The sequence below is a fragment of the Nocardioides sp. PD653-B2 genome, from assembly GCF_002117935.1.
Lineage (GTDB): Bacteria > Actinomycetota > Actinomycetes > Propionibacteriales > Nocardioidaceae > Nocardioides.
In genome coordinates this window covers 1-50,995 of sequence record NZ_BDJE01000030.1, presented here as the reverse complement: position 1 = coordinate 50,995, position 50,995 = coordinate 1, and the positions used below count along the sequence as shown (strand labels likewise).

Sequence of the window (50,995 nt, the reverse complement as noted above, 5' to 3'; positions counted from 1 at the left end):
AGCATGGTGGTGTCGAGGCTCTCAACCACCGTCAGCATGGTGGTTTCGAGGCTCTCGACCACCGTCAGCACGGTGGTTGAGGTGCGAGCGGAGCGAGCCTCGAAACCACCCCGCAGGCTCCGCGTCATCGGGGTCGGCATGGGGCCGCAGCACGTGACGGCCGAGGCCGCGGCGGCGCTGCGGTCGGTCGACCACGTGTTCGCGTTCGCCAAGGCCGACGACGACCCGCTGCTCGACGTACGCACCGCGATCTGCCGCGAGTACGGAGACCCGCCGGTCGTCGTGATCGAGGACCCGCCGCGCGACCGGGACGACCCGGCCGACTACCCAGCGGCCGTGCGCGCGTGGCACGACGCGCGGGTGGCGTCGTACGCCGCCGCCCTCCGGGAGCATCCCGGCGACGTCGGGCTGCTGGTCTGGGGGGACCCGTCGCTCTACGACTCGACGCTGCGGCTGGTCGACGCCCTGGCCGAGCGGGTGGAGCTCGACGTGGACGTGGTCCCCGGCGTCAGCGCGCCGCAGCTGCTCGCCGCCCGGCACCGGATCGTGCTGCACGAGGTCGGCCGGCCCGTGCACGTGACGACCGGGCGCCGGCTGCGCCAGGCGGTCGCGCAGGGCCAGGACAACATCGTCGTGATGCTCAACCGCACCCTCGACCTCGACGACCTCGCAGGCTGGACGATCTGGTGGGGCGCCAACCTCGGCACCACGTCCGAGGCACTCGTGGCCGGCCGGGTCGGCGAGGTGCGGGCCGACATCGACGCCGCGCGCGCTCGGGTGCGCGCCGAGGCCGGCTGGGTGATGGACGTCTACCTCCTGCGGCGGCCGTCGTGAGCGGGTTGCTCGTCGCCGGCACCACCTCCGACGCGGGCAAGAGCATCCTCACCACCGGCCTGTGCCGTGCCTTCGCGCGCGCCGGGGTGGCGGTGGCGCCGTTCAAGGCGCAGAACATGTCCAACAACTCGATGGTCTGCGCCGACGGCGCGGAGATCGGCCGAGCCCAGTGGATCCAGGCGCTGGCCGCCCGCGCCGAGCCCGAGGCCGCGATGAACCCGGTGCTCCTCAAGCCCGGCAGCGACCACCGCAGCCACGTCGTGGTGATGGGCCGGCCGGCGGGCGAGGTCACGTCGCGCGACTTCGTCGACGGGCGACGGCACCTCGCGGCGGCGGCGTACGACGCCTTCGACGACCTGGCGTCGCGCTACGAGCTCGTGGTCGCCGAGGGCGCGGGCAGCCCGGCCGAGATCAACCTGCGCAGCAGCGACTACGTCAACATGGGCCTGGCCCGCCACGCCGGCCTGCCGACCGTGGTGGTCGGCGACATCGACCGGGGCGGGCTCTTCGCGGCGATGTTCGGCACCGTCGCGCTGCTCGAGCCCGACGACCAGCGGCTGATCGCGGGCTTCGTCGTCAACAAGTTCCGCGGCGACGTGTCCCTGCTGGAGCCCGGGCTCACCGAGCTGGAGCGGCTCACCGGCCGGCGGGTGTACGGCGTGCTGCCGTGGCACCCCGACCTGTGGCTCGACTCCGAGGACGCCCTCGACCTCGACGGGCGGCGCGCGCGCGGCGACGCGGGCACGCGCAAGGTGGCAGTCGTGCGGCTGCCGCGGATCAGCAACTTCACCGACGTCGACGCGCTCGGCCTCGAGCCGGGCCTCGATGTCGCGTTCGCGGCCGACCCGCGGGCGTTGTCGGACGCCGACCTGGTGGTGCTGCCCGGCACCCGCGCGACCGTCGCCGACCTGGCCTGGCTGCGCGAGCGCGGCCTCGACCGGGCGATCGCCTCCCACGCCGCCGCCGGCGGGCCGGTGCTCGGCATCTGCGGCGGCTTCCAGATGCTCGGCCTCGAGATCGCGGACCCGGACGGCGTCGAGGGCGGGCCCGCGACGGTGCCCGGCCTCGGCCTGCTCGACGTGCGCACGGAGTTCACGCCTGAGAAGGTGCTGCGCACGCACGCCCCGACGGGCTACGAGATCCACCACGGCCGCGTCACCGGCGAGCCCCGCTCGGGCCAGGTGTTCGGCACGATGGTGCACGGCAGCCTCGAGGACGACGCGACCCGGACCGCCTACCTCGCCGGGGCGCTGCCCGGTTGGACACCGTCGGGTGTGAGCTTCCCGGCGGCCCGGGAGCGCCGGCTCGACCTGCTCGGCGACCTGGTCGAGGAGCACCTGCCGGTCGACGAGCTGCTCGCGCTGGCGCGCGACGGGGCGCCCGCCGTGCCCGTCCTCCCGCCGGGGGCGAGCCGGTGAGGGTGCTCCTGCTGGGAGGTACGGCGGAGGCGCGGGACCTCGCCGCCGCGCTGGTCGCCGACGGTGTCGACGTGACCACGTCGCTCGCGGGCCGGGTCGCCGAACCGCGGCTGCCCGTCGGCGGCGTGCGGATCGGAGGCCTGGGCGGCGTCGAGGGACTCCGGGCCGCGGCCGCGTCGTACGACGTGGTCGTGGACGCGACGCATCCCTTCGCAGCGCAGATCTCCGCTCACGCAGCGGCCGCGTGCACCGACGTCCCCCTCCTGCGGCTGCAGCGCCCGGGCTGGCGCGGCGACTGGCACTGGGTGGACGGCCACGACGACGCCGCCGCCCGTGCTGCCGTGCTGGGGGAGCGGCCGTTCCTCACCGTCGGCCGCCAGCAGCTCGGCCGCTTCACCGGCCCGCTCGTGCACCGTGCCGTGCTGGCGCGGGTGGTCGACGAGCCGGAGGTGGCGCTGCCGGACCCGTGGGAGCTGCTGGTCGACCGCGGGCCCTACCGCTACGGGGACGAGCTCGCGCTGATGCAGCGGCACGGCAGCGACGTGCTCGTGACCAAGGACTCCGGCGGCGACCACACCTGGCCCAAGATGCAGGCCGCGGCCGCGCTCGGCATCCCGGTCGTCGTCGTGCGACGACCGGCCGCGCCCGCGGGGGTGGAGACGGTCAGCGACGTCGACGCAGCAGCGCGATGGGTACGACGGCAGCGAGCGCTCCCCAGCCGACCCGGCGGGCCAGCCGCCGGGCGCGGGTGATGTCGTGAAGCGTCGGAGCGCGGCCGTCGCCCAGCACGTGCCGGTCCTCCACCCGGTCGCCGTAGGTGTTCACGCCGCCCAGCCGGACGCCGAGCGCCCCGGCGAACGCCGCCTCGACCGGGCCGGCGTTCGGGCTCGGGTGGCCGGCCGCGTCGCGGCGCCAGGTGCGCCAGGCAGCCCCCGGGTCGTCGGCCAGGCCGACCGTGAGCAGGGCGGTCAACCGCGAGCCGGGCAGGTTGAGCACGTCGTCGAGCCGCGCCGCCGCCCAGCCGAACCGCTCGTAGCGCGCGTTGCGGTGGCCGACCATCGCGTCGAGGGTGTTGGCGGCGCGGTGACCCAGCAGACCCGGCACCCCCGCCACCGCGCCCCAGACCAGGGGAGCGACGACCGCGTCGGACGTGTTCTCCGCGAGCGACTCGATCACCGCCCGGGCGACCTCGCTCTCGTCGAGCGCGCCGGTGTCGCGGCCGACGAGGTGGGTCAGCCGGTGCCGGGCGCCCGGCAGGTCGCCGGAGCCGAGCAGCGCCTCGACCGCGGCCGCCTCGCGGTCCAGCGACCGAGCCCCGAGCACCGCCCACGTGGCGAGCGCGGTCGGGATGCCGCGGGTGCCAAGGGCGGCCGCGCCGCCGACCAGCACCGCGACGTGCACGACACCCGCGCCGCGGCGATCGGCGTACGTCACCCGCTCCAGCGCGGCGGCCGTCCGCCCGAACCCGGCCACCGGGTGGAAGCGGCGCGGGTCGCCGAGCACGGCGTCCGCCGCGTAGCCGAGGATCAGTCCCAGGGAGGTCATCGATGAAGGTCCTGGTCACCGGGGGAGTCCGCTCGGGCAAGTCCATGCATGCCGAGGCGCTGCTGGCGCCGTACGACGAGGTCACCTACGTCGCGCCGGGTCCGGTGCGCGACGACGCCGACTGGGCCGCACGGGTGGCGGCCCACCAGGCCCGGCGACCGGTGTCGTGGACGACGCTGGAGACCGGCGACCTGGTCCACGCGCTGCGGCGCCCCGGGCCGGTGCTCGTCGACTGCCTCGGCACGTGGCTGACCCGGTTCGTCGACGACGCCGCGATGTGGGACGCGCGCGTCGAGGACGTCGGTGCGTACGTGGAGGAGGAGGTCGACGCCGCCGTCCGGTCGATGGGCGACGACGTGGTGCTCGTGACCAACGAGGTCGGCTTCGGTGTCGTGCCCGAGCACCGCTCGGGGCGGGTCTTCCGCGACCTGCTCGGCACGGTCAACCAGCGGTTCGCGGCGGCCTGCGACGAGGTGCACCTGGTCGTCGCCGGGCGGGTGCTGAAGCTCTAGATCCATGACCACGTGAGCAGCGTCGCCGCGAGGGCGAGCTCGACCGCGGCGCCGAACACGTCGCCGGTGACGCCGCCGAAGCGCCGGGTGGTGCGCCGCACCAGCAGCAGGACCACGACGCCACCGGCGACCGAGAGCAGCAGCCCGCCGACCACGGCGACGGGCACCGGGACCGTGCGCGTGTAGGTGACGCCGAGGCCGTCGGGCCGGGCGGGCGGCACCCGCGTGCAGCACACGATCCAGAGCGCGCAGCGCGACAGGCACACCAGCGCTCCGGCGAGCAGGGCGTCGGTCGCCGGTCCGACGTACGCCGACAGCGCGGCGGCCTGGACGCCCAGCACGACCACGGTGGCGACGACGCCGGCCGGTCCGCTGGTGCCGGACTTCATCACCTCGAGCGAGCGGGCGGCGTCGTACGACGCGGTCAGGCCGTCGGCGGTGTCGGAGAGGCCGTCCCAGTGCAGCGCCCGGGAGCCCGCGGCCAGCGCACCGATCGCGACGAACGCGACCGCGAGCGGCGGGAGGTCGACGGCACCACCGGCCCAGACGACGGCGGCGACCAGGGCACCCAGGGGCAGCACCGCCAGCGGTGCCAGGAGGATCGCGCCGCGGGTGGTGCCCCGGTCCATGCGCGTCGGCGCGCGGACCGGGACGGCGGTCAGGGTGCCGACCGCGAGCCGGAGGGCGTCAGCCACCGAGCTCGCTCAGCAGCGCGACGTCGCGGAGCAGGGCCACGGCGCTCCGCAGCACCGGGACGGCCGCCACTGCGCCGCTGCCCTCACCCAGGCGCATGCCCAGGTCGAGCACCGGCTCGAGGCCGAGCTTCGCCAGCGCGAGCGACTGGGCCGGCTCGGTCGACCGGTGCCCGGCCGCGAACCACGCCGCCGCGCCCGGCTCGATCCGGTCGGCGGTGAGTGCACAGGCAACCGCCATCAGGCCGTCGAGCAGCACCGGGACGCCCTGGCGCGCGGCCTCGGCGAGGTAGCCGGTGCTGGCGGCGAGGTCGGCGCTGCCGAGCGCGGTCAGGGTCCCGACCGGGTCGGCCGTGCGCTCGCCCGCGCGGTCCAGCGCCTGCTGCACGACCTGCTGCTTGTGCGCCAGGGTCGCCGCGTCGATGCCGGTGCCGAGGCCGGTGACCTCCGATGCCGGGACGCCGAGCCCCGCCGCGACCAGGGCGGCGGCGGGCGTGGTGTTGCCGATGCCCATGTCCCCGCTGAGCAGCAGCTGGGCGCCGGCGGCGATCTCCTCGCGGGCGACGGTCGCGCCCGCGTCCAGCGCGATCAGGGTCTCCCGCTCGGTGAGGGCGTCCTCGAGGTGGATCGCTCCCGAGGAGCGGCGCACCTTGAACCGGCGTACGGCGTCCGGCACCCCGGCCAGGTCGTCGTCGACGCCCAGGTCGAGCACCCGCACCTGCACCCCGTGCGCGCGGGCCAGCGCGGAGACGCCGGCCCGTCCGGTGAGGAAGGTGCGCACCATGGCGGCCGTGATCTCGGGCGGGTACGCCGAGACGCCGTGCCGGGCGACGCCGTGGTCGCCGGCGAAGATGACGAGGCGGACGTCGGTGAGCTCACTCGGAGGGACCTCGCCCTGGCAGGCCGCGAGCCAGACCGCGAGGTCACCGAGCCGCCCCAGCGCACCCGGAGGTGTCGCCAGGGCGGCCAGGCGCTCCGTGGCCGCGGCCGCTGCGTGGGGGGACGGCGGCGCGATCACAGGCTGGCGGCGAGCGTCCGGCGCTCGGTCGTGGCGGTGTCGCGGCGGTGGAGCGCACCGACCAGCCCGGTCAGGCCGATGCCGATCGCCGCCCAGAGAGTGGCGATCGTGATCAGCGAGGCGCGGCGGAAGTACCAGAGCACGTCGGCCGGGAAGTCGCCCACCTCGTTGACCGTGGGCAGCACCTGGCCGGCGACGGCGACCACGACGACGTACGCGCCGACACCGGCGAGCACCGCGGCGTACGTGCCGACCTGGGGCCAGAGCCGCCGGGCCAGCAGGGTGCCGAGCACCGCTGCGACCACCGAGACCAGCACGAACGCGAAGTAGTCGCCGGTGCGAGCGCCGATCGTGGAGCCGTCGCCGACCGCGGGTGGGTTGGCGGGGTACTTGAGGAACGGCACCAGCGCGTACGACACGAAGCCGATCAGCGCGACGGTCGCCGTCGACTGGCCGGGTGTCATCCGGCCCAGCCGGCCGACGGCCGCGGCGGACACCAGGGCGACGAGGCCGCCGAGGGCGAGGCCGACGGCGAGGGAGCCGGTGAGCAGGCCCCAGGTGCGCTGGTCGTGGCGCGAGACGACGGCGCCGCCGTCGTCGTGGGAGTGGCCCGCGGTGGCCTCGTCGTGGGTGTGGTCATCAGCGGGCGCGTGGGTGCCCGCCTCCTCGAGGGCGATCGCGGTCTCGACGTGCGGCTCGCCGACCTGGTGGGCGACCAGGAAGGTGGCGAAGCCGGCGACGAGCCCGACGAGCAGCCCCCGGACGAGCAGGGCTCGTACGGTCATGGCTGCCTCGGCTCTCAGTGGCAGGGGAAGCCGAGGAGGTGCCGGCCGTCGTGGACCCACTCGTGGACCGCCGTGCCGGACAGGAGGGAGAACGCGCCCTGCTCGGCGCTGACGAAGAAGAGCGCCAGGACCGCGAGCAGCCCGACGAAGAGCGCCCACGGCGCGATCTCGGCGAGGGGGATCGAGGGGATCTCGACGGTGGTTGCGGGGGTGGCAGAAACCTGCGACATGTGTCCTCCTCAGGGATGCGTGCGTCCCTGTTCGAATGGGTGGAAGCGGACCTTCGGGTCTGACTTCACCGCTCCTCGAATGCCTCGGAGGCGATGTCACAGTAGCGCGACTGTGCCGGATTCCCACCGGCTTCCTCGTGCCCGCGGCGTCAGCCTAGGGCATCGGCGGACCGCCGCGACAGGGCCTCCAGCAGACGGTCGGTCGCAACCTCCGGTCGGACGGCGATCCGCACCCAGGTCGCGTCGAGACCGGGGAACGTGTCGGCCCGGCGTACGGCGATGCCGGCCTCGCGCAGGTGTTCGTGGACGCCTTCGCCGACCTGCGCGAGGACGAACGAAGCGGAGGACGGGATGTGCCGGATCCCTTGCGTTGACAGGGATTCCTCGAGGTGACGTCGCCAGCCGGCGATCTCGTCTGCTCGTCGGCGGCTCTCGTGCGCGGCCTCCGCGCCCGTGCAGGCGGCCATCGCGGCGGCCGCCGTCGTCGACACCGACCAGGGCACCTGGCCGCGGCGGAGCGCGGCAGCCGTCGTCGGGTCGGTCAGCAGGTAGCCGGCCCGGACGCCGGGGATGCCCCAGTGCTTGGTGAGGCTTCGGATCACCAGCAGGGACTGGGCTCTGACGCCCGCCAGCGACTCGGGCTCGCCGGGCACGGCGTCCATGAACGCCTCGTCGACGACCACCAGCCGACCGGGACGCAGCAGGCGCCGTACGACGGTCGCCGGGTGGAGGACGCCGGTCGGGTTGGTCGGGTTCCCGACGACGACCAGGTCGGCGTCGCCCGGGACGTCGTCGGGGTCGAGCGCAAACCCGTCGGCCTCGCGGCAGTGGACCTCGGTGACGTCGTGGCCGGCCTGCAGCAGCGCGGCATGGGGCTCGGTGAACTGCGGATGCACGACGACCGGTCGTCGCCAGGGCCGCAGCCGGGCGACCAGCGAGAACGTCTCGGCCGCGCCGGCGGTCGCGAGCACGTCGTCGGTCGGTCTCCCGTGGTGGGCGGCGACGGCGGCCTCGGCCCGGGCGGCGGTGGGGTAGTCGCCGACCTCGTCGAGGCTCTGCCTCAGCGCGTCGTCGAGCCAGGGCGGCCGCGGACCGTCGTACACGTTGACGGCGAGGTCGAGGTCGGCGCCGCGGGCTTCGACGTCGCCGTGGTGGCGCAGTGGCTCGTGGAGGGGGGCGTTAACCATGCACGGCCTCCGCGAACCGCTGTGCCAGCCGAGGGTGACCGGCCCAGTGCGTGTGGAGGTACGACGCGTGCAGAGTCGGCGACGTGAAGCCGACGTCCTGCCCGTCGACGGTCCACGCGGGGCGGTCGCCGGCGTACGGCGTGACCTGGGTGCGGTGGAACTCGTGGCCGGTCACCTGCTCGCCGGCGCGGGTCAGCAGGTTGTCGGTGGCCGCGGTCATCGTGGGGTAGCGCAGCGTCAGCCGCTCGGTCATCGCGGCGGCCGCGTCGACGGCCCCAACCATGGGAGAGGAGTCCAGTGACGAGCAGAGGTACAGCAGCCCGGCGCACTCGGCCACCGTCGGGACGCCGTCCCCGATCGCCGCCGCGAGCTCGCGCCGGAGCGTCACGTTGCCGGTGAGGTCACGGGCGTGCACCTCGGGGAAGCCTCCACCCAGGTAGATCCCCGCGGTCCCGTCGGGCAGGCGCGCGTCGGTCATCGGGTCGAACCCCACCACCGTGCAGCCGGCCGCCCGGAGCAGCTCCTCGGTCTCGGCGTACCGGAACGTGAACGCCCGCCCGCCCGCCACCGCCACGACAGGTCCGCCCCCGGTGGTTGAGGAGGCACGAAGTCCCGTCTCGAAACCCCCGCAGCCAACCGCGCGCCCGGGGTCCCAGGCCTCGCCCTCCAGGTCCGGCGCGGACCGCGCGACCGCGAGCACCGCGTCGAGGTCGACCAGCTCCGCGATCCGGTCGGCGAGGGTGTCGAGGGCGTGCCGGGCGTCGTCCCGCTCGGCGGCGGGCACCAGCCCGAGGTGCCGCGAGGGGACGGCGAGGTCCGGGTCGCGCCCGATCGTGCCGAGCACCGGGAGGTCGATCGAGTCGGCGACCTCGGCCGCGTGCCGGGGCGAGCCGGCCTGGTTGAGGATCACGCCGGCGACCTCGACGCGCGGGTCGTAGGTCGCCATGCCGTGCACGACCGCGCCGACCGTCCGCGACGAGCGGGAGATGTCGACGACGAGCACGATCGGCGAGCGGGTGAGCGTGGCGACGTGGGCCGTCGACGCGAAGCCCTGCGCGCCGACCTTGCCGTCGTAGAGGCCCATCACGCCCTCGACGACGGCGACGTCGGCACCGGCCGCCCCGTGCAGGAGGAGCGGCACGATCCGCTCCGCGCCGACCAGGTGCGGGTCGAGGTTGCGGCCCGGGCGGCCGCTGGCGAGCGCGTGGTACCCCGGGTCGATGTAGTCGGGGCCGACCTTGTGCCCGCTGACGACGTGACCGGCGCCGGTGAGCGCGGCCATCAGCCCGGTGGCGACGGTGGTCTTGCCCTGCCCGGTGGCCGGCGCGGCGATGACCAGCCGGGGGAGCGGTGTCACCACTCGATGCCCCGCTGGCCCTTCTGGCCCGCGTCCATCGGGTGCTTGACCTTCGCCATCTCGGTGACCAGGTCGGCGACCTCGACCAGCCGGGGGTCGGCACGGCGGCCGGTGACGACGACGTACTGGCGTCCGGGCCGCTTCGCCAGGGTGTCGACGACGTCGTCCACGTCCACCCAGCCCCACTGCATCGGGTAGGTGAACTCGTCGAGCACGTAGAGGTCGTGCGTCTGCGCGGCGAGCCGGCGCTTCACCTCCGCCCAGCCCTCGGCCGCCTCGGCCGCGTGGTCGTCGGCGTCGCCGGCCTTGCGCGACCAGGACCAGCCGGCGCCCATCTTGTGCCACTCGACCGGGCCGCCCTCGCCGGTCTCGCGGTGCAGCTCGCCGAGCCGCTCGAGGACGGTCTGCTCGCCGATGCGCCACTTGGCGGACTTCACGAACTGGAAGACGCCGACGTCCCAGCCCTGGTTCCAGGCGCGGATCGCGAGGCCGAAGGCGGCCGTCGACTTCCCCTTGCCGTCGCCGGTGTGGACCATCAGCAGCGGGCGGTTGCGGCGCTGCCGGGTCGTGAGCCCGTCGTCGGGTACGGCGAGCGGCTGTCCCTGCGGCATCAGGCGGCCCGCCCGCGGACCGCCCCGGTCAGGGCCTCGGCGCTGACCTCGCCGATCGGGACGTGCTCGGCGCGGAGGTGCTCGGCCAGGGTGGCGGCGAGTCCGAGCCGGAGCGCCCCGCTCTCGCAGTCGACGACCAGGCTGTCGACGCCGGCCTTCGCCAGGAGCCCCCCGGCCGCCCGCGACCGCTGCACGGCGGCGGCACCGCTCGTCGCCCGGCCGTCGGTGACGACGACGAGCAGCGGACGGCGGCGCGGGTCGCGGATCCGCTCCAGCCCGAGCACCCGGGCCGCCTCGAGCAGACCCTCGGCGAGCGGGGTGCGTCCGCCGGCGGGCAGCACCTCGAGCCGCGCGGCCGCGATGTCGACCGAGTGGGTCGGGGGCAGTGCCAACTCGGCGGCGTCGCCGCGGAACGTGATGAGCCCGACCTTGTCGCGGCGCTGGTAGGCGTCCAGCAGGAGCGACAGGATTGCGGCCTTCACCTGCTCCATCCGCTTCCGCGCCGCCATCGACCCGGAGGCGTCGACGCAGAAGAGCACCAGGTTCGACTCCTGGCCCTCGCGCGTCGCCACGCGCAGATCGCTGGGGCGGAACCGCAGCCGGCCCGTCGTCCGTCCGCGGGCGACCTGGTGCGGGGCCGCGGCGCGCACGGTCTCGCTCAGGTGGATAGGCCCGCGCCCGCCGACGCCCGCCCCGACCCGGCGACCGTTCTCGGTGACCGCCCGGCTGCGCCTCCCGGCCTCCCCGGCACCCGTGCCACGGACGGTGAAGAGCCTCGGGCGGTACGTCGCGCCGGGTGCCACGGTGGTCGAGGAAGGCGCTTCCCCGGTGGTTGAGGAAGGCCCGCTAGGGCCTGTCTCGAAACCCCCGCCGCCTTCTGAGCTGGTCTCGCCCGCGCCGCCGCCACCGGGCGGCTCCGGCTCCGGGTCGTCGTCGCCGAGCACCTCGTCGAGCAGGTCCTCGTCGAGCCCGGGTGCGTCGAAGGGGTTGCGCCGGCGCCGGTGGGGGAGCGCGAGCCGGGCGGCGGCGCGGATGTCCTCGGTGGTGACCGACGACCGCTCGTGCCAGGCGGCGTGGGCGACGGCGGTGCGGGCGGTGACGATGTCGGCGCGCATGCCGTCGACGTCGAAGGCCGCGCACAGCTCGGCGATGGTGAGCAGGGCGGCGTCGGACAGCTCGACGCCGGCGACGAACTCCTGGGCGGCGCGGATCCGATCGGTCAGCGCCCGCTCGTCTTCGGCCCAGCGTGCGGCGAAGACGTCGGGGTCCGCGTCGTACGCCATCCGGCGGCGCACCACCTCGACCCGCAGCGCGGGGTCTCGGGGTGCGGCGACCTCGACGGTCAGCCCGAACCGGTCGAGGAGCTGCGGCCGGAGCTCACCCTCCTCGGGGTTCATCGTGCCGACCAGCACGAAGCGGGCCGCGTGCTCGACCGAGACGCCGTCGCGCTCCACGGTCGAGCGGCCCATCGCGGCCGCGTCGAGCAGCAGGTCGACGAGGTGGTCGTGGAGCAGGTTGACCTCGTCGACGTACAGGATGCCGCGGTGCGCCTTGGCGAGCAGGCCGGGCTCGTACTCCGCCCTGCCCTCCGAGAGCGCGCGCTCGAGGTGCAGCGAGCCGAGCACCCGGTCCTCGGTGGCGCCGACCGGCAGCTCCACCAGCCGCACCGGCCGGGACTCGGTCGGGGCGTCGGCGGCGAACGGACCGTCCGGGGAGAGCGGTGCCCGGTCGGCCGGATCGGTCGAGAACCGGTCGCCGGTGACCACCTCGATCGGCGGCAGCACGGCGGCCAGCGCCCGCACGATCGTGGACTTCGCCGTGCCCTTCTCGCCGCGCACGAGCACGCCGCCGACCTCGGGGGAGATCGTCGTCAGGATGAGGGCCAGCGCCATGTCGTCGGAGCCGACGACGGCGCTGAAAGGAAACTGCTGTGGCATGAGAGGCTCCCGCTCGCTCGCCATCGGACATCGGATGATGCGTGGCGCGGGGCCGGTCTTCGGACTTCCCAGGTCTCCGTGCTCGGAGCCGTGGGTTACCGCAGCGGGCCTGTGCCGGACTTTCACCGGCTTCCCAGATTCTCCCCTGGCCGTTGCCGGCGTCGGGGCACCTCGTGCCGCTGGTCAGGCTAGCGGCTGGAGCACCTCGCGGAGCCAGTGGTCCACGTCGCGCCGCCGGCGAAGCCGTACGACGGTCAACTGCGGGTGGGCGACGACCAGGGCCGGAATCCGGTCGCGGTAGAGCTTCCGGGTGCTGATCGACCAGCGCACGACGTGCTCGGGGTCGGTGAAGAACGTGCGCAGCGGCCCCTCGACGTTGCCGTTCCAGAGCACCTCGCGCCGGAGCCGGCGCCGCAGGGTCCGGCGCAGCACGCGGGTGAACACCAGCGGGTAGGGCAGGTCCAGCCAGAGCAGGGTGTCCGCGCGTTCGGCGAGCAGCGGCCGCACGCTGGAGTACTGCCACTCGGTCACCCACGACGGCTCGGAGGTGAAGGCGTCCACCTCCACCTCCAAGCTCGGCCGCGGCGTCCAGTCCGGACCGTGGAACAGGCTGTCGATCTCGGTGTGCGGGATGCCGAGCACCGCGCCGACACGGGCGGCGAGGGTGGTCTTGCCCGAACCGCTCACCCCGGCGACCAGCACCCGCGCGGGCCGGGCGGGCAGCGGATCGGTGGCGGTGAGCACCGCGGAATCGTACGGCTAGGGTCTGGGATCGTGCCGAGCCCCGACGACCGCGAGCCGCTGATCACCGTGATCGGGATCGGCGCGGACGGCTGGACCAGCGTGCCGGAGGCGAGCTGGCGGCGGCTGCTGACCGCCGACGTGATCCTGGGCGGAGCCCGGCACCTGGCGATGCTGCCCGACACCCTCGACGTGGTCCGTGAGCCGTGGCCCTCGCCGTTGCGCGACAACCTGCCGGCGCTGCTCCAACGGCACGCCGGGCGGGACGTCGTCGCGCTCGCCTCGGGCGACCCGCTCGTCTCCGGGATCGGCTCCACGCTGATCGCGCTGCTCGGCGAGGGTGCCGTGCGCATCGAGCCGGCGCTCTCGTCGGTGGCGCTGGCGCGGGCCCGGATGGCGTGGCCGTCGGAGTCGCTCGACGTCGTCTCGGTCGTCGGCCGAGACCCCCACGCGGTGCTGCGCACGCTGGCGCCGGGCCACCGGGTGATCGTGCTGTCCGCCGGCGCGCACACGCCCACCGAGCTGGCCGGCCTGCTGGCCGAGGCGGGGTACGGCGACACCGTGATGACCGTGCTCGGCAACCTCGGGACCGCCGACGAGTCGCGGGTCGAGGCCACCGCTGCGACCTGGGAGGGTTCGGCGCCCGCGCTCAACGTGGTCGCCTTCGAGCTGCGTGGACCGGTCGTGGCGTCGTGGACGGCGGGGCTGCCGGACGACGTGTTCGAGCACGACGGCCAGCTGACCAAGCGCGACCTGCGCGCCAGCGCCCTGGCCCGCCTCGCTCCGCAGCCGGGCCAGCTGCTGTGGGACGTCGGCGCCGGCGCCGGCTCGGTCGGCATCGAGTGGATGCGCGCCCACCCGCGCTGCTGGACGATCGCGGTGGAGTCCGACGCCGAGCGCGCCGGCCGGATCGGCCGCAACGCCGGGCGCCTCGGCGTACCCACCCTGCGCGTGGTGCACGGACGGGCGCCCGACGCGCTCGCCGACCTGCCCGCGCCCGACGCCGTCTTCGTCGGGGGCGGAGCGACCGCGCCCGGGCTCCTGGACGCCTGCGTCGACCGGCTCGCGCCCGGCGGCCGGCTCGTCGTGCACGGAGTGACGCTCGAGACCGAGTCGCTGCTGGCCACGGCGTACGGCGCCCGCGGCGGCGAGCTGACCCGGCTCTCGGTCGAGCACGCCGCGCCGATCGGTTCCTTCAGCGGCTGGACGCCGGCCCGCGCCGTCACCCAGTGGAGCTGGAGCAAGCCATGACCGTCCACTTCGTCGGCGCCGGGCCCGGCGCCGCCGACCTGATCACCCTGCGGGCGGCGGCGATGCTGGCCGCAGCGGACGTGGTGCTCTACCCGGGCACCTACCTCGACGCCGCGGTGCTCGCGCACTGCCGCCCCGACGCGCGGCTCGTCGACACCCAGGACCTCGACCTCGACCGGATCGTCGACGAGCTGGTCGGCGCCCACGCCGCGGGGCTGGACGTCGTCCGCCTCACCTCGGGCGACCCCTCCGTCTACTCCGCGGCCGCCGAGCAGACGCGACGCCTCGACGCGGCCGGGGTGCCGTGGGACGTCACTCCCGGGGTGCCGGCGTACGCCGCCGCTGCCGCCCTGGTCGGCCGCGAGCTCACCGTCCCGCTCGTCTCGCAGTCGGTGGTGCTGACCCGGGCGCAGGCGCGCTCCACCGTGATGCCCGAGACGGAGTCGCTCGCGGCGTTCGCGGCCACCCGTGCGACGCTGGTGCTGCACCTCGCGATCACCCGGACCCGCGAGGTGATGGCCGAGCTGGTCGGGGAGTACGGCGCCGACTGCCCGGTCGTGGTCGCCTACCGCGCCTCCCAGCCCGACGAGCTGGTGCTGCGTGGCACCGTCGGCGACATCGCCGACCGGGTCGAGGCCGCCGGCCTGCGGCGGGCCGCGGTGATCCTGGTCGGCCGGGCGCTGGCCGGCGACGGTGGGGAGTCCTGGCTGTACTCCGCCGGCCGTCATCGGTGAGAGATCGTCGGAAAATCGTCTGGGTCGTGGGTGTGGAGTGGTGACGCGGGGGAAGGGTGAGGTCATCCCGCCGCGGACGGACCTGCCGGCGGATCCCCATCACAGAACAGGCATCGTCATGAAGCGTCCAATCCTGCTCCTCGCCTCCGCCGTCCTCGTCCTCGGCTTCACCTCCGCGTGCGGGGGTGGCGACGACGGCGGCGGCGGCCGCCCGTCGGTCGACGAGGTCGCCGACGGCGTCCAGGGCAGCATGGCCGACGAGCTCGGCGGCGACGTCCCCGACGGCGCCGTCGACTGCATCGCCCAGGCCTTCTACGACTCCGACATCTCCGACGAGGGCCTGCAGGCGATCGCCGACGGCGACGAGGACTACGAGGCGAGCGACGAGGACCAGGAGGCCCTCCAGTCGATCGTGACCGACGACATGACGAAGTGCATGACGGACGCTGCGAAGTAGTCCGCTCGTGGTCAGCCCACCGACCGCGGCGTCCACACCGCGCCGGTGGGGCTGACCCGGGTGCTCGACGCCCCCACGATCAGCAGGCACTTCATGTCGATCGCCCCGGCGTCCAGCTCGGCCAGCGTCGTGACGGTCAGCGACTCCTCCGCCCGCCCGACGTCGCGGCCGACGACGACCGCGGTGTCGGCGCAGCGGTGCTCGAGCAGCAGCTTCTGGGCCCGCACCACCTGCTCGGTGCGCGAGCGTGACGCCGGGTTGTAGATCGCGAGCACCAGGTCGGCCTGGGCGATCGCGACGAGCCGCTTCTCGACCACCGACCACGGCTTGAGCCGGTCGGAGAGGCTGATCACCGCGAAGTCCGCGCCGATCGGCGCACCGGCCCTGGCCGCGACCGCCTGCACGGCGCTCACCCCGGGGAGCACCCGCACCGCGACCCCGGCGTACGCCGGGTCCTCGGCCGCCTCGAAGACCGCCGCCGCCATCCCGAACACCCCGGCGTCGCCGCCGGACACGACGGCGACCCGCTCGCCCCGCAGCGCCAGCCCGAGCGCGAGCCGGGCCCGGTCCAGCTCGACGCTGTTGCCCGACGCGTGCCGGGTCAGCCCGGCCCGCTGCGGGACCCGGTTGACGTACGGCGCGTAGCCCACGACGTGATCCACCTCGGCCAGCGCGGCCGTCACCTCCGGCGTCACCCACTCCTCCGGCCCGGGCCCGAGACCGACCACCAGCAGCTCGCAGGGTTGCGGTTTGGTCCCAAACCGCAGGTTTTCAGCCGGAAATGTTGCGGTTTGGGACCAAACCGTAGACCGACGGTCGCGGCCGGCCGTGTCACCAGGCACGACGATCAGCGAGAAGTACGGCACCGTCGCGGGGTCGACGTCGGCGACCGGAAGCCAGCGCTCGGCCGGCATGGAGGCCCGCTCGACGTAGACCGCGTGCTCCAGCCGGCCGGCGGCCTCGAGCGCCCGTCGGACGGCGGGGAAGGTGCGGCCGAGCTTCATGATGATCGCGCCGTCCGTGTCCGCGAGCCGGCGCGCGAGCTCGGGCTCGGGCAGGGTGCCGGGCAGGATCGTCAGCACGTCGGTCTGGCGCACCAACGGCGACGCCACCGTCGCGGCCGCGGCCGCGAAGGCCGGCACCCCCGCCACCACCTCGGTGACGAACCGCTCCGAGAGCCGGTCGTGCATGTACATGTAGGACCCGTAGAAGAGCGGGTCGCCCTCGGCCAGGAGCACGACCGTCCGCCCCGCCGCGAGGTGTACGGCGAGCCGCTCCGCCGACTCCTCGTAGAAGTCGACCATCGCGCCGGCGTAGCCGCCCGGGTGCGAGGTCGTCCCGGTGGTGACCGGGTAGCGCAGCTCCTCCTCGACGGCTCCCGCGGGGATCAACGAGGCCGCGATGCGGCGGGCGTTCGACTGCTTGCCGACGCCTGAGTGGTAGGCCACGACGTCCGCGGCCGCGATCAGCCGAGCCGCCTTCAGGGTCACCAGCTCCGGGTCCCCGGGCCCGACGCCGACGCCGTAGAACCGCCCGGTCACTCCTGCTCCTGGGCGAGCGCGTTGACGGCGGACGACGCCATCGCGGAGCCGCCGCGACGCCCGCGCACGGTGACGAACGGGACGTCGATGCCGTGGTCCTCGGCGAACGACGCCAGCGCCGCCTTGGACTCGGCGGCACCGATGAAGCCCACCGGGCAGCCGATGATCGCGGCCGGCCTCGGGGCTCCGTCGACGAGCATCTCGAGCAGGTGGAAGAGCGCGGTCGGGGCGTTGCCGATCGCGACCACGGCGCCGTCGAGGTGGGGCGCCCACAGCGAGACGGCGGCCGCCGTCCGGGTCGTCCCCCATGCCCGGGCCAGCTCGGGGACTCGTTCGTCGGTGAGGAAGCAGTGCACGTCGTTGCCCGCCGGGAGCCGACCGGCGGTGACACCCGTGGCGACCATCCGGGCGTCGGCGAGGATCGGCGCGCCGGTCATCAGCGCGGCCCGCGCGGACCCGACGAGCAGGGGGTGCACGACGAGGTCGTCGACGAGATCCACCTGGCCGGAGCCGTGGATCATCCGGACGGCGAGCTTCTCGGCGTCGGCCGGCACCCGGTCGAGCCGCGCCTCCCGTCGGATGGTCGCGAACGAGTCGACGTAGATCGCCGGACCGTCGTCTTCGTAGGCGTAGCGACGCGGGGGCCGCTGCGGCGTCGTCATCGGGTCACCAGGACGCCGCGCCACGGGGTGACCAGGATGGCGTCCGCGACCGAGGCCGGGTCGACCACGCCGTCCGGCGCCTCGACGTGGGTGCCGCCGGCGACGGCGCCGTACGGCAGCGGTGGCGCGCTGACGTGCGCGCGCGGGTCCGGTGGCACCGGGTCGACGAGCGGCGCCGGCAGCTCGGCGACGTGCCAGGGTGCCTCCGGCCCCTCACCTCGTACGTCGAGGAAGCGGCGGGCCAGCTCGACCAGGGCCTCGGCAGCGTCGGCCAGCGGCACCAGCGTCCCCCACGACGGGCCGACCCGCAGCTGCGCGCGGCCGTCGTCGAGCGCGACCAGCCCGAGATCGCAGGACCGTTCGGCGAGGTCGCCGCGACCGTCGTCCAGCACGAAGAGGAACCGCCCCGGCAGCGCGGCCAGCGCCGGGTCCGCACACACGAGCCGGTCCAGGGCGACCACCACCGGCCGCAGGTCGGTCCGGCCGCCGGCGAGGCCGGTCAGCGGAGACGCCATCACGTTGCGCACCAGCTCGTGGGACCGCGACGGCAGCAGCCCGGTCGCCTCGATGGCGTCGACCACGGCGGGGGAGACGTCGCCGAGGCCGCGCAGCTGGAGGTTGGCCCGGCCCGTCAGGTGCACGTCGCCGTCGCCGTACTCACGAGCGACCTCGACCAGCGCGGCCAACGACCCAGCGGGCAGCTGGCCGCCCGGCACGCGCAGCCGGACGAGGTGGCCGTCCTCGGCGGGCCACGGGCGGAGGACGCCCGGGCACAGGTCACGACGGGTTCGGGTGGTGGTCGACACGAGGTCCTCCGCGGTCAGGGGCTCGTGCGCGGAGCCCGCGGGACCCGACGACCGTTGTCGTCGGAGCCAGCAGGTCTTCGGACTCGGGTTCGACCGGCACGGGACGCCTTCCCGGATCAGCGATCCAGTGGCTGTCGAGGTCGCCCCCGGCGTGTCCCGCCCGTCACCCATACCGCTGCGCGTCAGTCCCGGACTCTCACCGGGTTCCCTGACCACCGAGGTGGTTCGACTGGCGGGACGAACGCTACCAAGGCTCCGTGACCTCGGACCCTGCCCCCGGCCGGGCCCGGCTGCGAGGATGGCGACCCGCCCGGTGGCCGCCGGGCCCGACGACGGGAGCACACGGCGATGAGGAGACTGGCTGCCCTGGTCCTGCCCGCCCTGCTGGCGTGGGCGGCGCTCCCCGCGGCGGCTGCGCCCGCCGACCCGCTGGTGCAGGTCAGCGACCCGACCGGTGACGTCCACGTGTACGCCGGTGTCCACCACCTGTCCGGCAGGCAGTTGCGCAGCATCGACGTCAGCGACGTCACGCTCACGCCCGTCGGCGACGACGGCTCGGTGCGCCTGAGCGTGACGGTCGCGCGGCTCACGGGCAGCAAGCGGTTCGACCAGCTGGTGCTCGTCGAGCTCCTCCCGCCCGCCGGCAGCGGCCAGGGGTGGCACGCGTCGATCGGCTTCAGCCCTCAGCACCACGACTGGGCCTACGCCGATCGCTACCTCGACGACGAGGGCCACTACCGCGGCTGCGAGCCGCTGCAGTCCAGGTCCAGACGCGGCACGACCGTCCAGCTCGACGTTCCGGCGCGGTGCGTCCCGCCCCAGCCCACCACGATCCGGGTCGACACCTACACCGGCCTGTTCCGCACCGACGCCAGCCCGTCGTCCCACGACCGTGTCCGGGTCCCCGGCAGCTACGACCTACGGTGAGCGCGGCCGAGATCGTCCCCGGCGACCGGCCGGGCAGCTTCGTCCTCCGGATGTCCGGGATGAGCCAGTCGCACGTCGACCTCGACGACCCGACGCGGATCGAGTTCGAGTACGTACGCCGGCTCGCCGACGTCGTCGACGCGTGGGGGAGGCCGGGCGACCCCGTGCGCGTCGTGCACATCGGCGGCGCCGCCATGACGCTGCCGAGGTACGTCGCCACGCGGCGCCCGCGCTCGCCCCAGATCGTGCTCGAGCCCGCTGCCGACGTCACCGAGCGGGTCCGCGTCGAGCTGCCGCTGCCGCGGCAGAGCGGGATCAAGGTCCGTCCGGTCGACGGCCGCTCCGGCGTCGCCGCCCTGAGGGACGCTCACGCCGAGCTGGTCGTGCTCGACGCGTTCGACGACGCCCGGGTGCCCCCGGAGCTGGTGACCACCGAGTTCTTCGCCGAGGTGGCGAGAGTGCTCGAGCCGGCCGGGCTCCTGGTGCTGAACCTCACCGACCGGGCGCCGTTCGGGTGGACCCGGCGGGTCGTCGCCGCGGTCCGCACGTCGTTCCCCGAGCTGCTGCTCACGGCGGAGCCGGCCACGCTGCGTGCCCGGCGGCTGGGCAACCTGGTCGTGGTCGCGTCCCGCGCCGAGGTGCCGCTGGCGGCGCTGCGGACGCGGGCGACGAGCAGCGCGGCGCCCTATCGGGTCCTCGACCTCGCCCAGGTCAGCGACGGTTTCGGCGGTGGCACGCCCTTCACCGACGCGGACACGCAGCCGTCGCCCGCGCCCTGAGGTCTGCCGGCGCGGCGCGATCCGGCCGACGAACGCTCGGTGGTCGAGGACCGAGCGCCGGCGAGCGTGTCGAGACCCCTAGGCCGGCTCAGCCGCCAGGATGCGACCGACGTTCAGCGCCTGCTCGGTGCTGCCTCCGTGCAGGAACTCGAAGCGCTTGGCGCTCGTGAAGTAGCGGTGCGCCTCGCCGTCGAGGTCGATGCCGACCCCGCCGTGCACGTGCACGGTCGTGTGGGCGAGCCGGTGGCCGGCGTCGGCCGCCCACAGCTTGGCGATCGCGATCTCGCTGTCGGCGGGCAGCCCCTCCTGGACGCGCCAGGCGGCCTGCCAGAGCGCGAGCCGCTGCGCGAGCACGTCGATGAAGCCGTCGGCCAGCCGCTGCGAGACGGCCTGGAAGGTGCCGATCGGCCGGCCGAACTGCTCACGGGTCTTGGCGTACGTCGAGGTCAGCTTCAGCGCGCCCTCGGTGATGCCGAGCTGCTCGGCGGAGGCGGCGAGCACGAGGAGCTGGCGCAGCCGGTCGTCGGCCACGCCGTCGGTCTCACCCACGAGCCGGTCGGCGGGGATCTCGGCGGCGTCGAGGTCGAGCCGGGCCACACCGTCCCCGTCGGAGAACGTCTGCGCGACGACGGTGACGCCCGGGTCGCCGGGCTGGACGAGGAAGACCCCGACACCCGACGGGGTCTCGGCCGGCACCAGGAAGGCATCGGCGTACGGCCCGGCCGGGACGATCGCCTTGCTGCCGGTGATCCGGTACGACGAGCCGTCGGGCGTGGCCGCCGTCGTGGGCCGCTCGGGCGAGAAGGCGCGCTCCTCGGCCACGGCGGCCGTCAGCACGGTGGCACCCGAGGCGGCGCCCGGCAGCCACTGCCGCTGCTGGGCGTCGGAGCCGAGCTCGGCGATCAGGCGCGACGCGGGGCCGTGCGCGGCCAGGGGGACGGGCGCGACCTTGCGGCCGACCTCGACCAGCACCCGGCAGAGCTCGATGATGCCGAGGCCGGCGCCGCCGTGCTCCTCCGGCAGCGCGAGCCCGAGCAGGCCGGCGGTGCCGAGCTCGGCCCAGAGGTCGCGGTCGAAACGGTCACCCTCGGCCTCGACGGCCTTGAGCCGCTCGTTGGTGGCGCGGTCCTTCAGGATCCCGGCGGCCAGCTCGGCGGCCTCGTCCTGCTCCTGCGTGAAACGGAAGTCCATGACTGCTCCTCAGTTCCTCTTCGCGGCGGGGAGGCCGAGGGCGACGTAGCCGATGATGTCGCGCTGGATCTCGTTGGTGCCGCCCCCGAAGGTCATCACCAGGGCGGAGCGGTGGAAGCGCTCCAGGCGGCCCGCGAGCACGGCGCCCTCGGAGTCGCTGGTGATGCCGGCGTTCGGCCCGACGATCTCCATCAGCGAGCGGTAGACCTCGGTGGCCAGCTCGGAGCCGTAGATCTTGGTCGCGGAGGCCTCGGCGGGGGACAGGTCGACCCCGGCGTCGGCGTCGGCCGCGAGCTTCCAGTTGATGAGGGCGAGCGCGGTGGTGCGGGCGTGTGCCCGGCCGAGCGCGATCTGCACCCACTCGGAGTCGATCACCCGGTGGCCGTCGGGGTTCTTGGTCTCCTGCGCCCAGCGCCGGACCAGGTCGATCGAGTAGGTCAGCGGTGCGGCCGAGGTGAGCGCGACCCGCTCGTGGTTGAGCTGGTTGGTCATCAGCGACCAGCCGCCGTTGAGCTCGCCGACCAGGTTGGCCGCCGGCACCCGCACGTCCTCGTAGTACGTCGCGCTGGTGCTCACGCCGGCAACGGTGTGCACCGGCGTGTAGGAGAAGCCGGGGGAGTCGGCCGGCACCAGGATCATCGACAGGCCCTTGTGGCGGGGCAGGTCGGGGTCGGTGCGGCAGGCCAGCCAGATCCAGTCGGCGTACTGGATGAGGGAGGTCCACATCTTCTGGCCGTTGATGACCCACTCGTCGCCCTCGCGGACGGCCCGGGTCCGAAGCGACGCGAGGTCGGTGCCGGAGTCGGGCTCCGAGTAGCCGATCGAGAAGTGCAGGTCGCCGGCGAGGATCCGCGGGAGGAAGTACTCCTTCTGCTCGTCGGTGCCGTAGCGCATGATCGTCGGCCCCACCGTGTTGAGCGTCAGGTAGGGGATCGGCACGCCGGCCACCGCGGCGGCGTCGGTGAAGATCAGCTGGTCGACCATCGAGCGAGCCTGGCCGCCGTACTCCTCCGGCCAGCCGATGCCGAGCCAGCCGTCGGTGCCGAGCTGCCGGATCACCGACTTGTAGACCAGGTCGTCGCCGAACTCGCCGGTCGCGGAGGCCAGGCCGGCTCTCACCTCGGGGGTGACGAGGGTGGCGAAGTACTCGCGCAGCTCCTCCCGCAGGCTCAGCTGATCGGGAGTGAGGGCGATGTGCATGGGCTTCCTGCTCTCCTGAAGTGGCGCTGCCACGAACGGGGTTCGCGCACGATCTAGGGGGTGCGGTGGTGTCGGCTCCCCAAAAACTATAACCTGTTCTTGTTTTGGTCCAGATCGAGCTGGAGGCCGGCCATGAGTGACGTTGCAACCGACAGGGCCACGAAGGTCAGAGCCCTCGACCACGGCACGCCCCCGGAGCGCTTCGCGCGCGGCTGGCACTGCCTGGGTCTCAAGGAGAGCTTCGCGGACGGCAAGCCTCACGGCATCGACGCGTTCGGCGGCAAGCTCGTCGTCTGGCAGGACACCCGGGGCGACATCAACGTCCTCGACGGCTACTGCCGGCACATGGGCGGCGACCTCACCCAGGGCTCGGTCAAGGGCGACGAGGTCGCGTGCCCCTTCCACGACTGGCGCTGGGGCGGCGACGGCAAGTGCAAGGCGATCCCGTACGCGCGCCGGGTGCCGCTGCGGGCCCGCACCCAGAGGTATCCCGTCGTGATCCGCAACGACCAGGTGCTGGTCTGGCACGACACCGAGGGCTCCGCGCCCGACCTGGACATCCTCCCGCCCGAGCTGCCGGGCGTCGGCACCGACGAGTACACCGACTGGACCTGGGCCGTCGAGCCGATCGTCGGCTCCCACTGCCGTGAGCTCATCGACAACGTCGTCGACATGGCGCACTTCTACTACGTGCACTTCTCGTTCCCGACGAGCTTCCGCAACGTCTTCGAGGGCACCGTCGCCACGCAGTACATGGAGTCGAAGGGCCGGCCCGACAAGACCGGCGGGTACGGCGACGCCGAGATGTTCCTCAAGTCCGAGGCGACCTACTTCGGACCGGCGTACATGATCAACTGGCTCCAGGTCGACTACAAGGGCTTCGAGACCGAGGTGATCCTGATCAACTGCCACCTCCCGACCGGGCCCGACTCGTTCACGCTGCAGTACGGCATCACGGTCAAGAAGCCCGAGGGGATCGACGACGAGACCGCGCAGTACATCTCGAAGAAGTACGCCGAGATGTTCGGCGGCGGCTTCCTCCAGGACGTGCACATCTGGAAGAACAAGGTGCCGGTGCAGAACCCGCTCCTCTGCGAGGAGGACGGGCCCGTCTACCAGCTCCGCCGCTGGTACGAGCAGTTCTACACGGACCAGGCCGACGTCGACCCGGAGATGACCAACCGCTTCGAGTTCGAGGTCGACACCACGAAGGCGAACGAGTACTGGCACGAGGAGGTCGCGGAGAACCTCGCCCGGAAGGCGGTCGAGGACGAGGCGGCCGAGTCGGTCGACGCGGGCTCGCCCCCGATCATGACGGGCACCTGACAGGTGGCCTCCTTCGTCCCCACCAGCTCGGACACGCTGGAGGACCAGCGCCTCTACACCCGGGCCCGGCTGGTCGACGTCGCCTGTCTCGACTGCCTGGCCACTGTCGGCGTCAAGAAGAACAGCGAGCACCACACGTCCATCCAGTGGTCCGCCGAGGCGCGCGGTCAGTGCCCGGAGTTCGCCCGCCGTACCGACGGCCGTGCCGTGAAGTACGGTTGCCCGCGGATGATCGCCAGCGTCGAGGCGGCGGTACGCGATGGACGGGTCCCGATCGGCGCCGAGGACGGGTACTGACACGAATGGACGACTCCTTCGAGCTCCGCGTCGCGGAGGTGGTCGAGGAGACCGCTGACGCCCACTCGGTGTCCTTCGCGGTCCCGGACGACCTGGCGGAGCGCTTCGCCTACAAGCCGGGCCAGTTCCTGACGCTCGCCGTCCCGAGCGACCGGACCGGCGTCGCCGCCCGCTGCTACTCCTTGTCGAGCAGCCCCGGCGGCGGGCGCCTGCTCACCATCACCGTGAAGCGGACCGCCGACGGCTACGCGTCGAACTGGATCTGCGACCACCTCCGCCAGGGCGACACGATGCGGGTGCTGCCGCCGAGCGGCATCTTCACGCCGGCGTCGCTGAGCGCGGACCTGCTGCTCTTCGCGGGCGGCAGCGGGATCACCCCGGTCATCTCGATCACCCGGACGGCGCTCCAGCAGGGCACCGGCAAGATCGTGCTCTTCTACGCCAACCGCGACGAGCGGTCGGTGATCTTCGCCGAGGAGCTCGCCGAGATGGCCCGCGCGCACCCCGACCGGCTGGTCGTCGTGCACTGGCTCGAGTCCGTGCAGGGGCTGCCCAGCCAGGACCAGATGAAGGCCTTCGCGTCGACGTTCACGTCCTACGACGCGTTCGTGTGCGGGCCGGCGCCGTTCATGAAGATCACGGTGGCCGCGCTCAAGGAGCTGGAGTTCCCACGCGAGCGGCGGCACCAGGAGCGGTTCATCTCGCTGGGCGGCAACCCGTTCGGCGACCTGCACGACCAGGAGGTCGCCGAGCACGAGATCGAGGACGCCGAGACCGACCCCGACGACGTCGTGGACGAGGCGGCCGCGGCCGCCCCGGACGATGTGGGCCCGCAGGGCCCGGTCAAGCTCGAGGTCGAGCTCGACGGCCAGGACTACACGTTCGACGACTGGGCGCCGGGCACCAAGCTGCTCGACCACCTGGAGTCGAAGGGCGTCAAGGCGCCGTACTCCTGCCGTGAGGGGGAGTGCTCGGCGTGCGCGATCCGCCTGCTGCAGGGTGAGGTCGAGATGCTGCACAACGACGTCCTGGACGCGGAGGACCTGGCGGAGGGCATCCGGCTCGGCTGCCAGTCGATCCCCGTGACCGACACCGTGAAGGTCACCTACCACTGACCTCCGGTCTAGCCCACGCGCATCGAATGGGCAATGTGATGACTGCCATCGATGACTCGCGGGTAACTTCCCGTCCTCCATGAAGGGCGACACGTGAACTCCGGCCGGCAGCTCCCAGTCCTCCGCTGAGGGGCTCGGCCACCGGGTTCGGACGGAAATGAGGGATGAGCCATGCTTCTCGGTCTGTGCTTGATCACCGTGACCTGCCTCGGGTGGGCCATTGCCGCCACCGCCACGCGACCTGCTGACCATGCCACCCGACGGCGCGACCTCGACCGCCGTTTCCGTCAGCTGCGGCAGCACCCGGACCGGGTCAACCGGCTCGACGTGGAGAACCTGCTGCTCGCCGACTCGATCCCGGCCGCCACCGTCGAGCGCGTCACGCGCCACGCCGACAGTCGTCGGATCGGTGCCCGCACGATGTGGCGCTGGGCCGACCGGTACGGCACCGACAAGGTGGTCCTGGTGATCGACGCCGACCTGGCCGAGGACACGCTCCTCGACCACCTCGACGCCGGCACGGCTCCGGACTGGCAGTCGCTCTACGTCTTCGCGAGCCTCAGCCAGGACACGCTCCCGGCGGGCATGCCGCGCGACGAGCTTCTCGATCTCGACGCCGTCCCGGCGTACGCCGACCTGACCCTGGCCGACCTCGACGACTGGGAGACCAGCACCGTCGAGCCTGGCGAGCTGCGGCGCTTCGAGTCGCTGCCGCCGATCGCGGACCCCGGCCTCACGCCGTTCTCCCCGATCGACGCGAGCAACCCGGACGACGACCACGACGACTGGCCGTCCGCCGCCTGATCGGGCCCGACCACGAGCCGACGGCGGCTACCAGCCGCGCTCGCGCCACTCGCCGAGCGACGGGCGCTCGGCGCCGATCGTCGAGTCGTCCCCGTGCCCGGGGTAGAACCAGGTGTCGTCGGGGAGCCGCTGGAAGACCTTGGTCTCGACGTCGCTGATCAGCTGGAGGAACGCGCCCTCGTCGCCGAAGGTGTTCCCCACGCCGCCCGGGAAGAGCGAGTCGCCGGTGAAGAGGTGCGGGTGGCCGTCGGGGTCGTCGTACAGGAGGGCGATCGAGCCGGGGGTGTGACCCGCGATCGCGATCACCTCGAGGGTGCAGTCGCCGACCGCGACGGTGTCGCCCTGGGCGAGCGTCCGGGTGACCGGTACGCCGGTCTGCTCGGTGATGTCCGCCGCGTCCGGAGCGCCGGCCACGACCTCGGCGCCGGTCGCCGCCACCACGGCGGCGAGCGCACGGTGGTGGTCCCAGTGCCGGTGGGTCGTCGCGACGGCGCTGAGGCCGGCGTCGCCGATGAGCGGGAGCAGGGTGTCGGGCTCGGCGGCCGCGTCGACCAGCACCTGGTCGCCGGTGTGCTGGCACCGCAGGAGGTAGCAGTTGTTGGACATCTGGGGGTCGACGGCGACCTTGGTGATCGTCAGGTGCGCCAGCTCGCGCACGTCGGGCGGACCGCCCGGCTTCACCCGTCCGGTGTACTCGCTCATCGTCACCACGTTCCGATCTGCGGCAGGGCGCCGCTGTCGCTGGTCAGTCCTTCGCCGGTCCCGCGCCCGGTGAGCCACCAACCGAGCTCGGCGCCGGTGCCCGAGACGGTCGGGCCGCCCGCGCCGAACGGCCAGGTGCGCCGGAGGTCGGTGGCCCGGACCGTGAACGGCTCGGACGAGGGGTCCCGGTGGGCCATCGCGTCGAGCAGCAACACCACGAACTCCGGCGACCAGCTGCGGCAGTCGTAGCCGGCGGCCAGGTCGGCGTGGTGGATCTCCACCTCGCGCAACCGCATGGCGGGCACGTCGCCGACGGTGAAGGTGCGGCCGCCGGGGACCCGGTCGACGGTGGTGTCCCACTGGTCCTCGGGCACGGCGGCGAACGCGGCCGCGAGGTCGGTGCACGCGCCCAGCAGTCGGGTGCGGATCGCCGAGGGCCCCTGCGCGGCCAGCGCGGCGATGTCGCCGTCCCGAGCCTCCTGGGACGCATACATCGGCACCCGCTCGCCCTCGACGATCCCGCCGAGCGCGCCGGCGAGCCCCTCGGCGTTGAGCGTGAGGTGCGCGAGCACGTGGCCGCGGGTCCAGTCGGGGAGGCCGCTCGGTGCGCCGTACTCGTCGTCGGCGAGGCCGTCGGCGGTCCGGACCAGCCGGCGGGTCGCCTCCGCGAGGAGCTCCTCGGCGATGGCCTGGCTCTTCTGCTCGGACATGGGCCCCATCCTGCCGGATCGGCCGCGACCGGAGGACTGTCGGTGGCCCGTGAGATCGTGGGAACACCGGCGCACGTGTGCTCGTTGTGCCTGTTTCGGGTCGGTTAGAGTAGCGAACACATGTTCGAAGACGAGGGGTTAGCAGTGGCGGATCAGCTCATCATCCGGGGAGCGCGCGAGCACAACCTCAAGGATGTCTCGATCGACCTGCCCCGGGACTCCCTGATCGTCTTCACGGGCCTCTCCGGGTCCGGCAAGTCGTCGCTCGCGTTCGACACGATCTTCGCCGAGGGCCAGCGCCGCTACGTCGAGTCGCTGTCGGCGTACGCCCGCCAGTTCCTGGGCCAGATGGACAAGCCCGACGTCGACTTCATCGAGGGCCTGTCGCCCGCGGTCTCCATCGACCAGAAGTCCACCTCCAAGAACCCGCGCTCGACCGTCGGCACGATCACCGAGGTCTACGACTACCTGCGCCTGCTCTACGCGCGCGCCGGTCGGCCGCATTGCCCGACCTGCGGCGCGCCGATCGAGCGGCAGACGCCCCAGCAGATCGTCGACAAGATCCTGTCGCTCGAGGAGGGCCGCCGGTTCCAGGTCCTGGCGCCGGTGATCCGGGGTCGCAAGGGCGAGTACGTCGAGCTCTTCAAGCAGCTCCAGACCCAGGGTTTCTCCCGCGCTCGCGTAGACGGCGAGACCTACTCGCTCGACGCCGTGCTCACGGACGGGCCGAAGCTCGACAAGCAGAAGAAGCACACGATCGAGGTCGTGGTCGACCGGCTCGCGGTCAAGGACTCCTCGAAGCGGCGGCTCACCGACTCGGTCGAGACCGCGCTGCAGCTCGCCGGCGGCCTGGTGCTCTTCGACTTCGTCGACCTCGACGCGAAGGACCCGGGCCGGGAGCTGCGGTTCAGCGAGAAGATGGCGTGCCCCAACGAGCACCCGATCGACACCGACGAGCTCGAGCCGCGGTCGTTCTCGTTCAACTCGCCGTTCGGCGCGTGCCCGGCCTGCCACGGCCTCGGCACCCGGATGGAGGTCGACCCCGAGCTGGTCGTGCCCAACCCGCAGGCGACGCTCGGCGAGGGCGCGATCCAGCCGTGGAGCCAGGCCCACGTGGCCGACTACTTCCTGCGGCTGATGGGGGCGCTGGGCGACGAGCTCGGCTTCGACCTCAACACCCCGTGGCAAGACCTCACCACCAAGCAGCAGAACTCCATCCTCGACGGCCACTCCACCAAGGTGCACGTCGTCACCCGCAACCGCTACGGCCGGCAGCGGGCCTACTACGCCGAGTTCGAGGGCGTGCGGCCCTACATCGAGCGGCGGCACCGCGAGGCCGAGTCCGACACCAGTCGCGACCGCTTCGAGGGGTTCATGCGGGAGGTGCCCTGCCCGACCTGTGGTGGCAGCCGGCTCAAGCCGGTGTCGATGTCGGTCACCCTCGGCGGCTCTCTCCAAGACGGCGGCAAGAACATCGCCGAGGTCTGCCGGATGCCGATCAACGAGACCGCCGACTACCTGCGCAACCTCGATCTCACCGCGCGCGAGCGCCAGATCGGCGAGCGGGTGCTCAAGGAGATCCAGGAGCGGCTCAACTTCCTGCTCGACGTCGGCCTCGACTACCTCTCGTTGGACCGGCCGTCGGGCTCCCTGTCGGGTGGTGAGGCGCAGCGGATCCGCCTGGCCACCCAGATCGGAGCCGGCCTGGTCGGCGTCCTCTACGTCCTCGACGAGCCGTCGATCGGTCTCCACCAGCGCGACAACCACCGCCTGATCGAGACCCTGGTCCGGCTCAAGGACCTCGGCAACACCCTGATCGTCGTCGAGCACGACGAGGACACCATCCGGGTCGCCGACTGGGTCGTCGACATCGGGCCCGGCGCCGGCGAGCACGGCGGCCAGGTCGTCCACAGCGGCAGCGTCGAGGGCCTGCTCGCCCACCCCGACTCGATGACCGGCCAGTACCTCTCCGGTCGCCGCGAGATCCCGGTCCCCGCCGTACGACGCCCACGCACGACCGGCCGCGAGCTGACCGTGCACGGCGCCCGCGAGCACAACCTGCGCGACGTCGACGTGTCGTTCCCGCTGGGGCTGTTCGTCGCCGTGACCGGCGTCTCCGGCTCGGGCAAGTCGACGCTCGTCAACGACATCCTCTACACGTCGCTGGCCAAGCAGATCTACAACGCCCGCGCGGTGCCCGGACGACACCAGAAGATCACCGGTCTCGAGCACGTCGACAAGGTGATCCACGTCGACCAGTCACCGATCGGCCGCACCCCGCGGTCCAACCCGGCGACCTACACCGGCGTCTTCGACCACGTCCGCAAGCTCTTCGCCGCGACGCCCGAGGCGAAGATGCGCGGCTACCTCCAGGGCCGCTTCTCCTTCAACGTCAAGGGCGGCCGGTGCGAGGCGTGCTCCGGCGACGGCACGATCAAGATCGAGATGAACTTCCTGCCGGACGTCTACGTCCCGTGCGAGGTCTGCCACGGGGCCCGTTACAACCGCGAGACGCTCGAGGTGCACTACAAGGGCAAGACCATCGCCGAGGTCCTCGACATGCCGATCGAGGAGGCCGCCGACTTCTTCGCCGCGGTGCCCGCGATCGCCCGGCACATGAAGACCCTGGTCGAGGTCGGTCTCGGCTACGTCCGGCTCGGCCAGCCGGCGACCACGCTGTCCGGCGGCGAGGCGCAGCGCGTCAAGCTGTCCTCGGAGCTGCAGAAGCGGTCCACCGGGCGCACGGTCTACGTGCTCGACGAGCCCACCACCGGCCTCCACTTCGAGGACATCCGCAAGCTGCTGCTGGTCCTCGGCCGCCTGGTCGACCAGGGCAACTCGGTGCTGGTGATCGAGCACAACCTCGACGTCATCAAGACCGCCGACTGGCTGGTCGACATGGGTCCCGAGGGCGGTTCGCGCGGCGGCATGGTGGTGGCCGAGGGCACGCCCGAGGCGGTGGCGGCCAACCCGGAGAGCTACACCGGCCAGTTCCTCGCGCCGCTGCTCGAGGGCCGCGCCGCCAAGCAGCCCACCCGCAAGGTCGCCCCCCCGAAGGCGCCGACCCCGCCGCCGACCACCAAGGCGGCCAAGAAGGCCGCCGAGAAGGCGGTCGCGAAGAAGGCGGCGGCCAAGAAGACGGCGGCCAAGAAGACAGCCGCGAAGAAGACGGCGGCCAAGGAGACGGCGGTCAAGAAGACGGCAGCCAAGCGCCAGGCGAGCTAGCCCACCGGAGTTCTCATGGAACTCTCATGCTCCGGCACCGGATCTGACAGCTTCCCTGTCTAGGGTGAAAGTTCAACGACTGCACGTCGAGAGGATGACGACCGTGACCACCGATGGACTGACCCGACGACACGCCCTGACCGGAGCTGCCGTCGTGGGGGTGGGGCTTCCGCTGCTCGCTGCCTGCGGCGGGGGCGACGGTTCGACCGCCATCGACGGTGGGTCGACGCCCAGCGCGGGCGAGACCCTCGGGCCCGCGTCCGACGTACCCGTCGGCGGCGGCACCGTCTACGCCGATCAGAAGCTCGTCGTGACCCAGCCGACCAACGGCGAGTTCAAGGCCTTCTCGGCGGTCTGCACCCATCAGGGCTGCCTGGTCGCGAACGTCGACGGCGGCACCATCAACTGCACCTGCCACGGCAGCGCGTTCTCCATCGAGGACGGGTCCGTCCAGGGCGGGCCGGCGCCGACCGCGCTCGCCGAGGTCGCCGTGACGGTCAAGGACGGCGAGATCACCACCGCCTGAGCCCGTGACTCAGCTCCCGCGGGCGGGGGACAGGCACTCGTCACGCCACCGCACGTCGCGCGGCGAGTGCCGGCGGTCGAGCCGCTCGTCGAGCAGCGACCGCGCCTCGTCGAGCCGACCGGCGCGCAGCAGCGCCGCGATCCGGGCCTCCTCGACGATCTCGCGCTGAGCATCGGAGCCCCCCAGCCGCCAGGTCGCGTCCCGGAGCACCTTCAGCGCGTCGGCCGCCGTCGAGCAGCGCCCGGCCGCCAGCTGCCCGAGCGCCTGCGCCAGCGGTGCGACGACCTCGCGCTGGGCCGGGTTGCGGTGGGCCGCGGCCCAGGAGCCCAGACGGTCGAGCCCGCTCGCGTCGCCGAGGGCCAGCAGGGCGACGGCGGCGTGCATGCCGAGGAACGGCGTCGCCGGCCGCTCGAGGGTCCCGCGGCCGGCGACGGCGGCGACCTCGGCGATGTCCGGCACGTCGGTCGCGCCGGGCGTCAGGGCCCAGCGGACCAGGAGCGAGCCGCTGTCGACGAGGGCGCGACAGCCGAGGCCGTGCTCGGGCCTCAGCTGAGCCTCGTAGCGGCGCCGGACCGCGTCCAGGTCGCCGAGCGACAGCTCGTGCAGCGCGGCGTGCCAGGAGAAGTGGCTGAGGCTCTCGATCGACGCGCCGTCGCCCTCCACCCAGCCGTCCATCCAGGCCAGGCCGGCATGGTGGTCGCCGGTCTCGTAGTGCGCGTGCGCCCGTGCGTGCGCCGAGTGCCCGGCGCCGGGCTCCTCGGCCAGCGACCGGCAGGAGAGCTCCATCGCCTCGTCGAAACGGCGCTGCTCCTGGCGGACGAACGCCAGCAGTCCGGTGAACCACCAGTCGTCCCCGTACGCCGGGGCGGCGCTCTCGACGATGCGCCACGCCTCCTCGGGGACCTCGGTCACGCCGGCGAAGGCGATGGTCGGGACCGCCGTCGAGAGCAGCACGGCGTCGCGCGGGTAGGCGGCGAGGTGGCGCACCAGCGGCCGGGAGTCACCGCGCAGGTGGGCGGCCACGGCCTGGATGTGGCTGCGCTCGCGGGCCGTCGCGCGCGAGGAGTGCAGCACGGCGTCGCGCATCCGGGCCCGGACGTCGACGGGGGCGCACAGCTCGTGGCCCAGGAGAGCGAGGGTGGCGTGGCCGAGCGCGAAGGTCGGGTCGAGGGTGATGGACGCGGCGACGGCGCGCTCGGAGCCGGCCCGGAGCCGGAGCAGGTCGCCCGCGCCGCGGTTGAACGCGGCGGCGGCCTCCGCGTTGCACGAGAGCGCGTAGCCGTAGAGATCGCGACAGACCACCATGAAAGTAGAGTAATCCACCAGACAAACAAGGTCACGGTCCGCGCCGGCCCGTGTCCCCGGCGGCCCGTAGGGTTGTGGCGTGCCTCCCGCTCGTCCGTCCCGCACCTCCCGAGGCCCGCTCTCGTACCGTCCCGAGCCCGGCACGATCCCCACCCAGCCGGGGGTCTACCGGTTCCGCGACCCGAAGGGCCGGGTCATCTACGTCGGCAAGGCGAAGAGCCTGCGGCCCCGGTTGTCGTCGTACTTCCAGGACATCGGCAACCTCCACCCCCGCACGGCGACGATGGTGACCGCGGCGGCGAGCGTCGAGTGGACGGTGGTGAAGACCGAGGTCGAGGCGCTCCAGCTGGAGTACTCCTGGATCAAGGAGTTCGACCCGCGGTTCAACGTCAAGTACCGCGACGACAAGTCGTACCCCTGGCTGGCGGTCACCGTCGGCGAGGAGTTCCCGCGGGTGATGGTCGGGCGCGGCGCCAAGCGCAAGGGCACCCGCTACTTCGGGCCCTACGGGCACGCCTGGGCGATCCGCGAGACGGTCGACATCCTGCTCCGCGTGTTCCCGATGCGGTCCTGCAGCAACGGTGTCTTCAAGCGGTCCGCGCAGATCGGCCGGCCGTGCCTGCTCGGTTACATCGACAAGTGCTCGGCGCCGTGCGTGGGCAACGTCAGCGCCGAGGAGCACCGCCAGATCGTCGACGACTTCTGCGACTTCATGGCCGGCCACACCAACGCGTTCGTCCGGCGCATCGAGAAGGAGATGTACGCCGCGTCCGACGCGCTCGACTTCGAGAAGGCAGCGCGGCTGCGTGACGACCTCGGCGCCCTGCACAAGGCGCTCGAGAAGCAGGCCGTGGTGCTGGGCGACGGCGCCGACGTCGACGTGATCGCCTTCGCCGAGGACCCGCTCGAGGTCGCGGTGCAGATCTTCTACGTCCGCGGCGGGCGGATCCGCGGTCAGCGTGGCTGGGTGGCCGACCGCGTCGACGAGGGCGGCACCGCCGAGCTGGTCGACGACTTCCTCCTCCAGCTCTACGCCGGCACGGACGCCGACGCCGCCGACGCGATCCCGCGCGAGATCCTGGTCCCCGCCGTGCCGCCCGACGTGGCGACCTACGAACAGCTCCTCGGCGGCCTGCGCGGCACCAAGGTGTCCATCCGGGTGCCGCAGCGCGGGCCCAAGCTGGCGCTCCAGGAGACCGTCGCCCAGAACGCCGCCCAGTCACTGGCGCTGCACAAGACGAAGCGGGCGAGCGACCTGACCACGCGCAACCGGGCGCTCGAGGAGATCCAGGACGCGCTCGACCTCGACGAGGTGCCGCTGCGGATCGAGTGCTACGACGTCTCCAACCTCCAGGGCACCGAGGTCGTCGCGTCGATGGTGGTCTTCGAGGACGGCCTGGCCCGCAAGAGCGAGTACCGCCGGTTCGTGATCCGCGGCGTCGACGGCCAGAACGACGTGGCGTCGATGCACGAGGTGATCACCCGACGCTTCCGCCGGCTCCTCGACGAGCAGGCTTCCAGCAGCGAGGTGACCACGGAGAACGGGCCGATGCTGGTCGACCCCGAGACCGGGCGAGCGCGCAAGTTCGCCTACGCGCCGGGCCTGGTCGTGGTCGACGGCGGGCCACCCCAGGTCGCGGCCGCGCAGCGTGCGCTGACCGAGCTGGGCATCGTCGACATCCCGGTCTGCGGGCTGGCGAAGCGGCTGGAGGAGGTCTGGCTGCCCGACCAGGAGGACCCGGTCATCCTGCCGCGGTCGAGCGAGGGCCTCTACCTGCTCCAGCGGATCCGCGACGAGGCCCACCGCTTCGCGATCACCCACCACCGCTCGCGGCGCTCCAAGTCGATGGTGGAGAGCCTCCTCGACGACGTGCCCGGTCTGGGTGAGGTGCGCCGCAAGACCCTGCTCAAGTACTTCGGCTCGCTGAAGAAGCTGCGGCTCGCGGAGGTCGACGAGATCGCCCAGGTCCCCGGGATCGGGCCGCAGACAGCGGCGGCGATCAAGGAAGCCGTCGCCCAGCGGTCCGCGACCAGCAAGACTGTGAGCGTCAACACCGCCACGGGCGAGATCGAGGAGTCCTGACATGGGCGCGGAGCAGCACGGCGAGCTGGTGGTCGTCACCGGCATGACCGGTGCCGGCCGGAGCACGGCGGCGAAGGAGCTCGAGGACCTCGGCTACTACGTCGTCGACAACATGCCGCCGAGCGTGCTCCGCGAGGTGGTCCGGCTGGTCGACGAGAGCCGGGGCATCGAGCAGCCGATCGCGGTCGTGGTCGACGTCCGGTCCGGGTCGTTCTTCCAGTCCCTGCAGGAGAACCTCGCCCTGGGAGCGACCGGTCGACATGCCACTCTCGTCTTCCTCGACGCCACCGACGACGTGCTCGTGCGCCGCCAGGAGGCGGCCCGGCGCCCACACCCGCTGCAGGGCAGCGGCCGGCTCCTCGACGGCCTGATCCGTGAACGCGAGGTCCTCGCCGACCTGCGCAGCGACGCCGACCTCGTCATCGACACGACGTCCCTCAACGTGCACGAGCTCACCGACCGGATCGCCGAGGCGTTCGGCACGCCCGACTCCACGCGGCTCCGGGTCACCGTGACGAGCTTCGGCTTCAAGTACGGCATCCCGGTCGATGCCGACTTCGTCGCCGACATGCGCTTCCTGCCCAACCCGTTCTGGATCCCCGCGCTCCGGGCCCACACGGGTCGCGACCCCGACGTCGCGGACTACGTCATGAGCCAGCCGGGTGCCGCGGAGTTCCTCGACGGCTACGTGCCCGTGCTCGCGGGCGTCGCGGCCGGCTACCTCCGTGAGGGCAAGCGGTTCATGACGGTCGCGATCGGCTGCACCGGCGGCAAGCACCGCAGCGTGGCGATGTCGGAGGAGATCGCGCGCCGGCTCTCGACCGCCGGCTACGTCACCAGCGCCACCCACCGCGACCTCGGGCGCGAGTGATGCCCGCATGACCCAGGACCGTGCCCACGAGCGGGCCCAGGAACGGGCCCAGTCGGTCGTCGCGTTCGGCGGTGGTCACGGGCTCGCGGCCTCGCTCCAGGCGCTGCGCCTGCTCGTCGACGACCTGGTGATCGACGACCTCACCGCCGTGGTCACCGTCGCCGACAACGGGGGCTCGTCGGGTCGCCTCCGCTCGGAGTTCGGTGTCCTCCCACCCGGTGACCTGCGGATGGCGCTGGCCGCGCTGTGCGGCGACAACCAGTGGGGTGACACCTGGGCGCGCGTGCTCCAGCACCGGTTCGCGGGCCAGGGCGAGATGAACGGCCACGTGATCGGCAACCTCCTCATCGTCGGGCTCTGGGAGCAGCTCGGCGACCCCGTGGCCGCCCTCGACTGGGTGGGTCGGCTGCTCGGCACCTCCGGCCGCGTTCTGCCGATGGCGCTCACGCCGCTCGACATCACCGCTGAGGTGCGCGGCATCGATCCCGGTGATCGCGACACCCTGACCACGGTCCGCGGTCAGGTCGAGGTGGCCACCACGGACGGCGTGATCTCGACGATCGCGCTCGACCCGCCGGACCCGAAGCCGTGCCCCGAGGCCATCGATGCGGTGCACGCCGCCGACTGGGTGGTGCTCGGCCCCGGTTCGTGGTTCACCTCGGTGATCCCGCACCTGATGGTGCCCGCGCTGCGTGAGGCGATCGTCACGAGCGATGCCCGGGTGGTCGTCGTGCTCAACCTCGACGAGCAGGCGGGGGAGACCCACGGCTTCGAGGCGGCCGACCACCTCGCGGTGCTGGCCGAGCACGCCCCGGAGCTACGTGTGCACGCCGTCCTCGCCGATTCCCGCAGCGTCCGCGAGGGGCTGGCCGACCTCGAGCACCTCGTCCGGGCGACCGGCGCCAGGCTCGTCGTCACCGACGTCGGAGCCGACGACGGGAGCCCCCGGCACGACCCCGTGAAGCTCGCCGCGGCGTACGCCGGGATCATGTCCGACGGTGATTGACTCGCGTGAAAGGATCGGCCCCATGGCGATGACGGCACAGGTGAAAGCGGAGCTGTCGAGCACCCAGATCACGAAGACGTGTTGCCGCAAGGCCGAGGTGGCGTCGATGCTGCGCTTCGCCGGCGGGCTCCACATCGTGAGCGGGCGGATCGTCGTCGAGGCGGAGTTCGACACGGGTGCGGCGGCCCGCCGCCTCCGCACCAACATCGCCGAGGTCTACGGCCACCAGTCGGACGTCGTGATGGTGCAGGGCAACGGCATCCGCAAGGGCAGCCGCTACATCGTGCGCGTCGTCAAGGACGGCGAGGCCCTGGCCCGTCAGACCGGCCTGCTCGACCAGCGCGGCCGGCCCGTGCGGGGCCTCCCGCCGGCCGTCGTGTCCGGCGGTGGCTGCGACGCCGTCGCGGCCTGGCGCGGCGCGTTCCTGGCCCACGGCTCGCTCACCGAGCCCGGCCGTTCGTCGGCCCTCGAGGTCACCTGCCCCGGCCCGGAAGCGGCCCTGGCACTCGTCGGCGTGGCCCGCCGTCTCGGCATCCACGCCAAGGCCCGCGAGGTCCGTGGCGTCGACCGGGTCGTCATCCGCGACGGCGACGCGATCGGCCAGCTGCTCACCCGGCTCGGCGCCCACGAGTCGCTGATGGCCTGGGAGGAGCGCCGGATGCGCCGCGAGGTCCGGGCCACCGCGAACCGCCTGGCCAACTTCGACGACGCCAACCTGCGCCGCTCCGCCCGTGCGGCCGTCGCCGCCGGTGCACGCGTCGACCGGGCGATGGAGATCCTCGGCGACGAGGTGCCCGACCACCTCAAGATGGCCGGCGAGCTCCGGCTCGAGCACAAGCAGGCCTCCCTCGAGGAGCTCGGCCAGCTGCACGACCCGGTGCTGACCAAGGACGCGATCGCGGGTCGGATCCGCAGGCTGCTGGCGATGGCCGACAAGCGCGCCGAGGAGCTGGGCATCCCCGACACCGAGGCCTCGCTGACGCCGGAGATGCTCGCCGAGGATGCCTGAGCAGCTGCGTGAGGGGAACGAGCACGCAGCGTGGGCGAAGGCAGGGAGAGCAAGCACCGCGACCGAGGCACGAGGTCGCGACGTGCGGGTCGAACCCCGGTGAGATCACCGGGGCCTGGCGCGACCGGAGTTACCCGCACGTACGCCGGACACAGTCGTGTCAGCGTCAGACCAGAACGATAGGGTCGTGAGCGACGTGGCTCCGGCCACCCCGGACGTTCGCCCCACCAGCTAACGCACAAGGAGCAACCGCAGTGACTGTTCGCGTAGGTATCAACGGGTTCGGCCGGATCGGCCGCAACTTCTTCCGTGCTGTCGTGGCCTCCGGCGCCGACATCGAGATCGTCGCGGTCAACGACCTGACCGACAACAAGACCCTGGCGACGTTGCTGAAGTACGACTCCACGCTCGGTCGGCTCGACGGCGACGTCTCGCACACCGACACCGACATCACCGCGAGCGGCCAGACCTTCAAGGTCTTCGCCGAGCGGGACCCCGCCGCCCTCGACTGGAGCGGTGTCGGTGCCGACATCGTGATCGAGTCGACCGGCTTCTTCACCGACGCCACGAAGGCGAAGGCGCACATCGACGGCGGCGCCAAGAAGGTCATCATCTCCGCGCCCGCGAAGAACGAGGACGTCACGATCGTGATGGGCGTCAACGAGGGCGACTACGACCCCGCGCAGCACACGATCATCTCCAACGCCTCGTGCACGACCAACTGCCTCGCGCCGATGGCCAAGGTGCTCAACGACGAGTTCGGCATCGTCAAGGGCCTGATGACCACCATCCACGCCTACACCGGCGACCAGAACCTCCTCGACGGCCCGCACAGCGACCTGCGTCGTGCCCGGGCCGCGGCCATCAACATCGTGCCGACCTCGACGGGTGCCGCCAAGGCGATCTCCCTGGTCCTGCCCGAGCTCAAGGGCAAGCTCGACGGCTACGCCCTGCGCGTGCCCGTGCCGACCGGCTCGGTCACCGACCTCACGTTCGAGGCCGGTCGCGAGACCACCGTCGAGGAGGTCAACGCCGTGATGAAGGCGGCGGCCGACGGGCGCATCCTGCGCTACAGCGAGGACCCGATCGTCTCCAGCGACATCACCACCGACCCGGCTTCGTGCATCTTCGACGCGCCGCTGACCAAGGTCATCGGCAACCAGGTCAAGGTCGTCGGCTGGTACGACAACGAGTGGGGCTACTCCAACCGGCTGGTCGACCTCGTCGCTCACGTCGGCGAGACGCTCTGATCGTGGGGACCTACTCGACGCTGGGCGACGTGGCCGGCAAACGGGTGTTGGTCCGCTCCGACCTCAACGTGCCGCTCGACGGCACGACCATCACCGACGACGGGCGGATCCGGGCGAGCGTCCCGACGATCAAGGAGCTGGCCGACGCCGGCGCCAAGGTCGTCGTGACGGCCCACCTGGGCCGCCCGAAGGGTGCGCCAGAGGACCGCTACTCCCTGCGCCCGGTCGCGGCCCGCCTCGGCGAGCTGCTCGGCCAGGAGGTCGCGTTCGCCACCGACACCGTCGGTGACAGCGCCCGGGAGACGGTCGCCGGTCTCGAGGACGGTCAGGTCGCGCTGCTGGAGAACGTCCGGTTCAACCCGGGCGAGACCAGCAAGGACGACGCCGAGCGCGGGGCGTTCGCCGACCAGCTCGCGGAGCTGGCCGACGCGTTCGTGTCCGACGGGTTCGGCGTGGTGCACCGCAAGCAGGCCTCCGTGTACGACGTGGCGCAGCGGCTGCCCCACGCGATGGGCCACCTGGTCGCGACGGAGATCGGCGTGCTGCGCCGGCTCACCGAGGACCCGGAGCGCCCGTACGTCGTCGTGCTCGGCGGCTCGAAGGTCTCCGACAAGCTGGGCGTCATCGACAACCTGCTGGGCAAGGCCGACAAGCTGCTGATCGGTGGTGGCATGGTCTTCACCTTCCTCGAGGCCCAGGGCCACGAGGTCGGCAAGAGCCTGCTCGAGGAGGACCAGCTCGACGTCTGTCGGACCTACCTCCAGCGCGCGGAGGAGTCGGGCGTCGAGATCCTGCTGCCGACCGACATCGTGGTCGACACGGAGTTCCCCTCCGCCGACCGCGAGCCACACCCGCACGTCGTACCCGCCGGCCAGATCCCGGCCGACGCGCTCGGCCTGGACATCGGGCCCGAGTCGGGCGCGGCGTTCGCCGCGGCGCTCGCGGACGCCCGGACGGTGTTCTGGAACGGCCCGATGGGCGTCTTCGAGGTCGATGCGTTCGCGGACGGCACCCGTGCCGTCGCGGAGGCGCTGACCAAGATCGACGGCCTGTCGGTGGTCGGCGGCGGCGACTCGGCGGCCGCCGTACGCACCCTCGGCTTCGACGAGAACGCCTTCGGTCACATCTCGACCGGCGGCGGCGCGAGCCTGGAGTACCTCGAGGGCAAGGAGCTCCCGGGCATCAAGGTCTTGGAGGACTAGTGGCTGTCGCTGCCCGCACCCCGCTGATGGCGGGGAACTGGAAGATGAACGTCAACCACCAGGAAGCGGTGGTGTTGGTCCAGAAGCTCGCCTGGACACTCGCGGACAAGAAGCACGACTACGGCCGGGTCGAGGTTGCTGTGTTGCCGCCCTTCACCGACCTGCGGTCCGTGCAGACGCTGGTGGACGGCGACCGGCTGCTGATCAAGTACGGCGCCCAGGACGTCTCCACGCACGACTCCGGTGCCTACACCGGGGAGATCTCGGCGAGCATGCTCGCGAAGCTCGGCTGCTCGTACGTCGTCGTCGGCCACAGCGAGCGCCGCGAGTACCACGCCGAGACCGACGAGATCGTGAATGCGAAGGCGCACCAGGCCCTCGCGGCCGGGATGGTGCCGATCGTGTGCGTCGGAGAGGGGCTCGAGATCCGGCAGGCCGGCACCCACGTCGAGCACTGCGTCGAGCAGACCGACGGCTCGCTCGCGGGCTTCACCGCCGAGCAGGTCGCCGGCCTGGTGATCGCCTACGAGCCGGTGTGGGCGATCGGGACCGGCGAGGTCGCCACGCCCGAGGACGCGCAGGAGGTCTGTGCGGAGATCCGGGGGCGGGTCCGGGCCCTGCACGGCGACGCCGCGGCGGCCGCCGTACGCATCCTCTACGGGGGTTCGGTGAAGGCCGCGAACGTCGCCGGGATCATGGCGAAGCCCGACGTGGACGGTGCGCTGGTGGGTGGCGCGAGCCTCCAGGTGGACGAGTTCGGCGGGATCTGCCGCTTCTACGACATGCCGGTCCTGTGATCCGCGGACCTCTGACGTAGGCTTTCCGATCGTGACTCTGCTATTCACCATCGTGCTCATGATCGCGAGCGGTCTGATGATCTTGCTCGTGCTGCTTCACAAGGGCCGCGGCGGCGGCCTCTCGGACATGTTCGGCGGTGGCGTCTCCAGTTCTCTGGGAGGTTCGTCGGTCGCCGAGAGGAACCTCGACCGGCTCACGGTCGGGATCGGTGTCATCTGGTTCGCCTGCGTGGTCGCCCTCGGGCTTCTGCTCGCGTACTGATCTTTCGAAAGGGAAACGTTCCGTGGCTGGTGGAGGAAGCGCTATTCGCGGGAGCCGGGTGGGGGCCGGCCCGATGGGAGAGGCGGAGCGCGGCGAAGCCGCACCGCGTCAGGCAGTGACGTACTTCTGCGCGCACGAGCACCGGTCGGTGGTGACGTTCTCGACGGAGGCCACCGTGCCCGACTCGTGGGACTGCCCCAAGTGCGGTCTGCCTGCGGGACGCGACTCCGAGAACGCGCCCCCCGCGCCGAAGATCGAGCCGTACAAGACGCACCTCGCGTACGTGAAGGAGCGCCGCTCCGACCAGGAGGCGGCCGACATCCTCGACGAGGCGCTCCAGCTGCTGCGCTCGCGCCGCAAGTCCGGCGACATCATCTTCTAGCTGCCCGAGCCTGAGCGTGCGAAGGCTCGGACACAGCAGCAAGGTCGAGTAGCCCCGCGAGCGAGGAACGAGCTCGCGACGGGCGTATCGAGACCACAGCAGTGGGTCTCGATACGCTCGCTGGCGCTCGCTACTCGACCGACGAAGGGTCAGAGCGCGCTCGCTACTCGACCGACGAAGGGTCAGAGCGCGCTCGCTACTCGACCGACGAAGGTCGGAGCGCGCTCGCTACTCGACCAACGAGGGGTCAGAGCGCGCTCGCTACTCGACCGACGAAGGTCGGAGCGCGCTCGTTACTCGACCACCGAGAAGGTCAGAGCGCGCTCGCTGCGGCGCGGTCGAGGAACCAGAGGGTCTCCTCGCGGCCGGTGACACCGGCGGCGGGGATGTCGTGGAGGTCGGCGTCGCCGAGGGCCTGCGCGACCGCGGAGGCCTTGCCCTCACCGCTGACGAGGAACCACACCGACCGGGACCGGTTGAGCGCCGGGAAGGTCAGGCTGATCCGCTCCGGGGGTGGCTTGGGGGAGCCGGTCACGCCGACGGCGACCCGGTCGGTGACGTCCAGCTGGGCGAAGCCCGGGAAGAGCGACGCGATGTGGCCGTCCGGCCCGACGCCGAGCATCATGACGTCGAACTCGCCGCTGCCGTGCTCGCGGAGCGTGTCGGAGTACGCCGCGGCGCCGGCCTCGACGTCGGCCGCGTCGGCGGTCGAGGGCATCTCGTGGACCAACGCCGGGTCGGCCCCGACGGCGTCGAGGAAGGCGGCGCGGGCCTGGCCGGCGTTGCGGTCGGGGTCCTGGGGCCCGACGAACCGCTCGTCGCCCCACCAGACGACGACCTGGGACCAGTCGACCTCCGAGCCCGGTGACAGCCGGGCGATCTCGCGGTGGACGGCCTCCGCGATGGTGCCGCCGGTCAGGCAGATCTGGGGCACGCCGCCGGACGACTGGGCGTCGGTGATCCGGGTCAGCAGCTCGCCGGCGACCGCGGTCGCCAGCGCCGCTGCGTCGTCGTGGACCTCGATGAGCGGGTCGCTCATGCCTTCGGTCCGATCTTCACCAGCTTGCGGGCCGTCTCGGCGTAGACGTCGTCCTCGTCGAGACGGCGCAGCTCCTCGGCCAGCAGCTCGGGCAGGTCGCGGCGCTTGAGCGCGATCGGCCGGTCCGGGTGCCGCGGCGAGCTGTACGTCGCGAGCTTGCCGTCGGAGCGCGAGATGCTGATCGGGCCCTCCTTGGTCTCCATCACGACCTCGGTGATCCCCGGACCCGACGAGTTCTTGCGCTCGACCTTGATTTTCAGCCGGTCGGTGAGCCAGGCCGCGAGCAGGTCGGCGCTCGGACTGATCCGCTCCGCCGTGACCGACGCGCCCGTCACCTTGAGGTGGTGCTGGTCGAGCGCCGCCGCCAGCAGCGCGCGCCACGGGGTGATCCGGGTCCAGGCCAGGTCGGTGTTGCCCTTCGTGTACGACGCACACTGCGTGTGGATCGCCTTGCCCTTGCTGCGCTTGGCGCCCGCCGCGTCGGTGATCCGGCGCTGCGCCAGGGCACCCAGGGGGTCGCTGGCGGTGTCGGCGGGCGGGTCGGTGGGCCAGTAGATCGCGACGGGGGAGTCCGGCAGCAGCAGGGGGAGTACGACGGACTCCGGGTGCTTCACGACCTCGCCCTTGAGCCGGATCAGCGCGGTCTCGCCGGACCAGCCCGCGCCCGCGCCGACCTGCGCGTTGACCTGGGCGGCGCCCCGGGCGTCACCCAGGATCACGCCGAGCACGCGCGCCGGGTGCTCGTGCGAGGCCTCGCGGGCCACCGTCATCACGTCGCCGGCGACGTCCTCGTCGACGACGACCACCATCGTCATCACCATGCCCATCACCGGGCTGCCGGCCCGCTTGCGGGCCCGCACGAACTCTGCGGCGATCTCCGCTGCGTTGGTGTCGGTCAGTTCGATCATCTCGGGGTCCCCTCGGAAGTGCGGGTCGGAGGAGCGCAGTCGCGGGGTGAAGCGTTGCGGGGGAGACCCGCGGCTTCATGGGGTGAGGTCATCAGGGTCGTCTCCAGACTCGGCCGTCACGGGCCAGCATCGCGTCGGCGGACGGGGGGCCCCAGGTGCCGGACTCGTACACGTCCGGCTTGCCCTTGCCCGCGGCGTCCTGTTTGGCCCAGTGCTCGAGGATCGGGTCCAGGATCTTCCAGGACAGCTCGACCTCCTCGTGCCTCGGGAAGAGCGGCGGGTCCCCGAGCAGGACGTCGAGGATCAGCCGTTCGTAGGCCTCCGGCGAGGACTCGGTGAAGGACCCGCCGTACGCGAAGTCCATGTTCACGTCGCGGATCTCCATGGCGGTGCCGGGCACCTTCGACCCGAAGCGGAGGGTCACGCCCTCGTCGGGCTGGATCCGGATGACCAGCGCGTTCTGGGTGAGGTCCTCGGTGGACGACGCACTGAACGGCAGGTGCGGCGCCCGCTTGAACACGATCGCCACCTCGGTGACGCGGCGACCGAGCCGCTTGCCGGTGCGCAGGTAGAACGGGACGCCGGCCCAGCGCCGGGTGTCGACGTGGAGGGTGACCGCGGCGAACGTCTCCGTGGTGGAGGACTTCTTGATGCCCTCCTCGTCGAGGAACCCGGGCACCTTCTGACCGCCGGCCCAGCCCTCGGCGTACTGCGCGCGCGCTGTCGTCAGGTCGAGGCGCCGGGGGAGCACGACGCTCGCGAGCACCTTCTGCTTCTCGATGCGCAGGCTCTCGGCGTCGAACGACGTCGGCTCCTCCATCGCCACCAGCGACATCAGCTGGAGCAGGTGGTTCTGGATCACGTCGCGCGCGGCGCCGATGCCGTCGTAGTAGCCGGCGCGGCCGCCGATGCCGCCGTCCTCGGCCATGGTGATCTGCACGTGGTCGACGTAGTTGGCGTTCCAGATCGGCTCGAACATCGTGTTGGCGAAGCGCATCGCCAAGATGTTCTGGACCGTCTCCTTGCCGAGGTAGTGGTCGATCCGGAAGATCGAGCCGGAGCTGAAGACGCTGTCGAGGATCTCGTTGAGCTCGCGCGCGGACTCGAGGTCGTGGCCGAACGGCTTCTCGACGACGACCCGGCGCCAGGCGTCGCCTCCGTCGGCGAGCCCGTGCTCCTTGAGCTGGCCGACGACGTCGCCGAAGAACCCGGGCGGGATCGCGAGGTAGAACGCGTGGTTGCCGTCGGTGCCGCGGACGGCGTCGAGCTCCTCGATCGTGCGGCGGAGCTGGTCGAAGGCGACGTCGTCGTCGAAGTTGCCGGGGACGAAGCGGAAGCCTTCCGAGAGCTGGTTCCAGACCTCCTCCCGGAACTCGGTGCGGGCGTAGGACTTGACCGAGTCGTGGACGACCTGGGCGAAGTCCTGGTCCGCCCAGTCGCGGCGCGCGAAGCCCACCAGGCTGAAGCCCGGCGGCAGCAGGCCGCGGTTCGCGAGGTCGTAGATCGCGGGCATGATCTTCTTGCGCGACAGGTCGCCGGTGACGCCGAACAGCACCAGTCCGCACGGTCCTGCGATGCGGGGGAGCCGGCGGTCCTGCGGGTCACGCAGCGGGTTGACGTACGCGGGCGTGCCTTCGGTCATCGGGTCCGGTGCTCCCTGTAGTAGGCGATGAGTGCCTGGGTGGAGGCGTCCTGGCCCGCCAGCGCGTCGGGCTCGCCGGCGATCGCCGGGCCGACCTGCTGGGCGAGCTGCTTGCCGAGCTCGACGCCCCATTGGTCGAAGCTGTCGATGCCCCACACCACGCCCTGGGTGAAGGTCAGGTGCTCGTAGAGCGCGACCAGCTGGCCGAGCACGGACGGCGTCAGCTCGGGTGCGAAGATCGAGGTCGTGGGCCGATTGCCGGGGAACGCCCGGGCCGGTACGACGGCCTCCGCGGTGCCCTCCGCCCGCACCTCGTCGGCGGTCTTGCCGAACGCGAGCGCCGCGGTCTGCGCCAGGAAGTTGGCGAGGAAGAGCTCGTGCACGTCGGTGTCGCCGTCCTGCAGCCCGTAGGCCGGGTTGGCGACCGCGATGAAGTCGGCCGGGACCAGCCGGGTGCCCTGGTGGATCAGCTGGTAGAACGCATGCTGCCCGTTGGTGCCGGGCTCACCCCAGAAGATCTCACCGGTGTCGGTCGTGACCGGGCTGCCGTCCCAGCGCACGCCCTTGCCGTTCGACTCCATCGTCAGCTGCTGCAGGTACGCCGGGAAGCGGTGCAGGAGCTGCGCGTACGGCAGCACCGCGTGGCTCTCGGCGCCGAGGAAGTTCGTGTACCAGACGTTGAGCAGTCCCATCAGGACCGGCACGTTGCGGGAGAGCTCCGTGGTCCGGAAGTGCTGGTCCATCGCGTGGAAGCCGGCCAGGAACTGGGCGAACCTCTCGGGGCCGATCGCGACGACGAGCGACGTGCCGATCGCCGAGTCGACCGAGTAACGGCCGCCGACCCAGTCCCAGAAGCCGAAGGCGTTGTCGGGGTCGATACCGAAGTCGGCCACCTTGTCGAGCGCCGTCGAGACCGCGACGAAGTGCTTCGCCACCGCCTCCTTCTCGTCGGCGGACGCGAGGCCGTCGAGCAGCCAGGCCTTGCAGAGCCGGGCGTTGGTCAGCGTCTCGAGCGTGCCGAAGGTCTTGCTCGACACGATGAAGAGCGTGGACGCGGGGTCCAGCCCGGCCAGCGTCGTCGCGGCGTCGGTCGGGTCGATGTTGCTGATGAACCGGCACTCGAGGCCTGCCCCTCCATCCGGCAGAGCGCGGTACGGAGCCAGCGCCTCGTACGCCATCACCGGTCCGAGGTCGGAGCCCCCGATGCCGATGTTGACGACCGTGCGGATCCGCTTCCCGGTGACGCCGGTCCAGGCGCCGGAGCGGACCTTCTCGGCGAAGTCGTAGACCCGCCGCAGCACGTCGTGGACGTCGGCGACGACGTCCTGCCCGTCGACCACGAGAGTCGCGTCGGCCGGCAGCCGCAGCGCCGTGTGGAGCACGGCCCGGTCCTCGGTGACGTTGATGTGCTCGCCGCGGAACATCGCGTCGCGGCGCTCCGTCAGCCCGACCTCGTCGGCCAGCGCGAGCAACGCTGCGAGGACGGGCTCGTCGAGCAGCGCCTTCGACAGGTCGACGTGGAGGTCGCCCGCCGTGAACGTCAGCCGCTCGACACGGCCCGGGTCCTCGGCGAACCAGCGACGCAGGTCCGGCGCGAACTCCGCGGCGAGAGCGGTCAGCCGCGCCCACGCCGCGGTCGAGGTCGGGTCGACGGGCGCTCCGGCGGCGACCACTAGCCGGCCGCCGCCATCTGGCCCTTGACCGTCTCGACGAGCTCGGTCCACGACTTCTTGAACTTGTCGACGCCCTCGGTCTCGAGCACGACGAGCACGTCCTCGAAGTCGATCCCGACGGCGGCGAGCTGGTCGAAGACCAGCTGCGCCTCGCCGGCCTTGCCGGTCACCTGGTCGCCCCGGAGCTCGCCGTGGTCGGCGAACGCGTCCATGGTCTTCTCCGGCATCGTGTTGACGGTCTTCGCGACCACGAGGTCGGTAATGTACATGGTGTCGGAGTAGTCCGGGTTCTTGACGCCGGTCGAGGCCCACAGCGGGCGCTGCGGGTTGGCGCCGGCCCCCTCGAGTTGCTTCCAGCGGTCGCTCGCCAGGACCTCTTCGTACGCCGCGTACGCGATCCGGGCGTTGGCGACGGCGGCCTTGCCGCGCAACGCCAGCGCCTCGTCGGAGCCGATCTTCTCGAGCCGGGCGTCGACCTCGGTGTCCACGCGGGACACGAAGAACGACGCGACCGACTGGATCCGGCGCAGGTCGAGTCCGGCGTCACGGGCCGCCTCGAGGCCGGACAGGTACGCGTCCATGACCTCCTGGTAGCGGACCTTGCCGAAGATCAGGGTGACGTTGACGCTGATGCCCTCGGCGATCGCCGCGGTGATCGCCGGCAGACCCTCCTTGGTGGCCGGGATCTTGATCAGCACGTTGCTGCGGTCGACGGCGGACCACAGTGCGCGGGCCGACGCGATGGTGCCCTCGGTGTCGTTGGCCAGGTCGGGCTCGACCTCGATCGACACCCGGCCGTCGGCGGACTCCTCGCCCGCGAGCGGTGCGAAGATGTCGCAGGCGTTGCGGACGTCCTCGGTGGTGAGCTCGAAGACCACCCGGTCGACCGGCTCGCCCTTGTCGACCAGCTGGGCGACCTGCTGGTCGTACCGCTCGCCGTTGGCGATGGCCGCGGCGAAGATGGTGGGGTTGGTGGTCACGCCGACCACGTGCTTCTTCTCGACCAGCTCGGCCAGGTTGCCGGTCTCGATGCGCTCGCGCGACAGGTCGTCGAGCCAGATGGACACTCCCGCGTCAGCGAGAGCCTTGAGACGGTCGGTCATTGTTCCTCCTAGGAAAGCGGTGGGGTACCCGGGGCGGCGTCCGCTCAGACGCTGGCCGCCAGGATGGAGTCGTGCGCGGCGGAGACGACGGCCTCGGCGGTCACGCCGTACTCCTGGTAGATCCGGGCGTAGTCGGCCGAAGCGCCGTAGCGGTCGATCGAGATGATCCGGCCGTGGTCGCCGACGTACTCGCGCCAGCCCTGCCGGACACCGGCCTCGACCGAGACGCGCGCCTTGACGATCGGGGGGATCACGGTGTCGCGGTAGGACTGGTCCTGCTCCTCGAACCACTCCAGGCACGGCATCGACACGACCCGGGCCTGGATGCCCTCCTCGGCGAGCTTCGCGCGCGCCTCGACGGCGATCTGCACCTCGGAGCCGGTGCCGATCAGGATGACGTCGGGTGCGCCGCCCTCCGCGTCGAGGAGCACGTACCCGCCCCGGTGCACCTCGCTGGTGTCGGCCCAGTGCTGACCTGTCTCGGCGTCCTCGCCCCGGGGGAACACGGGCACGTTCTGGCGGGTCAGCGCGAGCGCGGCCGGCCGGTCGGTGTGACCGAGGATCGTGAACCAGCACGCGGCCGTCTCGTTGGCGTCGGCAGGCCGGACGACGTCGAGGCCCGGCATCGCGCGCAGCGCCGCCAGGTGCTCGATCGGCTGGTGGGTGGGCCCGTCCTCGCCGAGGCCGATCGAGTCGTGGGTCCACACGTAGATGACGGGCAGCTGGCTCAGCGCCGCGACCCGCACCGCTCCACGCATGTAGTCGGAGAAGGTCAGGAACGTGCCGCCGTAGACGCGGGTGAGGGCGTCGGCCGCGATGCCGTTCATGATCGCGCCCATGCCGTGCTCGCGGATGCCGAAGTGGAGCACCCGGCCCTGGTACGGGTCGGCCTTCCACTCCTCGACACCCCGGTCGGCCGGCAGGAAGGACGGTGCCGACTTGATCGTCGTGTTGTTGGAGCCGGCCAGGTCTGCCGAACCGCCCCAGAGCTCGGGCATCAGGGGAGCGACCGCGTTGATCACGTCGCTCGACGCGACCCGGGTCGCCACGCCCTTCGTGCTCGCCTCGAAGACGGGGAGCGCGTCCTCCAGCCCCTCGGGGAGCGTGCGCGCCTTGAGCCGGTGCAGCAGCGCGACCTTGTCCGGGTTGGCGGCCGCCCAGGCGACGTACTGCTCGTCCCACGCGGCTCCCCACGCGGCGCCGCGCTCGCTGAGCTTGCGGGTGTGCGCGATGACGTCGGCAGGCACCTGGAAGGTGAGGTCCGGGTCCCAGCCGAGGACCTTCTTGGTGGCCGCGACCTCCTCGTCGCCCAGCGCGCTGCCGTGTGCCTTCTCGGTGCCCTGGGCGTGGGGCGCCGGCCACGCGATGATGGTGTCGAGCACGATGAGCGACGGCTTGTCGGTCACCTTGCCGGCGGCGGTGATCGCGTCGTACAGCGCGGGGACGTCCTCGACGTACTTCTTGCCGCCGTTGGTCCAGTCGACGACCTGCACGTCCCAGCCGTAGGCCTCGTAGCGCGCGGCCACGTCCTCGGTGAACGCGATGTCGGTGTTGCCCTCGATCGAGATCCGGTTGCGGTCGTAGATGACCGTCAGGTTGCCGAGCTCCTGGGTGCCGGCGATCGAGCTGGCCTCGCCGCTGACGCCTTCTTGGAGGTCACCGTCGGAGCACAGCGCGTAGACGTGGTGGTCGAAGAGGCTCTTGCCGGGAGCGGCGTCGGGGTCGAGCAGGCCGTGCACCCGCCGGGCCTCCATGGCCATGCCGACGGCGTTGGCCACGCCCTGGCCGAGCGGCCCGGTGGTGACCTCGACGCCCGCGGTGTGGTGGAGCTCGGGGTGGCCGGGGGTCTTCGAGCCCCAGGTGCGCAGCGCCTTCAGGTCCTCGAGCTCGAGTCCGAAGCCACCGAGGTAGAGCTGTGTGTAGAGCGTGATGCTCGAGTGCCCACAGGAGAGCACGAACCGGTCGCGGGCGATCCACCGAGAGTCCGCCGGGTCGTGCCGCATCACCTTCTGGAAGAGCAGGTAGGCCGCGGGCGCGAGGCTCATCGCTGTGCCGGGGTGACCGTTGCCGACCTTCTGGACGGCGTCCATCGCGAGCACTCGAGCGGTGTCCACCGCCTTCTTGTCCAGGTCGGTCCAGTCCAGTCGAGCGCTCTCGGTCACAGGGTTCCTTTCGGGGGGATCGGGCACCGCCGAGCCTACTCACCCGGGGCGATAGACTCGAAACTGTCCAATGACCTAACCGGTACCCGCATTCCCGCCCGAGGATCCCCGTGACGTACGTCGGCCAGTCGGCCTCTGCTGCCCAGCAGACAGAAGGCCCTCGGCCGACCGCCAAGGACGTGGTTGCGGCGTACGTCGGCCTCACGAAGCCGCGGGTGATCGAGCTCCTGCTCCTGACCACCGTGCCGGTGATGTTCTTCGCCGCCCGCGGCGTCCCCGGCCTGGGCCTGGTCGTCGCGACCGTCGTCGGCGGCACGTTCTCGGCCGGCTCCGCCTCGGTCTTCAACTGCGTCTACGACCGCGACATCGACGAGCAGATGCGGCGTACCCGACGCCGAGCACTGCCGCGGCACATCGTGTCGCCGACCGCCGCGCTGGTCTTCGGCTTCGTGCTCGCGATCCTCTCCACCGTGATCCTCGCGGTGTGGGTCAACACGCTCTCGGCGGTGCTGTCGGTCGCGGCGAACGCGTTCTACGTCTTCGGCTACACGATGCTGCTCAAGCGCCGTACCACCCAGAACATCGTCTGGGGCGGCCTGGCCGGCTGCTTCCCGGCGCTGATCGGCTGGACCGCGGTCACCGGGTCGCTCTCGTGGGTGCCGGTCGTCCTGTTCGCCGTCGTGTTCTTCTGGACCCCGCCGCACACCTGGGCGCTCGCGCTGCGCTACCGCGAGGACTACGCCAACGTCGACGTGCCGATGCTGCCCGTCGTCGCTCCGGCCGTCGAGGTCGGCAAGCAGATCGTGCTCTACAGCTGGGTGATGGTGGCGACCTCGCTGCTGCTGTGGCCGGTCGCCGACACTGGGCTCTTCTACCCGATCGCGGCGGGGGTGCTGGGCGCGTTCTTCCTGATCGAGGCGCACCGGATGTGGAGCCGCACCAAGGGCACCGAGGATCTCTCGGTGATCCAGCCGATGCGGCTGTTCCACTCCTCCAACCTCTACCTGTCGTTGCTCTTCGTGGCGGTCGCGGTCGACCCGCTGATCGGCCGCTGAAGAAAGCTTCCTCCTCGAGGCAACGGATCGGCCGCCCATCGCGTCAGAGTCTTTGACGGCGGCCAGCCTGTCTCACGGGGGTACAGGATGTGGTCGCCGTCGCCATGCGCTGACCCGTCGCTTGCG

At 72.3% G+C, this 50,995-nt stretch carries 47 protein-coding genes, 1 pseudogene and 2 riboswitches; of the genes and pseudogenes, 25 read left to right on the top strand and 23 right to left on the bottom strand.

The features are described 5' to 3' along the window. The first annotated feature begins 36 nt into the window (after nucleotides 1-36). The 3 genes from cobF to PD653B2_RS13685 are packed head-to-tail and all read left to right on the top strand — an operon-like array spanning nucleotide 37 to nucleotide 3,004. The gene (cobF, locus tag PD653B2_RS13695; RefSeq protein WP_085872948.1) at nucleotides 37-834 is read left to right on the top strand and encodes a precorrin-6A synthase (deacetylating); all 798 of its coding nucleotides are present in this window, start codon (nucleotides 37-39) and stop codon (nucleotides 832-834) included. Further along, complete coding sequence (locus tag PD653B2_RS13690) at nucleotides 831-2,252, top strand: cobyric acid synthase (RefSeq protein WP_085872942.1); 1,422 nt, start codon at nucleotides 831-833, stop codon at nucleotides 2,250-2,252. Before cobF ends, PD653B2_RS13690 begins: the two co-directional genes overlap by 4 nt. Continuing rightward, entirely contained in the window at nucleotides 2,249-3,004 is a 756-nt protein-coding gene (locus PD653B2_RS13685; protein WP_085872941.1) for a cobalt-precorrin-6A reductase, read from the top strand. Before PD653B2_RS13690 ends, PD653B2_RS13685 begins: the two co-directional genes overlap by 4 nt. Here the strand turns inward: PD653B2_RS13685 and PD653B2_RS13680 are convergent. Further along, nucleotides 2,916-3,797, bottom strand: coding sequence for a cobalamin biosynthesis protein (locus PD653B2_RS13680; protein WP_085872940.1), 882 nt, complete (start codon nucleotides 3,795-3,797; stop codon nucleotides 2,916-2,918). The genes PD653B2_RS13685 and PD653B2_RS13680 overlap by 89 nt on opposite strands. A gap of 2 nt (nucleotides 3,798-3,799) precedes the next feature. On the opposite strand from PD653B2_RS13680, the gene PD653B2_RS13675 reads away from it, so the two are divergent. After that, nucleotides 3,800-4,309 (top strand): bifunctional adenosylcobinamide kinase/adenosylcobinamide-phosphate guanylyltransferase, encoded by a 510-nt coding sequence (locus PD653B2_RS13675; protein ID WP_085872939.1) that lies wholly within the window; start codon nucleotides 3,800-3,802, stop codon nucleotides 4,307-4,309. On the opposite strand, the gene PD653B2_RS13670 is transcribed toward PD653B2_RS13675, so the two are convergent. The 8 genes and pseudogenes from PD653B2_RS13670 to PD653B2_RS13635 all read right to left on the bottom strand — a co-directional run bounded on the left by PD653B2_RS13670 (nucleotide 4,306) and on the right by PD653B2_RS13635 (nucleotide 12,870). Beyond that, nucleotides 4,306-5,004 (bottom strand): adenosylcobinamide-GDP ribazoletransferase, encoded by a 699-nt coding sequence (locus tag PD653B2_RS13670; RefSeq protein WP_085872938.1) that lies wholly within the window; start codon nucleotides 5,002-5,004, stop codon nucleotides 4,306-4,308. The genes PD653B2_RS13675 and PD653B2_RS13670 overlap by 4 nt on opposite strands. Further along, on the bottom strand, nucleotides 4,997-6,019 hold the full coding sequence (gene cobT, locus PD653B2_RS13665; RefSeq protein ID WP_242665281.1) for a nicotinate-nucleotide--dimethylbenzimidazole phosphoribosyltransferase: 1,023 nt from the start codon (nucleotides 6,017-6,019) through the stop codon (nucleotides 4,997-4,999). The genes PD653B2_RS13670 and cobT overlap by 8 nt, the downstream gene beginning before the upstream one ends. Beyond that, on the bottom strand, nucleotides 6,016-6,804 hold the full coding sequence (locus PD653B2_RS13660; RefSeq protein ID WP_085872937.1) for a CbtA family protein: 789 nt from the start codon (nucleotides 6,802-6,804) through the stop codon (nucleotides 6,016-6,018). The genes cobT and PD653B2_RS13660 overlap by 4 nt, the downstream gene beginning before the upstream one ends. A 14-nt stretch (nucleotides 6,805-6,818) precedes the next feature. Next, nucleotides 6,819-7,034, bottom strand: a complete 216-nt coding sequence (locus PD653B2_RS13655; RefSeq protein WP_085872936.1) for a CbtB domain-containing protein — start codon at nucleotides 7,032-7,034, stop codon at nucleotides 6,819-6,821. A gap of 149 nt (nucleotides 7,035-7,183) precedes the next feature. Then, a pseudogene (locus PD653B2_RS26060) lies at nucleotides 7,184-9,581 on the bottom strand (cobyrinate a,c-diamide synthase). After that, nucleotides 9,575-10,189 carry a cob(I)yrinic acid a,c-diamide adenosyltransferase gene (gene cobO, locus PD653B2_RS13645; RefSeq protein WP_085872935.1) on the bottom strand — a complete coding sequence of 205 codons (615 nt, stop codon included), beginning with the start codon at nucleotides 10,187-10,189 and terminating at the stop codon, nucleotides 9,575-9,577. Before cobO ends, PD653B2_RS26060 begins: the two are co-directional and overlap by 7 nt. Beyond that, complete coding sequence (locus PD653B2_RS13640; protein ID WP_085872946.1) at nucleotides 10,189-12,126, bottom strand: magnesium chelatase subunit D family protein; 1,938 nt, start codon at nucleotides 12,124-12,126, stop codon at nucleotides 10,189-10,191. The genes cobO and PD653B2_RS13640 overlap by 1 nt, the downstream gene beginning before the upstream one ends. Before the next feature lie 33 nt (nucleotides 12,127-12,159). After that, nucleotides 12,160-12,315, bottom strand: a riboswitch (cobalamin riboswitch). Next, complete coding sequence (locus tag PD653B2_RS13635; RefSeq protein WP_085872934.1) at nucleotides 12,310-12,870, bottom strand: AAA family ATPase; 561 nt, start codon at nucleotides 12,868-12,870, stop codon at nucleotides 12,310-12,312. It overlaps the preceding riboswitch by 6 nt. 30 nt (nucleotides 12,871-12,900) lie before the next feature. On the opposite strand from PD653B2_RS13635, the gene cbiE reads away from it, so the two are divergent. The 3 genes from cbiE (at nucleotide 12,901) to PD653B2_RS13620 (ending at nucleotide 15,309) form a co-directional block, all read left to right on the top strand. Continuing rightward, complete coding sequence (gene cbiE, locus PD653B2_RS13630; protein WP_085872933.1) at nucleotides 12,901-14,118, top strand: precorrin-6y C5,15-methyltransferase (decarboxylating) subunit CbiE; 1,218 nt, start codon at nucleotides 12,901-12,903, stop codon at nucleotides 14,116-14,118. Next, entirely contained in the window at nucleotides 14,115-14,852 is a 738-nt protein-coding gene (cobM, locus tag PD653B2_RS13625; RefSeq protein ID WP_085872932.1) for a precorrin-4 C(11)-methyltransferase, read from the top strand. Before cbiE ends, cobM begins: the two co-directional genes overlap by 4 nt. 118 nt (nucleotides 14,853-14,970) lie before the next feature. Then, nucleotides 14,971-15,309 carry a hypothetical protein gene (locus PD653B2_RS13620; RefSeq protein ID WP_085872931.1) on the top strand — a complete coding sequence of 113 codons (339 nt, stop codon included), beginning with the start codon at nucleotides 14,971-14,973 and terminating at the stop codon, nucleotides 15,307-15,309. An 11-nt stretch (nucleotides 15,310-15,320) separates the two neighbouring features. Here PD653B2_RS13620 and PD653B2_RS13615 read toward each other — a convergent pair whose 3' ends face one another. The 3 genes from PD653B2_RS13615 to PD653B2_RS13605 are packed head-to-tail and all read right to left on the bottom strand — an operon-like array spanning nucleotide 15,321 to nucleotide 18,318. Next, entirely contained in the window at nucleotides 15,321-16,850 is a 1,530-nt protein-coding gene (locus PD653B2_RS13615; protein ID WP_085872930.1) for a precorrin-2 C(20)-methyltransferase, read from the bottom strand. Continuing rightward, nucleotides 16,847-17,512: a precorrin-8X methylmutase gene (locus PD653B2_RS13610; RefSeq protein WP_085872929.1), complete on the bottom strand. Its 666-nt coding sequence runs from the start codon at nucleotides 17,510-17,512 to the stop codon at nucleotides 16,847-16,849. The genes PD653B2_RS13615 and PD653B2_RS13610 overlap by 4 nt, the downstream gene beginning before the upstream one ends. Then, on the bottom strand, nucleotides 17,509-18,318 hold the full coding sequence (locus PD653B2_RS13605; RefSeq protein WP_085872928.1) for a nitrite reductase: 810 nt from the start codon (nucleotides 18,316-18,318) through the stop codon (nucleotides 17,509-17,511). The genes PD653B2_RS13610 and PD653B2_RS13605 overlap by 4 nt, the downstream gene beginning before the upstream one ends. Before the next feature lie 51 nt (nucleotides 18,319-18,369). Then, nucleotides 18,370-18,566, bottom strand: a riboswitch (cobalamin riboswitch). A 100-nt stretch (nucleotides 18,567-18,666) separates the two neighbouring features. Between PD653B2_RS13605 and PD653B2_RS13600 the strand changes: the two genes are divergently transcribed. Both PD653B2_RS13600 and PD653B2_RS13595 read left to right on the top strand, forming a co-directional pair. Further along, the gene (locus PD653B2_RS13600; protein WP_085872927.1) at nucleotides 18,667-19,245 is read left to right on the top strand and encodes a hypothetical protein; all 579 of its coding nucleotides are present in this window, start codon (nucleotides 18,667-18,669) and stop codon (nucleotides 19,243-19,245) included. Further along, complete coding sequence (locus PD653B2_RS13595; protein ID WP_085872926.1) at nucleotides 19,242-20,024, top strand: spermidine synthase; 783 nt, start codon at nucleotides 19,242-19,244, stop codon at nucleotides 20,022-20,024. The genes PD653B2_RS13600 and PD653B2_RS13595 overlap by 4 nt, the downstream gene beginning before the upstream one ends. Before the next feature lie 78 nt (nucleotides 20,025-20,102). Here PD653B2_RS13595 and PD653B2_RS13590 read toward each other — a convergent pair whose 3' ends face one another. Together PD653B2_RS13590 and PD653B2_RS13585 are read right to left on the bottom strand one after the other, a co-directional pair. Next, nucleotides 20,103-21,215 (bottom strand): acyl-CoA dehydrogenase family protein, encoded by a 1,113-nt coding sequence (locus PD653B2_RS13590; RefSeq protein ID WP_085872925.1) that lies wholly within the window; start codon nucleotides 21,213-21,215, stop codon nucleotides 20,103-20,105. Between the two features lie 9 nt (nucleotides 21,216-21,224). Next, entirely contained in the window at nucleotides 21,225-22,415 is a 1,191-nt protein-coding gene (locus PD653B2_RS13585; RefSeq protein WP_085872924.1) for an acyl-CoA dehydrogenase family protein, read from the bottom strand. Between the two features lie 132 nt (nucleotides 22,416-22,547). Here PD653B2_RS13585 and PD653B2_RS13580 point away from each other — a divergent pair, with 132 nt between their 5' ends. The 4 genes from PD653B2_RS13580 to PD653B2_RS13565 all read left to right on the top strand — a co-directional run bounded on the left by PD653B2_RS13580 (nucleotide 22,548) and on the right by PD653B2_RS13565 (nucleotide 25,957). Continuing rightward, the gene (locus PD653B2_RS13580; RefSeq protein ID WP_085872923.1) at nucleotides 22,548-23,741 is read left to right on the top strand and encodes a Rieske 2Fe-2S domain-containing protein; all 1,194 of its coding nucleotides are present in this window, start codon (nucleotides 22,548-22,550) and stop codon (nucleotides 23,739-23,741) included. Between the two features lie 3 nt (nucleotides 23,742-23,744). Continuing rightward, nucleotides 23,745-24,038: a hypothetical protein gene (locus PD653B2_RS13575; RefSeq protein ID WP_085872922.1), complete on the top strand. Its 294-nt coding sequence runs from the start codon at nucleotides 23,745-23,747 to the stop codon at nucleotides 24,036-24,038. Nucleotides 24,039-24,043: 5 nt separating this feature from the next. Next, on the top strand, nucleotides 24,044-25,153 hold the full coding sequence (locus PD653B2_RS13570) for a ferredoxin--NADP reductase (RefSeq protein ID WP_085872921.1): 1,110 nt from the start codon (nucleotides 24,044-24,046) through the stop codon (nucleotides 25,151-25,153). Between the two features lie 171 nt (nucleotides 25,154-25,324). Next, nucleotides 25,325-25,957, top strand: coding sequence for a hypothetical protein (locus tag PD653B2_RS13565; protein ID WP_085872920.1), 633 nt, complete (start codon nucleotides 25,325-25,327; stop codon nucleotides 25,955-25,957). A gap of 27 nt (nucleotides 25,958-25,984) precedes the next feature. On the opposite strand, the gene PD653B2_RS13560 is transcribed toward PD653B2_RS13565, so the two are convergent. Then, nucleotides 25,985-26,659, bottom strand: a complete 675-nt coding sequence (locus tag PD653B2_RS13560; RefSeq protein WP_085872919.1) for an MBL fold metallo-hydrolase — start codon at nucleotides 26,657-26,659, stop codon at nucleotides 25,985-25,987. A 2-nt stretch (nucleotides 26,660-26,661) separates the two neighbouring features. Continuing rightward, entirely contained in the window at nucleotides 26,662-27,369 is a 708-nt protein-coding gene (locus PD653B2_RS13555) for a maleylpyruvate isomerase family mycothiol-dependent enzyme (protein ID WP_165763468.1), read from the bottom strand. 144 nt (nucleotides 27,370-27,513) lie between these two features. Here PD653B2_RS13555 and uvrA point away from each other — a divergent pair, with 144 nt between their 5' ends. Both uvrA and PD653B2_RS13545 read left to right on the top strand, forming a co-directional pair. Beyond that, a complete protein-coding gene (gene uvrA / locus PD653B2_RS13550; RefSeq protein WP_085872917.1) occupies nucleotides 27,514-30,594 on the top strand; it encodes an excinuclease ABC subunit UvrA in 3,081 nt (1,026 codons plus the stop codon). A 103-nt stretch (nucleotides 30,595-30,697) separates the two neighbouring features. Further along, the gene (locus PD653B2_RS13545; RefSeq protein ID WP_242665279.1) at nucleotides 30,698-31,120 is read left to right on the top strand and encodes a Rieske (2Fe-2S) protein; all 423 of its coding nucleotides are present in this window, start codon (nucleotides 30,698-30,700) and stop codon (nucleotides 31,118-31,120) included. 9 nt (nucleotides 31,121-31,129) lie between these two features. Here the strand turns inward: PD653B2_RS13545 and PD653B2_RS13540 are convergent, their stop codons facing one another. Continuing rightward, nucleotides 31,130-32,425, bottom strand: coding sequence for a pyridine nucleotide-disulfide oxidoreductase (locus PD653B2_RS13540; RefSeq protein ID WP_242665278.1), 1,296 nt, complete (start codon nucleotides 32,423-32,425; stop codon nucleotides 31,130-31,132). A 79-nt stretch (nucleotides 32,426-32,504) separates the two neighbouring features. Here PD653B2_RS13540 and uvrC point away from each other — a divergent pair, with 79 nt between their 5' ends. From uvrC to PD653B2_RS13495, 9 genes are all read left to right on the top strand, one after another. Next, nucleotides 32,505-34,508 carry an excinuclease ABC subunit UvrC gene (uvrC, locus tag PD653B2_RS13535; protein WP_085872915.1) on the top strand — a complete coding sequence of 668 codons (2,004 nt, stop codon included), beginning with the start codon at nucleotides 32,505-32,507 and terminating at the stop codon, nucleotides 34,506-34,508. Between the two features lies 1 nt (nucleotide 34,509). Further along, complete coding sequence (gene rapZ / locus PD653B2_RS13530) at nucleotides 34,510-35,379, top strand: RNase adapter RapZ (RefSeq protein WP_085872914.1); 870 nt, start codon at nucleotides 34,510-34,512, stop codon at nucleotides 35,377-35,379. A gap of 7 nt (nucleotides 35,380-35,386) precedes the next feature. After that, nucleotides 35,387-36,385: a gluconeogenesis factor YvcK family protein gene (locus PD653B2_RS13525; RefSeq protein ID WP_085872913.1), complete on the top strand. Its 999-nt coding sequence runs from the start codon at nucleotides 35,387-35,389 to the stop codon at nucleotides 36,383-36,385. Between the two features lie 22 nt (nucleotides 36,386-36,407). After that, nucleotides 36,408-37,394 (top strand): DNA-binding protein WhiA, encoded by a 987-nt coding sequence (gene whiA, locus PD653B2_RS13520; RefSeq protein WP_085872912.1) that lies wholly within the window; start codon nucleotides 36,408-36,410, stop codon nucleotides 37,392-37,394. A 254-nt stretch (nucleotides 37,395-37,648) separates the two neighbouring features. Continuing rightward, entirely contained in the window at nucleotides 37,649-38,644 is a 996-nt protein-coding gene (gene gap / locus PD653B2_RS13515) for a type I glyceraldehyde-3-phosphate dehydrogenase (RefSeq protein WP_085872911.1), read from the top strand. A 2-nt stretch (nucleotides 38,645-38,646) separates the two neighbouring features. Further along, nucleotides 38,647-39,846 carry a phosphoglycerate kinase gene (locus PD653B2_RS13510; RefSeq protein ID WP_085872910.1) on the top strand — a complete coding sequence of 400 codons (1,200 nt, stop codon included), beginning with the start codon at nucleotides 38,647-38,649 and terminating at the stop codon, nucleotides 39,844-39,846. 26 nt (nucleotides 39,847-39,872) lie between these two features. Further along, entirely contained in the window at nucleotides 39,873-40,643 is a 771-nt protein-coding gene (tpiA, locus tag PD653B2_RS13505; protein WP_085872943.1) for a triose-phosphate isomerase, read from the top strand. Between the two features lie 31 nt (nucleotides 40,644-40,674). Beyond that, entirely contained in the window at nucleotides 40,675-40,905 is a 231-nt protein-coding gene (secG, locus tag PD653B2_RS13500; protein ID WP_207559306.1) for a preprotein translocase subunit SecG, read from the top strand. A 22-nt stretch (nucleotides 40,906-40,927) separates the two neighbouring features. Continuing rightward, entirely contained in the window at nucleotides 40,928-41,287 is a 360-nt protein-coding gene (locus tag PD653B2_RS13495) for an RNA polymerase-binding protein RbpA (protein WP_085872909.1), read from the top strand. Between the two features lie 313 nt (nucleotides 41,288-41,600). On the opposite strand, the gene pgl is transcribed toward PD653B2_RS13495, so the two are convergent. The 6 genes from pgl to tkt all read right to left on the bottom strand — a co-directional run bounded on the left by pgl (nucleotide 41,601) and on the right by tkt (nucleotide 49,814). Beyond that, on the bottom strand, nucleotides 41,601-42,326 hold the full coding sequence (gene pgl, locus PD653B2_RS13490; protein WP_085872908.1) for a 6-phosphogluconolactonase: 726 nt from the start codon (nucleotides 42,324-42,326) through the stop codon (nucleotides 41,601-41,603). Continuing rightward, entirely contained in the window at nucleotides 42,323-43,234 is a 912-nt protein-coding gene (locus PD653B2_RS13485; protein WP_085872907.1) for a glucose-6-phosphate dehydrogenase assembly protein OpcA, read from the bottom strand. The genes pgl and PD653B2_RS13485 overlap by 4 nt, the downstream gene beginning before the upstream one ends. Nucleotides 43,235-43,325: 91 nt before the next feature. Then, entirely contained in the window at nucleotides 43,326-44,876 is a 1,551-nt protein-coding gene (zwf, locus tag PD653B2_RS13480; protein WP_089503968.1) for a glucose-6-phosphate dehydrogenase, read from the bottom strand. After that, entirely contained in the window at nucleotides 44,873-46,549 is a 1,677-nt protein-coding gene (gene pgi / locus PD653B2_RS13475) for a glucose-6-phosphate isomerase (protein ID WP_089503967.1), read from the bottom strand. Before pgi ends, zwf begins: the two co-directional genes overlap by 4 nt. Next, the gene (gene tal / locus PD653B2_RS13470; protein ID WP_085872904.1) at nucleotides 46,549-47,652 is read right to left on the bottom strand and encodes a transaldolase; all 1,104 of its coding nucleotides are present in this window, start codon (nucleotides 47,650-47,652) and stop codon (nucleotides 46,549-46,551) included. The genes pgi and tal overlap by 1 nt, the downstream gene beginning before the upstream one ends. Nucleotides 47,653-47,696: 44 nt before the next feature. Further along, entirely contained in the window at nucleotides 47,697-49,814 is a 2,118-nt protein-coding gene (gene tkt / locus PD653B2_RS13465; protein WP_278247435.1) for a transketolase, read from the bottom strand. A 110-nt stretch (nucleotides 49,815-49,924) separates the two neighbouring features. Here tkt and PD653B2_RS13460 point away from each other — a divergent pair, with 110 nt between their 5' ends. Continuing rightward, the gene (locus PD653B2_RS13460; RefSeq protein WP_085872902.1) at nucleotides 49,925-50,869 is read left to right on the top strand and encodes a heme o synthase; all 945 of its coding nucleotides are present in this window, start codon (nucleotides 49,925-49,927) and stop codon (nucleotides 50,867-50,869) included. Nucleotides 50,870-50,995 lie beyond the last annotated feature (126 nt).

Coding starts and splice junctions, on each gene's coding strand:
- cobF (WP_085872948.1), top strand. CDS start 37: ATGGTGGTTTCGAGGCTCTCGACCACCGTCAGCACGGTGGTTGAGGTG.
- PD653B2_RS13680 (WP_085872940.1), bottom strand. CDS start 3,797: ATGACCTCCCTGGGACTGATCCTCGGCTACGCGGCGGACGCCGTGCTC.
- PD653B2_RS13675 (WP_085872939.1), top strand. CDS start 3,800: ATGAAGGTCCTGGTCACCGGGGGAGTCCGCTCGGGCAAGTCCATGCAT.
- PD653B2_RS13660 (WP_085872937.1), bottom strand. CDS start 6,804: ATGACCGTACGAGCCCTGCTCGTCCGGGGGCTGCTCGTCGGGCTCGTC.
- PD653B2_RS13655 (WP_085872936.1), bottom strand. CDS start 7,034: ATGTCGCAGGTTTCTGCCACCCCCGCAACCACCGTCGAGATCCCCTCG.
- cobO (WP_085872935.1), bottom strand. CDS start 10,189: ATGCCGCAGGGACAGCCGCTCGCCGTACCCGACGACGGGCTCACGACC.
- PD653B2_RS13640 (WP_085872946.1), bottom strand. CDS start 12,126: ATGCCACAGCAGTTTCCTTTCAGCGCCGTCGTCGGCTCCGACGACATG.
- cobM (WP_085872932.1), top strand. CDS start 14,115: ATGACCGTCCACTTCGTCGGCGCCGGGCCCGGCGCCGCCGACCTGATC.
- PD653B2_RS13620 (WP_085872931.1), top strand. CDS start 14,971: ATGAAGCGTCCAATCCTGCTCCTCGCCTCCGCCGTCCTCGTCCTCGGC.
- PD653B2_RS13610 (WP_085872929.1), bottom strand. CDS start 17,512: ATGACGACGCCGCAGCGGCCCCCGCGTCGCTACGCCTACGAAGACGAC.
- PD653B2_RS13600 (WP_085872927.1), top strand. CDS start 18,667: ATGAGGAGACTGGCTGCCCTGGTCCTGCCCGCCCTGCTGGCGTGGGCG.
- PD653B2_RS13590 (WP_085872925.1), bottom strand. CDS start 21,215: ATGGACTTCCGTTTCACGCAGGAGCAGGACGAGGCCGCCGAGCTGGCC.
- PD653B2_RS13585 (WP_085872924.1), bottom strand. CDS start 22,415: ATGCACATCGCCCTCACTCCCGATCAGCTGAGCCTGCGGGAGGAGCTG.
- PD653B2_RS13580 (WP_085872923.1), top strand. CDS start 22,548: ATGAGTGACGTTGCAACCGACAGGGCCACGAAGGTCAGAGCCCTCGAC.
- PD653B2_RS13570 (WP_085872921.1), top strand. CDS start 24,044: ATGGACGACTCCTTCGAGCTCCGCGTCGCGGAGGTGGTCGAGGAGACC.
- PD653B2_RS13565 (WP_085872920.1), top strand. CDS start 25,325: ATGCTTCTCGGTCTGTGCTTGATCACCGTGACCTGCCTCGGGTGGGCC.
- PD653B2_RS13560 (WP_085872919.1), bottom strand. CDS start 26,659: ATGAGCGAGTACACCGGACGGGTGAAGCCGGGCGGTCCGCCCGACGTG.
- PD653B2_RS13555 (WP_165763468.1), bottom strand. CDS start 27,369: ATGTCCGAGCAGAAGAGCCAGGCCATCGCCGAGGAGCTCCTCGCGGAG.
- PD653B2_RS13540 (WP_242665278.1), bottom strand. CDS start 32,425: ATGGTGGTCTGTCGCGATCTCTACGGCTACGCGCTCTCGTGCAACGCG.
- rapZ (WP_085872914.1), top strand. CDS start 34,510: ATGGGCGCGGAGCAGCACGGCGAGCTGGTGGTCGTCACCGGCATGACC.
- PD653B2_RS13525 (WP_085872913.1), top strand. CDS start 35,387: ATGACCCAGGACCGTGCCCACGAGCGGGCCCAGGAACGGGCCCAGTCG.
- whiA (WP_085872912.1), top strand. CDS start 36,408: ATGGCGATGACGGCACAGGTGAAAGCGGAGCTGTCGAGCACCCAGATC.
- tpiA (WP_085872943.1), top strand. CDS start 39,873: ATGGCGGGGAACTGGAAGATGAACGTCAACCACCAGGAAGCGGTGGTG.
- pgl (WP_085872908.1), bottom strand. CDS start 42,326: ATGAGCGACCCGCTCATCGAGGTCCACGACGACGCAGCGGCGCTGGCG.
- PD653B2_RS13485 (WP_085872907.1), bottom strand. CDS start 43,234: ATGATCGAACTGACCGACACCAACGCAGCGGAGATCGCCGCAGAGTTC.
- zwf (WP_089503968.1), bottom strand. CDS start 44,876: ATGACCGAAGGCACGCCCGCGTACGTCAACCCGCTGCGTGACCCGCAG.
- tal (WP_085872904.1), bottom strand. CDS start 47,652: ATGACCGACCGTCTCAAGGCTCTCGCTGACGCGGGAGTGTCCATCTGG.